Below are 55,024 nucleotides of genomic sequence, written 5' to 3'. Positions count from 1 at the left end.
TCCAGGGAATCGTCCACGCGCAGCAGCCGCTTGAGCCCCGTGGCGCCCCAGTAGCAGGCCAGCCCGGCCGCCACGCCGATCACCACGGCCGAGCGCAGCGTGACAAACCCCGCCGCCGGCGTGATGGCGACCAGCCCCGCCACAAGGCCCGAGCACAGCCCGAGCAGCGAGGGGCGGCCGCGGACGATCCATTCGCCCACCATCCACGACAGGGCCCCCGCCGCCGCCGCGACGTGCGTGACGGCCATGGCCAGGCCGGCGCGCCCGTCGGCCGCCACGGCCGAGCCGGCGTTGAAGCCGAACCACCCCACCCAGAGCATGCCCGCCCCCGCCATGGTGAGGCCCAGGCTGTAGGGCTCGAAGGCTTCGCGCCCGTAGCCCGAGCGCCGGCCCAGGAACGCCGCGCACACCAGCCCCGCCACCCCCGCGTTCACGTGCACCACCGAGCCCCCGGCAAAATCCAGCGCACCCAGGCGCGCCAGCCAGCCGCCGGGCTCCCACACCCAGTGCGCCACCGGCGCATAGACCAGCAGCGTCCACAGGCCGACGAACATCAGCATGGCGGAAAAGCGCATGCGCTCGACCAGCGCGCCTACCAGCAGCGCGGCCGTGATCACCGCGAAGCTGAGCTGGAACATGGCGTACACGGACTCGGGAATGCGCGGCGCCACATGGCTTACCGCCACCTTGCCGCCCGCCAGGTCGAAGTCCAGCCCGGCAAAGCCCGCCCGGTCCCACCCGCCCAGCCAGGCGCTGCCCGGCGTGAACGCCAGCGAGTAGCCCGCGCCGAACCACAGCAGGCTGACCAGCGCGGCAATGGCGACCACGCTGGCCATGGTGTTGAGCACGTTCTTGCGGCGCACCATGCCCGCGTAGAACAGGGCGATGCCCGGCAGCGTCATGAGCAGCACCAGCGCCGTGGAGGTCATCATCCACGCCGTGTCGGCGGCACTGAGCGCCGCCTGCTCCACCACGGCCGGACGGCTCGGGGCCGCTGCCGCCAACGCCCCTTCGGGCACGGCCTGCGCAAACGCACTGGCGCCAACGCACCCCCACAGCCAGACGGCCGCCATCCACCGGCTTGTTGCCCGCATGAAGTCTCCCCTCGGCGAAATAGGCAGCGCTTTGCACGAGACGTGCCAGCCCCAAACCCCGCCTGGGCCCCCTGGACGTCCCCCGCGGCGCCCCACACGGGGGCGGGAAACCCCCAATGCACCACCGCAGTGCAGCCGTTACAGTGGCGTCACTCGAAAGCGCGCTTCGGTGTGCCAAGCGAGGGGCCGAGGAGACAACCTTTCTACCAATAAACCCAATATTCCAAGCATCCAACGAGATGCACACCTTTCAGGCGCTGGCGATCCCAGCGCCTTTTTTCTTTTGGGGCCGCGCCAGCGGCCTGCCCACCCGCCCGGTCCTGAATCGATAGCAACCGGGGTGCGAGAATGCTGCGATGGAATGGATTTTGATGACCCTTGCGTCGCTGCTGGCGGGCTTCGTGGACGCCATCGTCGGCGGCGGCGGGCTGGTGATGGTGCCGGCCCTGTTCGCGGCGTTTCCCAGTGCCCCGCCGGCCACCCTGCTCGGCACGAACAAGGCGGCGTCGGTGTGGGGCACGGCCATGGCCACCTGGCAGTACAGCCGCAGGGTGCAGATCCGCTGGCCGGCCCTGCTGCCGGCCGCGCTGGCGGGGTTTGCGGGCGCATTTGCCGGGGCCTGGGCGGTCACGGTGCTGTCGGGGGAGTTCCTGCGCAAGCTGCTGCCGCTGGTGCTGCTGGCCGTGCTGCTCTACACCCTGGCCAAGAAGGACCTGGGGCGCCACCACACCCCGCGCTTCGCGGGCCGGGCCGAGGTGCTGGCGGCCAGCCTCATCGGCGTGCTGATCGGCTTCTACGACGGCTTTTTCGGGCCCGGCACGGGCAGCTTCTTCGTCTTCCTGTTCGTGCGGCTGCTGGGGTACGACTTTCTCAATGCCTCGGCCTCCGCAAAGCTGCTGAACTGCGCCACCAACGTGGCGGCCATCGTGCTGTTTGCGGCCAAGGGCCATGTGTGGTGGCATTTCGCGGTGACGCTGGCGGTGGCGAACGTGGTGGGCAGCCTGCTGGGCACCCACCTGGCGCTCAAGCACGGCACGGGCTTCGTGCGCGCCATCTTCATCGGGGTGGTGGGCACGCTGATCCTCAAGACCGGCTATGACGCGTTCCTGCGCTGACCGGGGCCGCACGCGGTGGCACTGTCCTTGCAAGCTGGCCAGGGGCCATGGCCTACCACCGCTGGCGGTGCAAGGTCATCGGGGTTGCCCTGCATGGCTCCCGGTCGAACGTGCGTCCTATAATTTCTGCGCATTTCCGTTTGATGACGCGACCCATCGCTGATGGCGATGTCTGACTCACCGCTCCGGCTTGCCTACCCCGCATGCCGGTTTTTTTGTACCTGAACCACCCCCGCAGGAACCTGCCATGAAGCTTTTCAAGTCCGCCGTTGTTACCGCCGTGGCGCTGTGCGCCGCCCTCGCCGTCCAGGCCCGTACGCTGGATGAGATCAAGAAGGACGGCAAGATCATCGTGGCCACCGAAGGCCAGTTTGCCCCGTTCAACTTCTTCGAAGGCACCAAGCTGACCGGCTTCGAGGTGGAAGTGGCCGAGCTGGTGGTCAAGAAGATGGGCCTGAAGCTGGAGTGGAAGACCCTGGGCTTCGACGCGCTGCTCACCGGCCTGGGCCAGAACCGCTGGGATGCCGTGATCGCCTCGCACGGCGTGACGGAAGAGCGCTCCAAGGCGGTGACGTTTGCCAACCCCCACTACTGCTCGGGCGGCATCATCGTGGCCATGGACGACAAGATCCGCAACGCCAAGGACCTGACCGGCAAGGTCGTGGCCGTGCAGACCGGCACCAGCTACCTGGAGCAGGTGAAAAAGGTCAGCGGCGTGAAGGAAGTGAAGAACTTCCCGCAGGACACCGACGCCCAGCGCGCCCTGATCTCCAAGCGCGTGGACGCCTGGGTGAGCGACAAGTTCGTGGCCAAGGAGGCCGCTGCCAAGAACGCGAAGGCGGGCTTCAAGCTGGGCGACATGCTGTTCATCGAGCGTATCGCGCCCGCCATGGCCAAGGGCAACACCGGCCTGGCCGACGCCTGGAACAAGGCCTTTGCCGAAGTGCTGGCCGATGGCAGCTACACCGCTGTTTCCAAGAAGTACTTCAACGAAGACGTGCGTTGCAACTGACCTGATATAAAACGGTTCCACGGGGTGCGCACAGGCGAAGGCTGAATGCGCACCCTTTGCTGTTTATGGTGGTGGCGGATGCTGGTCCTGCCGCCGAGCCGATTTTTCAACAAGACCTCTTTGGTCGTCTGATCCATGCTTCTCGCTCTTTGGCCACAAAGCTGGTCCCGGCAGCAGCGCAGCAATGCCACGCTGGTGGCGGCCCTGGTGCTGATGGTGCTGGCCCTGGCGCTGCTGGGCCACCTGCTGTCGTACTTCCCCGACCCCATCGGCCCCAACGCCCAGGCGTTCTCGGAAGGGGCGCGCACCACGCTGTGGCTCACGCTGGTCAGCGGCGCCGTGGGGCTGGTGCTGGGCACCGCCGCTGCCCTCGCGCGCACGGCCCGCTGGGTGCCCCTGCGCTGGGTGGCCGGCGTGTACATCTGGGCCATCCGCGGCACGCCGCTTTTGGTGCAGATCCTGTTTGTGTACTTTGCCCTGCCCGTGCTGGTGCCGGGGCTGAACCTGCCCGACTTCGCCGCCGCCGTGGTGGCGCTGGGTCTGAATGTGGGCGCCTACAACGCCGAGGCGCTGCGCGCCGGCCTGCTGGCCGTGCCCCGCGGGCAGACCGAGGCCGCCAAGGCGCTGGGCCTGGGCCGCATGCATGTGTTCCTGGACGTGGTGTTTCCACAGGCGTTCAAGATCTCGCTGCCGCCGCTGGTGAGCAACTTCGTGGCGCTGCTCAAGGACTCCTCGCTGGCCTACGCCATCGGCGTGGTGGAGCTGACCAATGTGGGCAACCGCATCCAGTCGGCCACCTTCCAGCCCATTGCCACGCTGACGACGGTGGCCATCACCTACCTGCTGCTGACGACCTTGGTGACCCAGATCTCCAACGCGGTCGAGTACCGCTTCGACGTGGAGGGCCGCAACCGATGAACCCCCACGTTCCCCCCAAGCCCTACATCGTGGCCGAGCATGTGTGCAAGTCGTTCGGCACGCACCAGGTGCTCAAGGATGTCTCCACCGTGTTCCACACGGGCGAGGTCACGGTGATCATCGGCGCGTCCGGCTCGGGCAAGAGCACGCTGCTGCGCGCCATCAACCGCCTGGAGCCCCACGACAGCGGGCGCATCACCATCGACGGCGTGGAAGTGAGCGACGACCACGCCACGCTGCAGCGCCAGCGCTGCGAGGTGGGCATGGTGTTCCAGCAGTTCAACCTGTTCGGCCACATGAGCGTGCTGGACAACGTGACCCTGGCGCCGCGCCGCATCCGCCACACGCCGCGCCCGCAGGCCAACGAAGAAGCCATGCAGCTGCTGCGCCGCGTGGGCATGCAGGACCACGCGCACAAGTACCCGTGGCAGCTGTCGGGCGGGCAGCAGCAGCGCGTGGCCATTGCGCGGGCACTGGCCATGCAGCCCAAGGTGATGCTGTTTGACGAGCCCACCTCGGCGCTGGACCCGGAGATGGTCAAGGAGGTGCTGGACGTGATGCGCAGCCTGGCGCGCGGCGGCATGACCATGATCGTGGTCACCCACGAAATGGGCTTTGCGCGCGAGGTGGCCGACCGGGTGATGTTCTTCGACCAGGGCCGCATCGCGCACGATGCACCGCCGCAGGAGTTCTTCGGCAACCCGGCCAGCGACCGCATCCGGGCGTTCCTGGGCCAGGTCAGCCACTGAAGCGGCGCGCAGGGCACTGCACCGCAGAGGCCGCCGGGCAACCGGCGGCCCTTTTTCTTTGAACAGGTTCTTATTGGTTTGGGGGAATTTTTCCGATGCGTACTGAACGCTGGGGCCTGGCAGCCCTGCTGGCCGTGACCGTGGTGTGGGGCACCACCTTCCCGGCCATGAAACTGCTGTCGGCCCACCTCGATGCGCTGCAGATCATCTGGCTGCGCTTCGTGATCGCGCTGGCGGTGCTGGCGCCGCTGTGGCGCGGCATGCTGCCGCACGAGCGCCGCTGGGGCTGCGCGCTCGGCCTGCTGCTGTTCCTGGCGTTCTGGCTGCAGATCGAGGGGCTGGCGCGCACCAGCAGCAACCGCAATGCGTTCGTCACCGGGCTGAACGTGCTGGTGGTGCCGCTGATCGCCATGGCCGCGCTGGGCCGGCGCTACGGATGGCGCCTGTGGGCGGCCTGCGCCATGGCCTGCGCCGGCATGGCGCTGATGTTCCACGAGAACGAGCCCTGGAACCTGGGCGATACGCTGACGCTGGCCAGCACGGTGTTTTACGCGCTGTACATCCTGGCGCTGGAAGAATGCGCGCGCCGCACGGTGGCGCAGCCGCTGCGGGCCACGCGCATGGCCGCCGCGCAGGCCACGGTGATGGCGCTGGCGTCCACCGCCCTGCTGGTGGCGCGCGACGGCGGCATGGACTGGCTGCGCACGGCAGGCGATCTGCCCACGGACGCGCTGCTGGCGCTGCTCTACCTGGGCCTGCTGGCCAGCGTGGTGGTGGTGACGCTGCAGGCCTGGGGCCAGCAGCGGGTGGACGCGCTGCGCAGCGCCATCGTGTTCGGCCTGGAGCCGGTGTTCGCCGCGCTCACGGCCTGGGTGCTGCTGGGCGAACAGCTGGGCTGGGCCGGGGTCGGTGGCGCGTCGTTGATCGTCGCGGCCCTGGTGTTCAGCCAGCTCCAGCCGGCACCGCGCGCCGGCAGAAATATTTAAACAAAATATCCTGATTAGCTACCTACCTGAGACGCTTTCTCTTCCCCATCCGTTCGGGCTGAGCCTGTCGAAGCCTTGCACGCGCGCTGCAAGCCCTGGCTTCGACGGGCTCAGCCCGAACGGATGGAGTGGTATCTGAGACCAGCAACTAATCAGGCAAAATACGGCACCAGCGCTTATACAGCAAGCGCAAACAGCTATTATTTTTATAGCAATCTCAGGGCACCGCCAGCGGCACCTCGCTGACCTTGCGGGGCTTGCCGATGGGGGCTGAGGCCTGGCCTTTCTGCACGGCCGCCAGGTCTTCCTCGCTGGGGTACTCGCCCAGCAGCCAGTAGTCGAACACCCGGCGGGCGATGGGCGCGGCGTGGGCGGCGCCAAAGCCGGCGTTCTCGACAATGGCGGCCAGGGCGATGGTGGGGTTCTCGGCCGGGGCGAACGCCGCGAACAGCGAGTGGTCGCGCTGGTGCTCCTCCAGCAGCTTGGCGTTGTACTTGACGTTCTGCCCCAGGCTCACCGCCTGGGCGGTGCCGGTCTTGCCCGCCGAGGTGTAGGGCGCGCCGGCAAACACGCGCGTGCCCGTTCCGCCCTTGTTCACCGCCACGAGCGCGTTGCGCACGATCTCGACGTTGCGCGCCAGGTAGCCCAGGTTCTCGCCCGGGGGCTGCTGGATTTCGGTCACCGCCCCGGTCACGGCATTTCGCACGGCCTTGGCCAGGTGCGGGCGGTAGCGGGTGCCGCCGTTGGCCAGAGTGGCTTCGGCCAGCGCGAGCTGCAGCATGGTGAAGTTGTTGTAGCCCTGGCCAATGCCCAGCGACACGGTTTCGCCCGGAAACCACCGCTTCATGTCGGCGCGCTTGTAGGTGTTGCGCTTCCATTCCGTGCTGGGCAGCACGCCGCGCACCTCGCCGTTGAGATCGATGCCGGTGGACTGCCCGAAGCCCAGCGGCTTCATGAAGTCGTGGATGGCGTCCACGCCCATGTCCACCGCCAGCGAATAGAAATACGTGTTGCTCGAAAACTGGATGGCGCGGTGCATGTCCACCGCCCCCAGGCCCCCTTCGTGGCTGCGGAAGGTGTGCCCGCCGAACGTGTAGAAGCCGGGGTCGTTCACCACCAGGCTGGGGGAGCGCTTGCCCAGCTGCAGCGCCGCCAGCGCCATGAACGGCTTGTAGGTGGAGCCCGGCGGGTAGGTGCCGCGCAGCGCGCGGTTGAGCAGCGGCTTGTCGATGGACTCGTTGAGCGCCGTCCAGTTCTCCACGTCGATGCCTTCCACGAACAGGTTGGGGTCGAAGGTGGGCTTGCTCACCAGGGCCAGGATTTCGCCGTTGCGCGGGTCGATGGCCACCAGCGCGCCGCGGCGGTTGCCGTACATGTCCTCGATGAGCTTTTGCAGCTTGATGTCGATGGACAGCATCACGCTGTCGCCCGGCGTGGCCGCGTGGCTGGAGAGCTTGCGCACCGCGCGCCCGCCCGCCGAGGTCTCCATCTGCTCCACGCCGGTGGTGCCGTGCAGGGCGCCCTCGAAGCTCTGCTCGACGCCCAGCTTGCCGATGTACTCCGTGCCCCGGTAGTTGGCCTCGTCCTCCGAGTCCTGGATGCGGGCCTTCTCGGCCTGGTTGATGCGGCCGATGTAGCCGATGGCATGGCTGGCCACCTCGCCTAGCGGATAGTTGCGAAAGAGCCGGGCCTTGATGTCCACGCCCGGGAAGCGGTAGCGCTGGGCCGTAAAGCGCGCCACCTCCTGGTCGGTCAGGCGCGTGCGGATGGGCAGCGACTCGAAGTTGCGCGATTCCTCCATGAGCCGCTTGAAGCGGCGGCGGTCGCGGGCCTGGATCTCGACCACCTTGGACAGCTCGTCGATCGTCTCGTCCAGCGTGCCGGCCCGCGACGGCGTGATCTCCAGCGTGTAGGCCGAGTAGTTGGTGGCCAGCACCACCCCGTTGCGGTCCAGGATGAGCCCCCGGTTGGGCACGATGGGAACCACCGCCGTGCGGTTGCTTTCGGCCTGCGCAGCCAGGTCTTCGTGGCGCACCACCTGCAGGTAGACCAGCCGCGAGGCCAGCAGGCAGAACGCCAGGAACACCAGGGCGCCGACCACCAGCGCCCGGGTGCGAAAGCGCGACGCGTCCGCCTCGCTGCTGCGCAGCTCCGTCATGCGCCCGCTCCCTGGCGGCAAATCCGCTCGAACACGCGTTTCATGGCCGGACCTACAGGGGGCGGTTCTGGTCGGCGTCCGGCGGACGGCGCTGCGGCGCCAGCAGCACCCAGCTGGCCAGCGGCCACATCAGCGCTTCCAGCACCGGCGCCAGAAAGCTCCACAGCCCCGGGAAGATGCCGCCGAACGCCATGCGCAGCAGCAGCTCGATGGCATGGGCCAGCGCGAACAGCGGCAGCACCTGCAGCGCCTGCGCCGGGCCGCTGAACCACAGCAGCCGGCGGTGGATGGCAATGGCGCCAAACGACACCACCGTGTAGGCCAGCGCGTGCTGGCCGAGCAACGCGGAATCGCTCACGTCCATGCACAGGCCCAGCATGAACGCCACGCCCATGCCAACGCGCAGCGGCTGGTGCACGCTCCAGAACACCAGCAGCACCATCAGGATGTCGGGCGTCCAGACGATGCGGCCCAGCGGGAGCATGTTGAGCGCCAGCCCCGCCACGAGGCTGGCCACGATGAAGACCGGATTGGCCGGGAGCAGCAGGGGCTCGCCGCGCGGCATGATCATCGCCGGCCCCCCTGGCGTGCGTGTTCGCGCCGCAGCGCGCGGCGATGGGGTTGTGCAGCAGCCATCATCATCCCTTGCGCCCTCCCCGCTTGGCGGCCGGCGGGTGCACGGGCTCGGGCCGGGGCAGCGCGTTCTCGGCCAGGGGCTGCAGCACCACCACGTGGCGCGCGCCCTGCACCTGCGCCAGCGGCGCGCAGTAGATACGCGCAAAGGCCGAATCGGCGCGGCGCTCCACGCGCACCACCCGCGCCACCGGCAGGCCGGACGGGTACAGCCCGTCGACGCCGCTGGTGGTCAGCAGGTCGTCCTCGCGCACGTCGGCGTTGGCGGGCATGAAGCGCAGCTCCATCCCGCCGCCATGGCCCGCCACCGGGTCGCCATAGGCCACGCCGCGCACGCCGGTGCGGATGTTCAGCACCGGGATGGCCTGGTCGCGGTCGACCAGCAACGTCACCTCGCTCACCAGCGGAAACACCCGCGTGACCTGGCCCAGCACGCCCGCCTCATCCATGACGGGCGAGCCCGGCTCCACGCCGGCCATCTGGCCGCGGTCGATCACCACGCGCCGCGTGTAGGGGTCGGCCGTGTCGTAGATCACTTCCGAGGCCTGCGCCGGGGTCTCCAGGCGGTCGCGCAGCGCCAGCAGCTGGCGCAGGCGGCTGTTCTCCAGGGCCAGCTGCTCGGCCTGGTGCGCGCGCTGCCCCATCACGACCATGCTCTTGCGCGCCGTGTCCAGCTCCTGCTGCGCCGCCTGCAGCGACTGGAAATAGCCCGAGCCATGGCGCGCCATCTCCACGGGCTGCAGCATGAGCCACTGCACCGGGTACAGCACGGCAGCCACGGCCTGGCGCAAGGGGCCGGTGATGTGGAACCGCGCATCCGCCACCATGAGAAACAGCGCCAGAGCGCTGTAGACGGCCAAACGCGACAGGGCCGAAGGGCCCTGTTTGAAGAAAGGAGGAGCGCTGCGCTCTAGCGTACCCAGCGGCATTTCAGTGATTCATAGCGCGGTGCGCTAGCCCCCTGGCCTAGAAACCTGGCGCGGTCAAAGCCGGTGCACCCCTGGAACTGGCTTTGCCAGGCCACCGGGTGCGTCCCCCTGCCCGCAGCGCAGGGCGCTGCGAGAGCGGGGAGAAGCCGCGCAGCGGCTCAGGGGGGCGGCGCATCACTCGCTCGTGAAGATGCTGCCCATGCGGTCCATGCGTTCCAGCGCAATGCCACAGCCGCGCACCACGCAGGTCAGCGGGTCTTCGGCCACCAGCACCGGCAGGCCGGTTTCCTCGGCCAGCAGGCGGTCCAGGTCGCGCAGCAGCGCGCCGCCGCCCGTGAGCATCATGCCGCGCTCGGCAATGTCGGCGCCCAGCTCGGGCGGGGTCTGTTCCAGCGCGTTCTTGACGGCGGAGACGATCTGGTTGAGCGGGTCGGTCAGCGCTTCCAGCACTTCGTTGCTGGAAATGGTGAAGCTGCGGGGCACGCCTTCGCTGAGGTTGCGGCCCTTGACTTCCATCTCGCGCACTTCGGAGCCGGGGAACGCCGAGCCGATGTTCTTCTTGATGGCCTCGGCCGTGGGCTCGCCGATCAGCATGCCGTAGTTGCGGCGGATGTAGTTGATGATGGCTTCGTCGAACTTGTCGCCACCCACGCGCACGCTGCCCTTGTAAACCATGCCGCCCAGCGAGATCACGCCCACTTCGGTGGTGCCGCCGCCGATGTCCACGACCATGGAGCCCGACGCTTCCGAAACCGGCAGGCCCGCGCCGATGCCGGCGGCCATGGGTTCCTCGATCAGGTAGACCGCCGTGGCACCGGCTGCCTCGGCCGCGTCCTTGATGGCGCGGCGCTCCACCTGGGTGGAGCCGCAGGGCACGCAGATGATGATGCGCGGGCTGGGCGTGAACAGCGTGCGCGGGTGCACCATCTTGATGAACTGCTTGATCATCTGCTCGGTGATCACGAAGTCGGCGATCACGCCGTCCTTCATCGGGCGGATGGCTTCGATGTTGCCGGGCACCTTGCCCAGCATGGCCTTGGCTTCGTGGCCGACGGCCTGGATCACTTTCTTGCCGTGGGGACCGCCTTCGTGGCGGATGGCGACGACGGAAGGCTCGTCGAGGACGATGCCCTTGTCGCGGGCGAAGATGAGGGTGTTGGCTGTGCCAAGGTCAATGGCAAGGTCGGTGGAGAAGTACCGACGGAAGGCTCCGAACATTCAAAAATCCTCTCGGGCACGGCATGCGCGTCGGCCTGCCGTCGCCAAGTTTAGGGGGTGTTTATTGGATTTTTTCGCACAACGACCGGCAGTTGGGAGGCTATTGCGGCAAAGCCGGGATAATACCGCATCCCCTGTGAATAACTCGGCCCGGCGCGGCCTGGAACACAGCTTTACTTCTGGTTTCTCTAGATTTTCCTCCCTATGGCACTGACCCCCCAGGACATCGGCCGCATCGCCAACTTGGCACGGCTTGAGCTGACTCCATCAGAAAGTGAGCGCATGCTCACGCAGCTCAACGGTTTCTTCGACATCGTCGAAAAGATGCGGGCTGTGGATACCTCGGGCCTCACGCCCCTGGCGCACCCGGTGGCCGCCATCCAGGACGTGGCCCTGCGCCTGCGCGACGATGTCGCCAGCGAGCCCAACCAGCGCGAAGCCAACCAGCAGAGCGCTCCCGCTGTCGAGCGAGGCCTGTTCCTCGTGCCCAAAGTGATCGAGTAAGCAAGAACTGACTTTCGCCGCATGACTTCCACCGCATTGCATGACCTGGGCGTGGCCCAGCTGGCCGCCGAACTGCGCGAGCGCCGCGTCTCGGCCGTCGAAGCCGCCCAGCATTTCCTGGATCGCGCGCAGGCGCACCAGAACCTGGGCGCCTACGTGGCCCTGAACCCCGACATCACCCTGGCCCAGGCCCAGGCCCAGGATGCCGCGATCGCGGCCGGCACCGCAGGCCCGCTGGCGGGCGTGCCGATTGCCCACAAGGACATCTTTGTCACCCAGGGCTTCCCCAGCACCGCCGGCTCCAAGATGCTGGCCGGCTACCGGTCGCCCTTTGACGCCACCGTGGTCACCAAGCTGGCCGGGGCCGGCGCGGTGACCCTGGGCAAGCTCAACTGCGACGAGTTCGCCATGGGCTCGGCCAACGAGAACTCGGCCGTCGCCCCCGTGGGCTTCGAGGCCCCTGCCCCGGTGCGCAACCCCTGGGACCAGGGCCGCGTCCCCGGCGGCTCGTCCGGCGGCAGCGCCGTGGCCGTGGCCGCGCGCCTGGCCCCGGCCGTCACCGGCACCGACACGGGCGGCTCCATCCGCCAGCCCGCGTCGTTCTGCGGCATCACCGGCATCAAGCCCACCTATGGCCGCGCCAGCCGCTACGGCATGATCGCGTTTGCCTCCAGCCTCGACCAGGCCGGCCCCATGGCCCGCAGCGCCGAGGACTGCGCGCTGCTGCTGTCGGCCATGTGCGGCCCCGACCTGGACCGCGACTCCACCAGCCTGGACATGCCGGCCGAGAACTTCAGCGCCCGGCTGAATGACAGCATCGAGGGCCTGCGCATCGGCATCCCCGCCGAGTTCTTCGGCGAAGGCCTGGCGCCCGACGTGCGCGCGGCCGTGGACGGCGCGCTCAAGGAATACGAGAAGCTGGGCGCCAAGCTCGTGCCCATCAGCCTGCCGCGCACCGAGCTCTCGATCCCCGTGTACTACATCATCGCGCCCGCCGAGGCCTCGTCCAACCTCAGCCGCTTCGACGGCGTGAAGTTCGGCCACCGCGCCAAGGACTACACGGACCTGGTGGACATGTACAAGAAGACCCGCGCCGAAGGCTTTGGCGACGAGGTCAAGCGCCGCATCATGATCGGCACCTACGTGCTGTCCCACGGCTACTACGACGCCTACTACCTGCAGGCCCAGAAGATCCGCCGCATGATCGCGGACGACTTCCAGAACGCGTTCAAGAGCTGCGACCTGATCGCCGGCCCGGTGGCGCCCACCGTGGCCTGGAAGCTGGGCGACCACGGCAACGACCCGCTGGCCGACTACCTGGCCGACATCTTCACCCTGCCCGCCTCGCTGGCCGGCCTGCCGGGCATGAGCGTGCCCGCCGGGTTCGGCGAAGGCGGCCTGCCCGTGGGCCTGCAGCTGATCGGCAACTATTTCCAGGAAAGCCGGCTGCTCAACGCCGCGCACCGCCTGCAACAGGCCACCGACTTCCACCTGCGCAGCCCGCTCTGAAATCCATAGCGGCTTGCGCTTGTTCCGCACCATTCTTGGCGGCATATGCACTTGAATCGGCCATGAAAAAAGCGCAAGCAGCTCATTTATTGATAGCAAGGACAGATCCATGTCTGCCAAACTGATCCATGGTTACGAAGTCGTCATCGGCTTCGAGACCCACACCCAGCTCGCCACGCAAAGCAAGATCTTCAGCCGCGCCAGCACCGCGTTCGGCGCCGAGCCCAACACCCAGGCCTGCGCCGTGGACCTGGCCCTGCCGGGCACCCTGCCCGTGATGAACCGCGAGGCCGTCGCCTGCGCCATCCGGCTGGGGCTGGCCCTGGGCTCGCACATCGCGCCCGTGAGCGTTTTTGCGCGCAAGAACTACTTCTACCCCGACCTGCCCAAGGGCTACCAGATCAGCCAGTTCGAGATCCCGGTGGTGCAAGGCGGCGAGGTGTCGTTCTACCTGGGCGACGAGAAGAAGACCGTGCGCCTGGTGCGCGCCCACCTGGAAGAAGACGCGGGCAAGTCGCTGCACGAGGACTTCATCGGCCAGTCGGGCATCGACCTGAACCGCGCCGGCACGCCGCTGCTGGAGATCGTGACCGAGCCCGACATCCGCTCCAGCGAAGAGGCCGTGGCCTACGCCAAGGAACTGCACAAGATCGTGACCTGGATCGGCATCTGCGACGGCAACATGCAGGAAGGCAGCTTCCGCTGCGACGCCAACGTGTCCGTGCGCAAGCCCGGGGCGCCGCTGGGCATCCGCCGCGAGATCAAGAACCTGAACTCGTTCAAGTTCATGCAGCAGGCCATCGACTACGAGATCCGCTGGCAGATCGAGCAGATCGAGGACGGCCACGCCATCCAGCAGGCCACCGTGCTGTTCGATCCCGACACGGGCGAAACCCGCGCCATGCGCACCAAGGAGGACGCGGCCGACTACCGCTATTTCCCCGACCCGGACCTGCCGCCGCTGGTGGTGGCGGCCGACTGGATCGAGCGCGAGCGCGCGCAGATGGCCGAGCTGCCCCGCACCATGGCGGCACGCTTTGTGGCGGACTACGGGCTGCCCGAGTACGACGCGACCACGCTCACGCAGAGCAAGGCCATGGCCGCCTACTTTGAAGCGGCCGCCAAGGCCTGCGGCCAGGCCAAGCTGGCCAGCAACTGGATCATGGGCGAGGTCTCGCGCCGCCTGAACATGGCCGAGATCGGCATCGAGCAAGCACCGGTCTCCTCGGCCCAGCTGGCCGCCCTGATTGCGCGCATTGCCGACGGCACCATCTCCAACAACGCGGCCAAGCAGGTGTTCGACGCGCTGTGGACGGGCGAGTCCGCCGAGGTGGACGCGGTCATCGAAGCCAAGGGCCTCAAGCAGATGAACGACTCCGGCGCGCTGGAGAAGATCCTTGACGAAGTGATTGCCGCCAACCCCGACAACGTGGCCCAGTTCAAGGCCGGCAAGGACAAGGCGTTCAACGCCCTGGTGGGCCAGGCCATGAAGGCCAGCAAGGGCAAGGCCAACCCCCAGCAGGTCAATGATCTGCTGCGGGCCAAGCTCTCCGGCGGCTGACCCGGCGGCTCCCCCGGCCCTCCGGGCCCAAAACAAGAAACCCAGGTGCCGCAAGGCCCCTGGGTTTCTTGTTGAGCGGATGGGCAGGTGTGTGCGGGCTGTTGCAGCGCCGCTTGCGGAACTTGCGCCGCCGGGAGCCGCCTACCGCGCCGCCGGGCCGCCCGCCGAGGCTGCAGCCGCCCCCGCGGACGCAGGTGCGGGCACCGGGGGCACGCGCTGCGCGTCCCACAGCTTGCGCAGCTGGGCCAGTTCGGCGTCAAAGCGCTGGTGCACCCGGCGCTTTTCCTGCTCCTGCCCGGCGATGAAGCGCTGCTGCTCCGCAATGCTTTCTTCGTTCTCGCCAATCTTGCGGCGCAAGGCCATGGGCGCCTTGTTGGGGTCCTTCTTGTAGAACTCCATCTCGCTGTCGAAGGTCTTGCGTTGCTGCTTGAGCTCGACGATGCGCTTTTCCGCGATGGCGGTCACGTCATCGACCAGCTGGATGGCCGCGGCGCGCTCCACGTCGTGGGCGGCCTTGTCCGGGTAGCGGGCCACCAGCGCGCGCTCGCGGCGGCGTTCCTCCACCACGCGGGCGCGCTCCTCCGCTTCCTTGCGCTGCTGCGCTTCCAGCGCGGCGCGCTCCAGCTCCGTCAGCGAAGGCCCGATCTGGCGGCGCGTGGTGCCCGACGGGCTGAGCTCACGCTGCTCGCGGTCCAGGCACTCCGGAATCGGGCGGTCCGCCGTCAGCCGGCGTCCGTTGCGGTCCACGCAGGTGTAGATGCCGCCCGTCGACGGGGCCTGGGATTGCGCCCAGGCCGTCTCAGCGCTGAGACAGACCAGCAGTACGCCACCCAAGATCCACGCCGACTTGCTCAAAGCATCTACCCTTCGTTGACGCCATACCGCTGGCGGTAGGCCAGCACTTTCTCATGGTGGGAGCGCATCCCCTCTTCCCCGTTTTGGGAGAGATACAGCAATAAGTCTGCCAGCCGGGCGATGGTGCACACCTGCATGCCCAGCTGCTGGCGCACATACTGCACTGCGCTGTACTCCACGTCGTGGCCATTCTCGGTGGCTTTTTCCTGGCGGTCCAGCGCAATGGCCACCGCCTGCGGCGTGGCGCCCGCGGCCTTGATGAGGGCGATGGACTCGCGCGCGGCGGTGCCCGCCGACATCACGTCGTCCACGATCAGCACGCGGCCCTGGAGCGGCGCGCCCACCAGGGTGCCGCCTTCGCCGTGGGCCTTGGCCTCCTTGCGGTTGTAGGCAAACGGCACGTTGCGGCCCTGGCGCGCCAGCTCCACGGCCACCGTGGCGGCCAGCGGAATGCCCTTGTAGGCGGGGCCGAACACCATGTCGAATTCGATGCCGCTGGCGAGGATGGCTTTTGCATAGAATTCCGCGAGCCGCCCCATCTTGCGGCCGTCATCGAACAGCCCTGCATTGAAGAAGTACGGGCTCAGGCGCCCCGCCTTGGTCTTGAATTCACCGAACCGCAGCACGCCGACCTCGACGGCAAACCTTACGAAATCCTGCGCCAGCCGGCCCTGCTCCGAGGGTTGCGCGCCAACATCCACCATGGGAAATCCTTTGTGTTCAAGTTAACCAGCCTCAATCTCAACGGCATCCGCTCGGCTACCAGCAAAGGCGTGGAAAGCTGGATGGCAGCCACGCGGCCGGATTGTATTTGCGTGCAGGAGATCAAGGCCCAGGCACCGGACATGGCCAACCGGTTCGAGCGCATGGCCGGCCTGCAGGGGCACTTCCACTTTGCCCAGAAGAAGGGCTACTCGGGCGTGGGCATCTACACCCGCCACGAGCCTTCGGACGTCCTCGTGGGCTATGGCTCGCCCGAGTTCGACCTGGAAGGCCGCTACGTGGAGCTGCGCTTTGACACGCCCGCCCGCAAGCTGTCGATCATCAGCGCGTACTTCCCCAGCGGCTCCTCCGGCGAAGAGCGCCAGCAGGCCAAGTTCCGCTTTCTGGCCGAATTCCACCCCCACCTGATGAAGACCAAGCGCGAGCGGGAGTTCATCCTGTGCGGCGACATCAACATCGCGCACCAGAACATCGACCTCAAGAACTGGCGCAGCAACCAGAAAAACAGTGGTTTTTTACCCGAAGAACGGGCCTGGATGACAAAGTTGTTGCACACAACTGATGAAGGAGGCGGCATCATAGACGTTTACCGTCAGTTACAACCTGCCGCCACCGACACCGCCTACACCTGGTGGAGCAACCGCGGGCAGGCCTACGCCAACAACGTGGGATGGCGGCTGGACTACCACCTGGCCACCCCTGCGCTCGCGGCGCTGGCACGCACCGAATCCATTTACAAGGGCGAGAAGTTTTCCGACCACGCACCCATCACCGTGGAGTACGACCTGAACTTGTAACGCCGCCCCGCCGCCTTCCATGTCCGACGCTGCCGCCTTTTCCTCTCCCCCGCCCACCCACAGCTTTCGCCCCCCCAACGCGGAGTCGTTGTGGCAGCAGCTCTCCACCCCCCATCCCACCGTCGGGAAGGCGCGCCACCTGGGCGAGGCGCTGGTCCAGGCGGGCCTGCTGTCGGCGTCGGCCCTGGAGCAGGGCCTGACCGCGCAGCAGCAGGAGCGCAACCACGGCCTGCACCGGCAGATCGGCCAGATCCTGGTGGACAGCGGCATGCTGACCCAGGAGCAGCTGCGCCAGGTGATCGCCACCTGGCTGGGGGAATACACCGTGCACCCCGGCGACATTGCCCCCGAGCCCACAGCCCTGGCCCTGGTGCCCCTGGCGGTGGCCGAGCGGGAGTCCGTGCTGCCGCTGATGGCGCGCGAAGACGCGCTGGTGGTGCTGATGGCCGACCCTTCGGACCGCGTGCTGCTGGACGAGCTGCGCTTCCTGACCCAGCGCCGGGTGATCCCGCTGCAGGCCGCGCCCGGCACGCTGATGCCCGCCATCCACCGCGCCTACCGGCCCCAGTCCGGCGGCCGCAGCGAGGCCCCGGCCGCCGCCCGCGCCACGGCCCGCGAGCTGGCCGCCAACCTGGGCAGCGCCACCGCGGCGGAAGGCGACGCCGAACAGGCCGACGTGATCAGCGAGTCGGACAACACCCTGGTGCGGCTCATCAACTCGGTAATCGACGAGGCCATCCACCACCGCGCCTCCGACATCCACATCGAGACCGAACCCGCGCCCCACAACGTGCGCGTGCGCCTGCGCATCGACGGCGACCTCACGCCCTACCTGGAGCTGCCGGCCCGCTACCGCTTCGCCATGGTGGCGCGCATCAAGATCATGGCGGGCATGGACATCTCGGAGCACCGCAAGCCCCAGGACGGCAAGATCGACTTCGCCCGCTTCGGCGGCCCGCCCGTGGAACTGCGCGTGGTCACCGTGCCCACCTCGCGCGGCCTGGAGGACGTGGTGCTGCGCCTGCTGGCAGGCGCCAAGCCGCTGCCCCTGGAGAAGATCGGCCTGAGCCCCCCCAACCTGCAGGCGCTGCGGGCCGTGGTGCGCAAGAGCTACGGCCTGGTGCTGGTGTGCGGCCCCACGGGCTGCGGCAAGACGACCACGCTGCACTCGGTGGTGCGCGACATCAACACCGCCGGCCGCAAGATCTGGACGGCCGAGGACCCCATCGAGATCACCCAGGAGGGCCTGCGCCAGGTGCAGGTGAACCCGCGCATCGGCTGGACCTTTGCCGCCGCCATGCGCACCTTTCTGCGCGCCGATCCGGACGTGATCATGATCGGCGAGATGCGCGACGAGGAAACCGCGCGCATCGCCATTGAAGCCTCGCTCACAGGGCACCTGGTGCTGTCCACGCTGCACACCAACTCAGCGCCCGAGAGCATCGCGCGGCTGCTCGAAATCGGGCTGGACCCGTTCAACTTCTCCGACTCCCTGCTGGCCATCCTGGCGCAGCGGCTCGTACGCCGCCTGTGCCCCGCGTGCCGCCAGGCCCAGGTGGCCAGCCCCGACGCGCTCACGGCCCTGGCATCGCAGTACCTGGAAAGCGGCACCGGCAACCACCCCGAGGCCCGCCAGGCCCAGGTAGCACGCTGGCGCCAGCAGTACGGCACGCCCGAGGGCGAGTTGCGCCTGTGGCGCGCCGTGGGCTGCAGCCAGTGCGACGGCCACGGCTACCACGGGCGCCTGGGCATCCACGAGCTGATGATGAGCGACGACACCATCCGCCAGCACATCCGCCACCGCGCCCCCGCCTCGGACATCCGCCACTCGGCGCTGGCCGCCGGCATGCTCACCCTGCGCCAGGACGGCATCGAAAAGATGCTGCAGGGGCTGACCGACATGACGGAAGTGGTGGCCGCCACGAACCTGTAGGCAGCGCCCGGTCCTCGGCGCCCGGTGTTGGCACTATGCTGAGCCCTTTGTGCCGCGCCCACAGACCCTCGCGACCCATCCCATGCTCCACTACCTCACCATCCCCGTCACGCCCTTCCAGCAGAACTGCTCCCTCGTGTGGTGTGACGCCACCCGGCAAGCGGCCGTGATCGATCCCGGCGGCGACCTGGACGTGCTGCTGGCCGAGGTGCGGCGGCTGGACCTGACGCTCTCGCAGATCTGGCTCACGCACGCCCACATCGACCATGCGGGCGGCACGGGCGAGCTGGCCGCGCGCCTGTCCCTGCCCATCGTGGGGCCGCACCCGGGCGACCAGTTCTGGATCGACGGGCTGCCGCAGCAAAGCGCCATGTTCGGCTTTCCGCCCGCACAGCATTTCACGCCCACGCGCTGGCTGCACGATGGCGACACGGTGCAGATCGGCCACGAAACCCTGAACGTGCGGCACTGCCCCGGCCACACCCCAGGCCATGTGGTGTTCCACGCCCCGCAGATCGACCGGGCCTTTGTGGGCGACGTGCTGTTTGCCGGCAGCATTGGCCGCACGGACTTCCCGCAGGGCAACCACCAGCAGCTCATCGACAGCATCACGCAGCGGCTGTGGCCCATGGGCGACCAGACGGTGTTCATTCCCGGCCACGGGCCGGAAAGCACCTTCGGGCGCGAGCGCCGGACCAACCCCTACGTGGGCAACTCCTGAGCCCCCGCCCCGCCGCCAGCGGGGCCGCGCCTGGGCGCCGGGCTGCGGCGCAAAGCTATCAAAAAAATAGCTGCTTGCGCTTACCCGCAAAGCGCCCAGGCCGCTTTTTTCCTGCAAATCCGGCCTACGGGCAAATCTTGATTCGCATCAATGCGCCGCCGCGCAGCGGGCGCATGCTGGCACACAGGGCGGCGCCCCGTCGGCGATGCCGCCCGCCGCGACCAACGACAAGAAAGAGAGGGCTTGCCCATGCCATCCGTTCACGCACCGCTGCCATCCGGCCGTAATTCCACGCTTGCTCCCCCACCGGCGCCGGGGGTCCCCCCAGGGCCGCAGATCACCTCGCAACCCGAGCCCAGCTCCAACCGCAAGTTCGCGCTCCTGCTGCTGGCAGTGGCGCTGTACGGCCTGGTGTTGCTGCTGCCCACGCCGGCCGGCCTCACACCCGCGGGGCAGGTGGCCCTGGCGCTGCTGGCGCTGGTCATCACGCTGTGGATCAGCGAGTGCGTGTCGCCGGCCAACAGCGCGGTGCTGCTGATCGGCATGGCGGTGCTCGGGCTCACGGGCAAGCCGCTCACGCCGGGCGCCAAGCCCATGGGATCGGCCGACGCGCTGACCACCATGCTGGGCGGCTTTTCGTCCACCGCCGTGCTGCTGGTGGCGGCCGCGCTGTTCCTGGCCGTGGCGCTCAAGCACACCGGGCTGGACAGGCGCGTGGCCCTGCTCGTGATGAGCCGGGTGGGCATCTCGCCCGCGCGGCTCACGGTGGGCGCGATGCTGGTGGGCTTCGTGCTGGCGCTGTTCATTCCCTCGGCCACGGCCCGCGTGGGCGCGGTGATCCCGATCATGGTGGGCATCACGGCCGCCCTGGGCCTGCCGGTGGGCAGCAGCCTGGGCGCGGCGCTGATGATCGTCACCGCGCAGGCCTGTTCCATCTTCAACATGGCCATCAAGACCGGTGCGGCGCAGAACCTGATCAGCCTGAACTTCATGCAGGCCACGTTCGGCCACACCGTGACCTGGAGCCAGTGGTTCCTGACGGCTCTGCCCTTTACCCTGGGCATGAGCGTGGTGCTGTTCTTCGTGTCGCTGTGGATCCTGAAGCCGTCGGTGGAGTCCAGCGAGAACGCCACGGAAAAGCTGCGCGAACAGCTGCAGGCCCTGGGCCCCGTCACCGCCCCCGAGAAGCGCCTGATCGCCGTGGCCCTGCTGCTGCTGGTGATGTGGTCCACCGAAGGCCTGCTGCACCCGCTGGACACCACCACCACCACGCAGCTGGGCATTGCCCTGCTGCTCATGCCCAAGATCGGCGTCATGCACTGGTCGCAGGCCGAGAAGCTCGTGCCCTGGGGCACCGTGGTGCTGTTCGCCGCGTCCATCTCGCTGGGCACCCTGCTGTCCAAGACCGGCGCCGCGGCCTGGCTGGCGCAGCAGACGCTGGGGCAGATGGGCCTGTCGGCCCTGCCGGTGGTGGCGGTGATCGGGGCGCTGTCGCTCTTCAGCATCGTGCTGCACCTGGGCTTTGCCTCGGCCACGGGGCTGGCCAGCACGCTCATTCCCATCTTCATCGCGTTTGCGCAGTCGCTGCCCGTGTCCAAGGAGACGGCTTTCGGCATCGTCATGGTCCAGAGCTTCGTCGTCTCGTTCGGCTTCATCCTGCCCACCAATGCGCCGCAGAACATGCTGTGCTACGGCACCGGGGCCTTTGGCACCAGCCAGTTCGCCAAGGTGGGGCTGCTCCTCACCCTGGCGGGGCTGGGCCTCATCCTGCTGCTGTCGGCCACGCTGTGGCCCCTGATGGGCGTGCTGTAGCCCGGGCGCGCCGGGGCAGGGCGCGGGGCGGGTTACCCCGGGCGGGTCCGGTCCCCGCGGGCGGGCCAGACTGGTTACGATGTATCACTTTGTAGCCACTCCCTGTCACCCCGTTCCTGCGGACCGCGCTCCGCAGGAACGGGGCCTGCACCATGTCCTACCCGCCGTCCGTGCTGCCGTCGCCTCCGCCCCCGCCCCAGCGCGGCTCCAGCCTGGCGGGCAAGGCGTACTGGGCGATGGTGCAGCGGGTGGCGCTGACAGCGGCCTGCATTGACCTGGGGTACATCGCCCTGTTTCTGTGGCTGGGCTCGTGGCCGCTGGCGCTGGTGAACCTGGCCAGCATCGCGCTGTATCTGGGGGCGTATGCGCTGATCCAGCGGCGGCGCAACGCCCTGGCGCTGGTGCTGATCTGGACGGAGGTCATCGGCCACTCGGCCCTGGGATCGCTGCTCATCGGCTGGGACAGCGGCTTTCACTACTACCTGCTGCTGTTCATCCCGGCCATCGTGATTGCCAATGCCGGGCGGTATGCCGCCCCCATCGTGCTGGCGCTGCTGGCCTACTACATCGGCCTGCGGCTGCTGTGCGACTCCACCGGGCCGCTGGACCCGCTGCCCGGCCGCGGCATGCAGCTGGTCAACTGGATCCACATCTGCATCGCCTTTGCCCTCTCCGCGGCGCTGGCGGCGTTCTACCGACGCACCATCCTGATTGCGGAGCGGCGGCTGCTGAAGCTGGCGACGCTGGACGGGCTCACGGGCCTGTACAACCGCAGCCACTTCCAGGAACAGGCCAGCGCCGCCCTGGCCCGCTGCGCAGAGCTGGGCGCGCCGGCCGCCCTGTGGCTGTGCGATGTGGACCACTTCAAGCAGGTGAACGACACGCACGGCCACGCGGTGGGCGACAAGGTGCTGCAGGCCGTGGCGCGCACCCTGGGCGCCCACCTGCGCGAAGGGGACCTGCTCGCGCGCTGGGGCGGCGAGGAGTTTCTGGCCCTGCTGCCCCAGACGGATGCCGACACCGCGCAGCAGGTGGCCGAGCGCGTGCGCCGGGCGGTGCAGGACAGCAGCGTGCCGCTGGAGGGCAGCGGACGGGAGCCGCCCGCCCTGCGCGTGACGCTGTCGTTTGGCGTGACGCCCGTGCGCGATGCGCAGGACCTGAAGGCGGCCACGGCCCGGGCCGACCGGGCGCTGTATGCCAGCAAGCGCGCCGGGCGCAACTGCGTGAGCGTGGGCTGACGCCGCCCCGCCGCTTCAGCCCGGCTTGCGCGCGGCCTCGTACAGCCCCTGCACCTTGGGCACGTTCATCTCCAGCTCCTTGATGCGCGCGGGCCCCGAGGGGTGGGTGGACAGAAAGGCCAGCCCGCCCTGCTTGCTGCCGCTGGCGTTGCCCATCTTCTGCCACAGGCTCACGGCGGCTTGGGGCTGGTAGCCCGCGCGGGCGGCCAGCTCCAGGCCCACCAGGTCGGCCTCGCTCTCGTCCGAGCGGCTGAACTGCAGCGTGAGCAGCTGCCCGCCCAGGCTGGCGGCGGCCTGGCCCAGGTCGCCCAGCCCCAGCAGCTGCGAGCCCAGGCGCAGGGCCAGGTTGGTGCCCTGGGTCTTGGCGATGCGCTCGCGGGCGTGCTCGCGCAGGGCGTGGGCCATCTCGTGGCCCATGACCATCGCGGTCTCGTCGTCGGTGAGCTTGAGCTGGTCGAGGATGCCGGTGTAGAACGCGATCTTGCCGCCCGGCATGCAGAACGCGTTGATCTGCGTGCTGCCGATCAGGTTGACCTCCCAGCGCCACTGCCGGGCGCGGTCGTTCCACGCGGCGGCGAACGGGATCAGGCGCTTGGCGATGGCGTGCAGCCGCTGCAGCTGCGGGTGCCCCTCGGGCGCCAGCGCGCGCTTGGCGCGGGCCTGCTCCAGCATCTGGCGGTACTGCTGCGCGGCGGAACTCTCCAGCGTTTCGGCCGGCACCAGCTTGCGCAGGCTGGACGACGACCCGACCTCCACCTGCGCCAGCACGGGCGCCGCCGCGGTGGCGCCGGCCGCCAGCAGAAACGCCCGGCGCGCGGACCAGGGCGACGAGGGAGCCACGGGGGGCGTGGGGCACAGAAAGCACATACGGGACGACCAATCACCAGAGGGAATAATAGGCGCCGCTGACGCGGGCAGGCATGCGCCCTTCCGCAGCCCACCCGGCACCAGGACTCTCGCCCCACATGGAGGCCGGCAGGCCTGCTGCAAGAGGGGGTCAGCGATGATAGACACAACCTCCGGGCGCCCATGCCAGACACCTCCGCCAACACCTCCCCCCGCGCCGACGCGCCCGCCAGCCCCGCCGCGCCCACCTCCTGGCTGCAGACCCTGCGCGTATACCTGGAACCGGCCAGCCTGCGCATGCTCACCCTGGGCTTTGCCGCGGGGCTGCCGCTGCTGCTGGTGCTGGGCACGCTGAGCTTCCGGCTGCGCGAGGCGGGCATCGACCGCAGCACCATCGGCTACCTCAGCTGGGTGGGCCTGGCCTATGGCTTCAAGTGGGTGTGGGCGCCGCTGGTGGACCGCATGCCCATCCCCGGGCTCACGCCCCTGCTGGGGCGGCGGCGCAGCTGGCTGCTGCTGGCGCAGCTGGTGGTGGTGGCCGGGCTGGTGGGCATGGCCCTGGCCGACCCGCGGCTCACGCTGGGGCCTATCGTGTGGTGCGCGCTGGCCGTGGCGTTCGGCTCGGCCACGCAGGACATCGCGCTGGACGCCTTCCGCATCGAATCGGCCGACGCCAACCACCAGGCGGCGCTGGCGGCGTCGTACCAGACGGGCTACCGCCTGGCCATGATCTGGGCCGGTGCCGGCGTGCTGTGGATCGCGGCGCGCTCGGAAGTGGCGCCCGCCGCGGGCGCGCTGGCGGCGCAGGGCGCGGCCGCTTACCAGAACGGCGCCTGGCAAACCGCCTACCTGGCCATGGCCGCGTCGATGGCCGTGGGCATCGTCACCGTGCTGTTCTCGCGCGAGCCCGCGCCCGTGCTGCTGCCCCCCGCCAAGAACGCCGCGGAGTGGATCCGTGGCGCGATGGTGGAGCCGTTTGCGGACTTTCTGCGGCGCTACGGCTGGCATGCGGCGCTGATCCTGGCGCTGATCGCCGTCTACCGCATCAGCGACGTGGTGATGGGCATCATGGCCAACCCGTTCTATGTGGACATGGGCTTCACCAAGGACGAGGTGGCCGCCGTCACCAAGGTCTACGGCGTCATCATGACGCTGGGCGGGGCGTTCGTGGGCGGCTCGCTGTCCATGCGCTTTGGCGTGATGCGCATCCTGATGCTGGGCGCCATCCTGAGCGCGGCCAGCAATCTGCTGTTTGCCTGGCTCGCGGGCCACGGGCACGACGTGACCGCACTGATCGCCGTGGTGTCGGCCGACAACCTGGCCGGGGGCATCGCGTCGGCGGCGTTCATCGCCTACCTGTCGAGCCTGACCAACGTGAGCTACTCGGCCACGCAGTACGCGCTGTTCAGCTCCATGATGCTGCTGCTGCCCAAGTTCGTCGCGGGCTTCTCGGGCGACTACGTCAACGCCTTCGGCTACGCGCATTTCTTCCTGTCCACCGCGCTGCTGGGGCTGCCGGTGCTGGTGCTCGTGTGGCTGGCATCACGCATCCAAACATCCCCTAGGGCTTGATGGGCAAGTGCAAGCAGCTATATAAAACATAGCAATCATCCACGACAGCTGCCGCCACCACGGCCGCCGGTTTACCGGAACTTTACGGGGGCGACAACACGGCGAGACGCCTGGCCGGGAGCATGGGAGCCAGGTTCCCCGCACTACACTGCCCTCCATGAGCTCCCAACTGCTGATGATCGAAGACGATGCCCGCCTCGCGCAGATGGTGGGCGAGTACCTGGGCCAGTCGGGCCTGCAGGTCACCCATTGCGCGGACGGCAAGAGCGGCCTGGCCCAGCTGCAGGGCGAGGCCGGCGCACCGCTGCCCGACCTGGTGATCCTGGACCTCATGCTGCCCGACATGGACGGGCTGGAAGTGTGCCGCCGCATCCGTTCGCTGCAGGGCAGCGCGGCCCAGGTGCCGGTGCTGATGCTCACGGCCAAGGGCGATCCCATGGACCGCATCATCGGCCTGGAGCTGGGTGCCGACGACTATCTGCCCAAGCCGTTCGAGCCCCGCGAGCTGCTGGCGCGCATCCGCGCCATCCTGCGCCGGCGCACCGACGGCGCCACCGCGGCCGCGGCCACGCAGTCGCTGCGTTTTGGCTCGCTGGAGATCGACCGCGACGCGCGCACCGTGACGGTGGGCGGCCAGCCGGCCGACCTCACCTCCTACCAGTTCGACCTGCTGGTGGCGCTGGCCGAGCGCGCGGGCCGGGTGCTCACACGCGACCAGATCATGGAAGCCGTGCGCGGCCGCGAGCTGGAAGCCTTCGACCGCAGCATCGACGTGCACATGGGCCGCATCCGCGCCGCCATCGAGTCCGACCCCAAGAACCCGCGCCGCATCCTGACCGTGCGCGGCGTGGGCTACGTCTTCGCCAAGCAGCAAGACTGAGCCCCGCGCCCGCAGGCGTGCTGCCGCGCCGTCCGCTTCTTCCTTCGTCCCTTTTCCGCCGCCGCATGTCCCTCTCCACCCCCTTTTCCCGCCGCCTGTACCTGCGCATCTGGCTGGCCGTGGTGGGCGGCATCGCGGTGCTGACCCTCACGGTGGGCTGGGCCTGGCGCATCGCCGAAGAGCAGAAGGCGCAGAACGCCCAGCCCTTCGTGCCCCCTTCGCGCGAAATGGTGCTGCGCGATCCCGCCGGCAACGTGGTGATGCACGGCCTGGGCACACGCCAGCCGAGCGAACCGGGCGAGGGCACCGAGTTCCACATCGAGACCTCCGCCGGGCAGACCTTCGTGCTGCAACTGGCGCCGCGCCAGCCCCGGGGCGAACGCGCCGCGGGACGCCCCGGCGGCCCCGGAGGCCCCAACCCGGGCGCCGTCGCCGCGTTCTGGACACGTCCGCCCTTCGGCTTTCTGTGGCTGCTGGGCATCGTGGGCCTGGCCGTGGCCGTGGGCGTGTACCCCATCATCCGCCGGCTCACCCTGCGGCTCGAAGCCCTGCAGCGCAGCGTGCAGCGCTTTGGCGAGGGCGACCTCTCCGTGCGCGTGCCCGACGAAGGCCATGACGAGGTGGCCGACCTGGCGCGCCAGTTCAACGCGGCCGCGGCGCGGGTCGAGGCACTGGTGAAGTCGCACAAGTCCTTGCTGGCCAACGCCTCGCACGAGCTGCGCTCGCCGCTGACCCGCATCCGCATGGGGCTGGAGCTGATGGGCGGGCAGCAGCCCTCGCCCGCCTTCCGCGAAGAGATCCTGCGCAACATCGCCGAGCTGGACCAGCTGGTGGACGAAATCCTGCTGGCCAGCCGCCTGGACGCCCGCGAGGCCGACGTGGGCACGGTGGAGCTGGTAGACCTGATCGGCCTGGCCGCCGAGGAATGCGCACGCGTGGACGCCGACCTGGACGTGAGTTCGGATTCGGTGGATGTGCGCGGCGTCTCCAAGCTGCTGCGCCGCGCCATCCGCAACCTGCTGGAAAACGCCCGGCGCTACAGCACCGGCGAGATCACGCTGTCCGTCGAGCGCCGCCAGGGCCACGCCGAGGTGCGCGTGTGCGACCGCGGCCCGGGCGTTCCCGCCAGCCAGCGCGAACGCATCTTCGAGCCCTTCTACCGCCTGCCGGGTGCCAGCGAGCGCGCGGGTGGCGTGGGGCTGGGCCTGGCGCTGGTGCGCTCGATTGCGGGGCGGCACAACGGGACGGTGCATTGCGAGGACCGGCCGGATGGGGCGGGTGGGGCGTGCTTTGTGTTGCGGCTGCCGTTGTCGCAGTGAGGGCGCGGGGCTGACAGTCCGTTCGGCTGAGCCCGTCGAAACCAGGGCACGCAGGCTCGTTCTCTGATCTGTGCAACATGCCTTCGATGAGGGCGGAGGCCGGGATGTCGCCCCGGCGGGCGAGTCCCTTTCTTTCGCGTCGCCGAAAGAAAGGAACCAAAGAAAGGGCGACCCTACAGGCTGCGTCCCTTCGCTTCGCTACGGGCAACCTGCGGTGCTCGCGGGCGGGGTGCGCTGCGGAACTCGCTTTGCGCTGCGCGCGCCGCTCGGACAACCGCAGCGAGTCAGTTCACGAAGCCTGTGTGTCCTTCGGCACACAGGCCACCCCGCCCACTGCGCTCCTCGGCGCATCCTGAAGGGAACCCGGGGAGCCCATCCGGGCCATCGCTGCGCTCGGCCCGAACGCGCAGCGCATGGCGCTTGCGCCCGCGAAAGCGGGGCCGAGCGCAGCGATGGCCCGTGTGGCTGTTCGGCTGTCCCACCCCTGCTGGCTGAGCCTGCGGCGGGGCGGTTGCGGGGTGAGCATGCGCGTCGGAGCGCGCATGCCTCGTGAACTGACTCGCCGTGGTTGTCCGAGCGGCGCTGCGCAGCAGCAAAGCGAGTTCCACGGCGCACCCCGCGACCGACACGCCGCAGGTTTGCCCTGTAGCGAAGCGAAGGGACGCAGCCTGGGGGTCGCCTTCTCTTTGGTGACTTTCTCTTGGCGAAACAAGAGAAAGTCACCGCGCCGCCGGGCGCGCATCCCGGCTCCCGCCCTCGGCACAAGCATGCCGCTCAGAACAGCGAACGAACGTACCTGCCCCTGGCTCCAACCAGCTCAACCCGTCCGTCTGGGAAGACGCCACCGCCACGCCATGAAAACATACACCCCCGCCCCCAGCACCAACGCCCCTCCCGCCACCCCCAACGCCCACCCAAACCCCTGCCCCTGCGAAGGCGCCCGCGCCAGCATCGCCGCCGCCATCGGCGGCCCCACGATCTGGCCGATGCCGTACAGCGCGGTGAGAAGGCCCGTGAAGCCCGCGCCCGCCTGCGGCCACTGGTGGCGGGCCTCCTGCAGGGCGAAGAATGTGATGGCGGTGAACGGCAGGCCCAGCAGCAGGCTGCCCAGCGCAAAGCCGGCGCGCCCGGGCCACAGCAGCGGCAAGGCGATGGCCGCGGCCTGCAGCAGGTAGGCGCCCGCCAGCAGCTTGCGGCGGTCGCGCGTGGGTGCGATGCGGGTGGACAGCAGCGCGCCCACGGCCACGCCCGCGCCGAACACGGGCCAGAACAGGTCGGGCCACACCGAGCCGGCCGGCAGCGCGGCCCGGGCGATCACGGGCAGGAAGGTGGCGGTGACGATGTAGCCCAGGCCTGCCAAGCCGTAGGCCAGGGCCAGCAGGGCACGTTCTCCGGCCGGATGCGGCGCGGCGGGCCCGCCCGGCACCCTGGCAGCGGCGGCCGGGCGGGCGCCCAGGGGCGCTAGCGACGGCGCCTCGGCCCCGCGCACCACCGGCCACACCAGCGCGCACAGCAGGGCGGCCAGCGCGGCAAACGCCGCCCAGCCGGCTGCGGCGCTCCAGCCTGCGGCCACCATGGCGCTGGTGGGCAGGCCAGTAGCGACGATGCCCAGGCCCGGCCCGCAGAAGATCAAGCCGCCCAACGCCGGCTGCCCCAGGTGGCCCAGCCGCCCCATGCACCAGTTGGCCGTGCCCAGGAACACCAGGGCGCTGGCCACGCCGGCCAGCAAGCGCATCAGCGGCCACAGCCCGGGCCAGGGCAGGGCCAGCGCGGCGGTGAGCAGCGCCGTGGCGACCAGGCCACCGCGCACCAGGGCCGCATTGCCGGGGGCCGCGCCCAGACGCCGGCCCAGCCAGGGCAGCGCCATGTAGAGCAGCGCCCCGGCCAGGTAGCCGGCGTAGTTGGCCGTGGCCAGCCAGCTGCCGGTGGCGATGTCCACCACGCCGTCGTGCAGCATCATGGGCAGCAGGGGGGTGAAGGCAAAGCGCCCGATGCCCATGGCCGCCGCCAGCGCGGCCATGCCGGCCCACGCCACGGAAAGGGGCGAAACGCCGGTGCGGGCGCCTGGGGGCACCGGCGCTGCGGGTGCGGGGGACGATGCAGAAGAAACCTGGGTCACGGTCAAGGCCAAGTTGCCGCGCAGATGCGCTGGGCTTATGATCTTAGCAAGAGATTGAATTTTTGAAGTTCATACTTTTTCAAGATGGATAATTCCCCTCCCCCGCTCGATCTGGCCACGCTGGACATCTTTCGCACCGTGGCGGCGGAAGGCAGCGTGACGCGCGCGGCCGAGCGCCTGCAGCGTGTGCAGTCCAACGTGACGACGCGGGTGCGCCAGCTGGAGGCCGACCTGGGCACGGCGCTGTTCCTGCGCGAAGGCAAGCGCATGGCGCTGACGCCCGAGGGCGAGGTGCTGCGGGGCTACGCCGACCGGCTGCTGGCCCTGGCCGAGGAGGCGCGCCAGGCGGTGCGGCCCGGCCAGCCCACGGGGCGGCTGCGCCTGGGCTCGATGGAAAGCACCGCCGCCAGCCGCCTGCCCGCCCCGCTGGCGCAGCTGCACCGGCAGTGGCCGGAGGTGGCGCTGGAGCTTACGACCGGGCCCACGCGCGAGTTGCTGGAGCGGCTGCGCGCCCATGCGCTCGACGCGGTGCTGGTGGCCTGGCCGCCGGGCCAGCCCGCCGATCCGGCGCTGGAGACCCAGCCTGTGTTCACCGAAGAGCTGCTGCTGGTGCTGCCGCCCGGCCACCCGCCTGCGGCCGGCCCAGAGGACGTGCAGCCGGGCACGCTCGCCGTCTTCGAGCCCGGCTGCACCTACCGGCGCGTTGCGCAGGACTGGTTTGCGCCGCGCCCGCAGCCCATGCAGTGCCTGGAGCTGGGCTCCTACCACGCCATCCTGGCCAGCGTGGCGGGGGGCGGCAGCGTGGGCATCGTGCCGCGCTCCGTGCTGCAGCTCTCGCCCCATGCCGCCCTGCTGGCCCAGCAGCCGCTGGCCCGCCTCGACACCCTGCTCATTTGGCGCCAGGGCTACCGCTCGGCCGCGCTGGACGCGTTGCGGCAAGTCCTCCTGGCCGGCTGACCGCCCTCCTTGCTCTTCTTGTTCTTGCCCTTGCCTTGATCGGAACGCCCCCATGCCCCAACGCAGCCTTCGCACCACCCTCGGCCTTCGCCTGCCCATCATCCAGGGCCCCATGACCGGCTCCGACACGCCCGCGCTGGCGGCCGCCGTGTCGGCTGCGGGCGGCCTGGGCATGCTGGGCTGCGGCATGCGCTCTCCCGCCGCCATGGCCGAGGCGGCCGCCGAGGTGCGCCGGCGCACCGACCGGCCCTTCGGCCTGAACCTGTTCGTGCAGGACACGCCGGCGCCCGACGCCGCCACGGTGCAGGCCGCCATGGCGCGCCTGGCCCCGCTGTACGCGGAGTTCGGCCTGCAGGCCGCCGTGCCCGCGCGCTGGTGCGAGGATTTCAGCGCGCAGTTCGAGGCGCTGATCGAGGCCCGCCCCGCCGTGGCCAGCTTCACCTTTGGCATCCTCGACGCCGCGCAGGTGGAGCGCCTGCACCAGGCCGGCTGCACCGTGATCGGCACGGCCACGACGGTGGCGGAGGCCGTGGCCTGGGCCGACGTGGGCGCGGACGCTGTGGTTGCCTCCGGCATGGAGGCCGGCGGCCACCGGGGCACCTTCCTGGCCTCGCAGCCCGGGGCCGGCGCGCCTTCGCTGGCCGACTTCGCCGCCGCCATGGTGGGCACGCTGCCGCTGGTGGCGCAGTGCGTGGACGCGCTCGCCCCGCGGGGCCTGCCGGTGATCGCGGCGGGCGGCATCATGGACGGGCGCGGCATTGCCGCCGCGCAGGCGCTGGGCGCCGAGGCGGTGCAGATGGGCACGGCCTTCCTGGCCGCCGACGAATCGGGCATCGGCCGCGCCTACCGCGACGCGCTGGCCACGGCCACCGCCACGGACACGCGCACCACCCGCGTCTTCTCCGGCCGCCCGGCGCGCGGCATCGTCAACACCATGATGGACCGCCTGCAGGCCGATGAAGCCACCGTGCCCGCCTACCCGGTGCAGAACGCCCTCACCGGCGCGCTGCGCCGCGCATCCGCCGAAGCCGGGCGCGCAGACCACCTCTCCCTGTGGGCCGGCCAGGGCGTGGCAGCCGTGCGCCCCATGCCGGCGGCGGACCTGGTGGCCGCGCTGGAAGCGGAATGGCGGGCGGCGCTGGCAAGGCAGTCGGCGCTGCTGGAAACAAGGTAATGCTATTGATTTAGTAGCTTTTAGCGCTTTATGGATAAGCGCTACAGGCCTTTTTCATTCAAAATTTCTAGCTCCCAGGCCACCTGGGTGCAGGGAAAGCGCCCTGGCTTCGACAAGCTCAGCCCGAACGGGTGGGCGGAAATCCAGGGAACCGGAAATCGAATGAACGCGGAGGCGCTCCCGGAATTCACGCCCGACCAGCGCGCGGCCTCCAACACCGGCGCGGCCACCACCAGGGCCACCGTGGAACTGGCTTTGCCAGGCCACCGGTGGCGTCCCCCTCCCGCAGGAGAGGGGCTGAATGCCGCGGCTCCAAGCCTGCCTGCGCAGGTTTGGACGGCCATGAAGAGCGGTCGCCTCTGGCGAGCGCACCGAGGCGCGCAGCGCCTCAGGGGGAGCCGTCACTGCCTCCAGGGCAGCTCCCGCGCCGGCCCCTGGATCACCGGCGGCTGGGCATTGATCTGCTCGCCCGCCAGCACGCGCTCGTACATGCGCAGGTAGTTGCGCGCCATGCGCTCGGCGCCAAAGTGCTCCACCACATGCTGGTGGCAGGCGCGGGCGTCAAAGCGGTTGCCGCGCACCGCCTCGGCCAGCACGCTGGCTTCGGCCGACAGCACGCCGCAGTGCAGGGGCACCAGCTCGGGCAGCGCGCCGTAGGGCGTGGCAAACACCGGGCAGCCGAAGTACAGGCTTTCGATGACGGCCAGGCCAAAAGGCTCGTGCCAGCGCACCGGAAAGATCAGCCCGCGCGAGGCGTTGAGCAGCCCCGTCTTCTGCGTGCCGCCCACCATGCCGTGGAAATGAATCTTGCGCGACAAGGTCCAGCGGAAGCCGCGCTTGAAGTTGATGCGGTCGCCGCCCAGCACGTCCAGCTCCACGCCCGCCATCTTGGCCACCTTGATGGCGCCGCGCACGTTCTTCACGCCCCAGGCCGCCTTGCCCAGGAAGTGGTAATGCGAGCGCGGCGACTGGAAGTCCACCGGGCCGTAGCTGCTCCAGTCCAGGCCGTTGTAGACGAACTCGGTGGAGCCATAGCGCGCCGCGTGGTCGCGCGAGAGGAACACCGTGTTGCGCGGCAGCGGCTTGGGCTTGCGCGCATTGCCATGCTCCGTCACCAGGTACGGCCGGGCCAGCTCGGTGCGCGGGTTGAACTGGAAGTGGGTGATGTCCACATCGGCCGGGATCTGCCCGTCCCAGGGATCGTCCGGCCGGATGGGCAGCACCTGCCCGAAGTCGCAGGTGGAGCCCTCGGGCACCAGGTAGCTCACGCGGTGGCCCAGCTGCACCAGCGTCTTGCCCAGGTCCCAGATGACGCGCTCGGTGCCACCATAGCCGTAGACCGGGATAGGGGAGTTGTTGACCAGCAGGATGTGCATGAGGAATGCCTCTCGATTCAGTAGCCCATGGCGCCGGGCATAGCCCGCAACGACGGATACCGGCGCAGCCCAGACCAAGGCAGCCGAGCAAGGGCCGCCCCGCAGCGAGGGCTGCGTCCCCCTGCCCGCATGGCGCAGCCATGCGAGAGCGGGGGGAAGGCGCGAAGCGCCTCAGGGGGGTGTTCCATCTACCTCCCGCAGCCGATGCGCGCCCGCCGCTCGTGCAGCGCCGCCAGCAGCAGCGGGCACATGAACAGGTAGAACATGTTGCCACTGTTGTGGGCCAGGAACACCTGCGTCAGGCCGAAGCCGATGTACGACAGCGGCAGCAGCACGCCCATGAGGCACAGCGACAGCGACTCGCGGTCCATCTTGCCCGCGCCGTCGCGGATGCGCTCGGCCGTGGGCCAGAACATCACCAGCGGAATGCCGTAGAACACCAGTAGCAGCAGCACGCCGGGGAGCCCGCGCTTGGCGAACAGGTCCAGCGCCTCGTTGTGGGCGTGGCCGAATTCAAGCACCACCGGGTTGGCGAGCCCCGCCGCCACCCGGCGCGCCTTCTCGGCCTCGTACCCCGCACGGCCCCAGCCGGTGAGCGGCCGGTCCCAGCCCATCTGCCAGGCCAGGTGCCAGTGGGCCAGCCGCTGGCCCACCGAAGTGCGGCTGTCGCCGCGCTCCTGGTAGGTCTGTACCTCGAGCCGCGCTTCGTCCACCCGCTGTTCCACAAAGGGCACCTGCGACAGGGCGGCTGCCGCCACCGCCAGCACGCACAGGCTCCAGTACACCCGCCGCTGCCCGGTGGTGCGCACCAGCAGCCAGGCGCAGACGGGCACCAGCAGCACCAGCGCCAGCCAGCCGCCACGCGACTGCGAAAGCACCGAGCCCACCGCGCCCAGCACGATGGCCGCCGCCAGCAGCAGCCGTTGCCATAGCACCCAGCGGGTCCACTGGACCACCAGCAGCAACCCGCTCATCACGGCCAGCAGCATGCTCAGGTTGCCGTACTGGATGGCATTGGTGAACCCGTTGGCGCGCGGCAGGGCCAGGACGAAGGTCTGGTACAGCGCCACCAGCCCGCTGCCCACAGCGCCCACCGCAACCCCCATCCACAGCCAGGAGGCGCGGGGCTCGAAGGTCATCAGGTAGAAGATGCAGGGCAGCGCCAGCAGGTACTTGGCCGGGCGGTCCATACTGCCCCAGCCCCAGGTGGCCCCCACGTCCAGCAGCCACAGCGCGCCCATGCACGAGAACGCCGCCATGAGCCACCACGCCGCCCGCGGCGCGGGCCGCCGCCACCACACCGGCGCGCTGGCCAGCGCGGCCAGCAGCAGCAGCGCCGCGCCATACGAATAGCCCGAGGGCAGCCACAGCGCCAGGCCCGGCACCATGAAAGCACCGGCGCTGGCGCAGCGCCCGAACCAGCGGTAGGCCTTCATCCGCGGATCACCCGGCCGGTGAGGCTGTCCTGGTCGTAGTGCAGCGCCGCATAGCGGAAGAAGCCCTCCAGCGCCACAAACAGACAGTACAGGAAGCCGGCGCCGCCGCACAGGAAACCCAGGCGGAAGATGTACAGCCGCACGAACATCGAGGTGCCCGAGGCCAGCCCGCGCAGCACGCCGCCGCGCTGGCCTTTTTCGGCACGCTTGGCGGCGCCCAGCATCACGTATTGCGTGAGCTTTTCCAGGCTGCCGCGGACGGTGGTGCGCGAATAGTGCAGCAGCCGCGCCCGGATCAGCCGGCGCGCCACGGGCTCGCCACCGGGCTGCGGGTGCAGCTGGGCCTGCTCGTGCACCACGCCCGTGTACTCGCGGACCATGCTGCGCACGAACAGCCGCTCGATCTGCGACTGCGAGCGGAAATACGTGAGCTCGTGCCCGAATGCCACCATGCGCCAGCGGATCTTCCAGACTGCCCGCTCTCCCGAGCGCACGATGGCCTGCAGCTCCTGCGCAAACGCCGGTGTCATCACTTCGTCAGCGTCCAGGAAGAAGATGTAGTCGCCGCGCGCATGGGCCAGCAGCCGGTTGCGCTGCACGGCAAAGCCCTGCCAGTCCGGGTGGCTGTGCACCTCGGCCCCCAGGGCGCGGGCCAGGGCCACGGTGTCGTCCGTGCTGCCGCTGTCCACCACCAGCAACTGGTCAGCAAAGGCGGCGCTCTTCAGGCAGGCTTCAATGCGGTGCGCCTCGTTATGGGTCAGCACCGCAACGGTCAACGTGGGCGGCGCCACTGCGCCGCCAGTCACAACCGGCATCAACCAATCAATCCGTCAGTCGGTCAATGACCGGCGTGGACGTGTTCGCCGGCCTTGAGCCGATAGACGGTGCCGCAATAAGGGCACTTGGCCTCGCCGGTGCGGGCCACGTCCAGGTACACCTTGGGGTGGCTGTTCCACAGCTTCATGTCGGCCTTGGGGCTGGGGCAGAAGACGCCGCCCTGGGCGTTCAGGTCCTTGGCCAGCAGTTCAACGGTAGCTTGTGACATCGGTATCTTTCTCCTTGGCGCATCCCGCGCAGGCAATGTTGGAAACTGGCAGCGCCCCACGGCCAGAAGGCGCCGTGGAACGGGCTTCGCCCGGCCACCGCCGTCGTCCCCCTTCCCGGCGCAGCCGAGCAAAGGGGGAAGCCGCGCAGCGGCTCAGGGGGTGGGTCACACCTTGGTCAGCCAGTGGGCGTACTTCGGATTGCGGCCGTTCACGATGTCGAAGAAGGCGTTCTGGATCTTCTCGGTGATGGGGCCGCGGCTGCCTGCGCCGATCTCGATGCGGTCCAGCTCGCGGATGGGCGTCACTTCGGCGGCCGTGCCGGTGAAAAAGGCCTCGTCGGCGATGTACACCTCGTCGCGCGTGATGCGCTTTTGCACGATCTCCAGGCCCAGGTCCTTGGCGATGTGGAACACCGTGTTGCGGGTGATGCCGTTGAGCGCGCCGGCCGACAGGTCGGGCGTGTAGATCACGCCGTTCTTGACGACGAAGATGTTTTCGCCCGCGCCCTCGGACACGAAGCCCGAGCTGTCCAGCAGCAGGGCTTCATCGTAGCCCTCGTCCGTGGCTTCCATGTTGGCCAGGATGGAGTTGGTGTAGTTGCTCACCGCCTTGGCCTGCGTCATGGTGATGTTGACGTGGTGGCGCGTGTAGCTGCTGGTCTTCACGCGGATGCCGCGCTTCATGCCCTCTTCGCCCAGGTAGGCGCCCCAGGCCCAGGCGGCCACCATCAGGTGGATCTGGTTGCCCTTGGGGGACACGCCCAGCTTTTGCGAGCCGATCCAGGTCAGGGGCCGCAGGTAGCACGACTCCAGCTTGTTCTCGCGCACCACGGCCTTCTGCGCCTCGTTCACTTCTTCCTTGGTGAACGGGATCTTCATGCGCAGGATCTTGGCGCTGTTGAAGAGGCGGTCGGTGTGCTCTTCCAGGCGGAAGATGGCCGTGCCCTGGGCCGTGTTGTAGGCGCGCACGCCTTCGAAGGCGCCGCAGCCGTAGTGCAGGGTGTGGGTCAGCACGTGGATCTTGGCGTCGCGCCAATCGACCATCTGGCCGTCCATCCAGATCTTGCCGTCACGGTCGGCCATCGAGGGTACTACGGGGCTCATGGGAATCCTTTGGTTGCTGTGATCGCAAAACCGGGATTTTACGGGGCCGCAGCGGGCTGCCGGGCGGCGGCGTCAGGTGCAGTGCAGCAAACGCGCAGGTCCGGCGCGGGGCCTCACGCGCCCTGGGGCGGGGTGGCTTCGTCGGGCTCGGGCCGCACCAGCGCCCACTTCACCAGCTTGCCCTGGTGAAATTCACAGGTGACATGGGATTGCGTGCCGTCCGTCCAGCGGTAGACCTCCGGCTGCGCGTCCTGGGCCGAAAGCTGCTCGCCCAGCGACTGGGTCATCGCCACCACGTGCATCAGGTTCACGCCCGGGCTCAGCCGCGCATTCAGCATGACGGCGCTGCCCACGTAGCCGATGGGCCGCTTGGCGGCCTTGTCCATCACCTTCATGAGCCGGGTGAAGTGCAGCAGGGCCCACATCACCAGGCCGCCAGCCACCGCCGCCACGCCGGCCCAGCCGTAAGCGAAAAAACCGAAGACGATCAAGCCGATGGCGCCCAGCGGCACGAGGAGGTTGCGCAAATTCATGCCGGTATTGTCTTAGAACCTGTTCAAGATCTTTTCGGGGATCGCATTGGAGTGCCATCGGGATGGAGGGGATGCTCCGGGAGCGCCGCATGGGCTCATGCCCATGCAAGCAACCGCCCCGCAGAAACTGTTTCGTTGTGTAAGTACTACATTAATGAAAAAACATTGGGACACATTCTCGCTGGGGCGCGGGAAGGGTTTACGGCAGGCGCCGAAGCATCCAAGAATGCTGCCTCGACCTTCTGGAGAATCGTGAATGAAACTGGACAACGTGCGGCTGGCGCCCAAGCTGTGGGGTTCTATCGTGGGGCTGCTGGGAGCCATGCTGCTGGTGTCGGTGTGGGCCCAGCACCAGGCCGCGCAGGTGATGGACAGCACCCTGGCATCGATGGATTCGTTCGACCAGCGCATCACCCTGGCCCTGCAGTGGAAGGGGGCCATCGAGACCACGGGCGAGCGCGTGCTGGCCAGCAACTCGACCCCCGACGCGGAACTGACCGCCTTGTTTGACGGCCGCGTCAAGCAGGGCATCACCGGCATCTCGGCGCTCCAGGCCAAGGTGATCGAGCTGGCCACGACGCCGGCCGACAAGAAGGCCCTGGAACGCGTGGCCAGCGAGCGCACGCAGGTGCTGGCCCTCAACAAGCAGGCGCGCGAGGCCAAGCAGACGAGCGACGGCCCAGCGTTCAAGGCGTTCATCGAAACGAAGTACCTGCCAGCCATCGGCAGCTATGTGGACAGCCTGGAAGCCTTCGTGCAGCTGCAGCAGAGCCAGCGCGACGCCGCCCGCGTGGAGGCGCAGGCCGCGCGCACCCGGGCGACGGCGCTGGCCTGGGCGGTCCAGGGCATCGTGTTCGCGCTGGGCCTGGTCCTGTCCTTCGTGCTGGTGCGCTCCATCACGCGGCCGCTGCACCGCGCGGTGCAGCTGTCGGACGCCATCGCCGGTGGCGACCTCACGGTGTCGGTGCGCGAGGAGCGCCAGGACGAGTTCGGCCACCTGCTGCGCTCCGTATCGCAGATGGCGGGGCGCCTGCGCGCCCTGGTGGCCGAGGTGCGCAGCGGCGTGGAGTCCATGTCCACGGCCTCGGTGGAGATTGCCACGGGCAACCACGACCTGTCGGCCCGTACCGAGCAGACCGCCGCCAACCTGCAGCAGACCGCCGCCAGCATGGAAGAGCTGACAGCCACGGTCACCCAGTCCGCCGACACGGCGCGCCAGGCCAACCAGCTGGCCACCACGGCCGCGCAGGCCGCCACCCACGGCGGCGACGTGGTGTCGCAAGTGGTGCAGAGCATGCAGCACATCACCGACAGCTCGCGCAAGATCGCCGACATCATCGGCGTGATCGACGGCATTGCCTTCCAGACCAACATCCTGGCGCTGAACGCCGCCGTGGAAGCCGCCCGCGCCGGCGAGCAGGGCCGCGGCTTTGCCGTGGTGGCCGGCGAGGTACGCAGCCTGGCCGGACGCAGCGCCGAGGCGGCCAAGGAAATCAAGCACCTGATCAATGCCTCCGTGGAGACGGTAGAAACCGGCTCGGGCCAGGTGGCGCAAGCCGGCCGCTCCATGGAAGAGATCGTCGCCAGCGTGCGCCGCGTGTCGGACCTGATCGGCGAAATCACCGCCTCCTCCACCGAGCAGCGCGAGGGCATCGGCCAGGTGAACCAGGCCATGGGCAACCTGGACCAGATGACCCAGCAGAACGCCGCGCTGGTGGAAGAATCGGCCGCCGCCGCCGCCTCGCTGCGCGACCAGGCCCAGCGCCTGGCGGAGGTGGTGTCGGTATTCAACGTGGGGCACACGCCGGCCAGCCCCGCAGCAGCCGTCGCGCCCCGTCCGGCACCGGCCGCGCCCGCGCGGGCGCCCGCCGCACCACCGGCCCGGGTGGGGAGTGCAGCCCCGGCGGCCGCCGCCGCACGCAAGCTGCAGGCCCCGGCCGCCACCGCACCGGCCCCCACACCGAAGGCCGCCAAAGGCTCCGACGACGACTGGGAATCTTTCTGACGCCCTGCGCGGGACTGGGGCGGTCCTCAGAACGTGTCGACGTTCTCAGCCCATCTCCCGCACCACGGCCATCGCCTCTTCCACCCGCTCCACGGCGTGGAGGGTGAGGCCTTCAATGGGCTTCTTGGGCGCGTTGGCCTTGGGCACCACGGCCACGGTGAAGCCCAGCTTGGCGGCCTCCTTCAGCCGCTCCTGGCCGCGGGGCGCGGGGCGCACCTCGCCGGCCAGGCCCACTTCGCCAAACGCGATGAAGCCCCGGGGCAAGGGCTTGCCGCGCAGGCTGGAGGTGATGGCCAGCATCACGGCCAGGTCGGCCGCGGGCTCGCTGATGCGCACGCCGCCGACCGCATTCACGAACACGTCCTGGTCCATGCAGGCCACGCCCGCATGGCGGTGCAGCACCGCCAGCAGCATGGCCAGGCGGTCGCGGTCCAGGCCCACCGACAGGCGCCGGGGGCTGGGGCCGGCACTGTCCACCAGCGCCTGGATCTCCACCAGCATGGGCCGCGTGCCTTCCAGCGTCACCATCACGCAGCTGCCGGGCACGGGCTCGCTGTGCTGGCTCAGAAAGATGGCGCTCGGGTTGCTCACGCCCTTGAGGCCCTTCTCGGTCATGGCGAACACGCCGATCTCGTTGACGGCGCCAAAGCGGTTCTTGATAGCGCGCACCAGGCGGAACTGGCTGTGCGTGTCGCCCTCGAAATACAGCACCGTGTCCACCATGTGCTCCAGCACGCGCGGGCCGGCCAGCGCGCCCTCCTTGGTCACGTGGCCCACCAGCACCATGGACACGCCCGTGGCCTTGGCCGCGCGCGTGAGGTGGGCCGCGCACTCGCGCACCTGCGCCACCGAGCCGGGGGCGGAGGTGAGCTGGTCGGAATACACGGTCTGGATGGAGTCGATCACCGCCACCGCGGGCTGCGTGGCCTCCACGGTGGCCAGGATCTTCTCCAGCTGGATCTCGGCCAGCACGCTGACCTGGCTGTGGTCCAGCCCCAGCCGGCGCGATCGCAGCGCCACCTGGGCGCCGCTTTCCTCGCCCGTGACGTACAGCGTGGGCAGCCCGGCGCGCTGCAGCGCATCCAGCGCCTGCAGCAGCAGCGTGGACTTGCCGATGCCGGGGTCGCCGCCGATGAGCACCACGCCGCCTTCGACGATGCCGCCGCCCAGCACGCGGTCCAGCTCGCCAATGCCGCTGGGCGTGCGCGCCACGTCGCTGGCCTCGATGGCGGACAGCGGCATCACGGGCTGCGCCTGCGCCAGGCCCGCAAACTGCGGGGTGCTCATGCGGTTCTTGCCCGCGCTTTCGGCCACGGTCTCCACCAGGGTGTTCCAGGCGCCGCAGGACGGGCATTTGCCCAGCCAGCGGGGGCTGGTGCCTCCGCATTCGGTGCAGGTGAACGTGGTTTTCTCTTTGGCCATGGCGGGTCTCGGTCCAGCAGTGCGCGGTCAGGGCAGCCGACTATAGCGGCCGCGCCAGCGGCCGCCGGCAACTGCACGTACGATGGCGGGCCTGGCACGACATCCCGGAGACGTTTTCCCTTGCAAACCCCTACCAACCGCTTCAAGCAGGCCCTGGCCCAGGGCCCGGCGCAGATCGGCCTGTGGCTGGGCCTGGCCGACGCCTACAGCGCCGAGATCCTGGCCGGCACGGGCTACGACTGGCTGCTGGTCGATGGCGAACATGCGCCCAACGACCTGCGCTCGATGCTGCACCAGCTGCAGGCCATTGCCAGCGCGGCCAGCGCCCTGCCGCCGCACGCCCGCGCGCCCCAGCCCATCGTGCGGGTCCCTGTGGGCGACACGGCGCTGATCAAGCAGGTGCTGGACCTGGGCGTGCAGACCCTGCTGGTGCCCATGGTGGACACCCCCGCCCAGGCGCAGCAGCTGGTGCGCGCCACACGCTACCCGCCCGAGGGCGTGCGCGGCATGGGCAGCGCCCTGGCCCGCTCGTCGCGCTGGCAGGCCTACTCCGAATACGTGCACGAGGCCAACGCCCAGATCTGCCTGCTGGTGCAGGCCGAGACCGTGGAAGCCCTGGCCCATCTGGACGCGATTGCGGCCACGCCCGGCGTGGACGGCGTGTTCATCGGGCCGGCCGACCTCTCGGCCTCGATGGGGCACCCGGGCAACCCGGGGCACCCCGACGTGCAGGCGGCCATTCATGACGGCATTGCACGCATCCTGCGCGCGGGCAAGGCGCCGGGCATCCTGGCCACCACCGAATCGCAGGCGCGCCAGTGGCTGGCGGCGGGCGCGCTGTTCGTGGCCGTGGGCGTGGACACCCAGCTGCTGGCCGGCGCTGCGCAGGACCTGCTGGCGCGCTACCGCACCGCGGCGGACGCCGCCGCTCCCGCGCGCCCCGCCGGGTACTGAGCCCCGGCCTCCGAGGCCCCCGCCCCCCCCAACACACACGCAAGTCCACCAAGGAACGATCTCCATGAAAGCATGTATCTACGGCGCAGGCGCCATCGGCGGCTGGATGGGCATGGCCCTGGCGCAGGCCGGCTGCGCGCTGAGCCTGGTGGCGCGCGGCGCCACGCTGGCGGCCCTGCAGGCCGACGGCCTGCGCCTGCGGCGCCCGGATGGCTCGGTGGCCCAGGTGGCGGTGGCCGCCGCAGCCGACCCCGCCGCGCTGGGCGTGCAAGACCTGGTGGTGCTGGCCGTCAAGGCGCCGGGGCTGCCCGAGGTGGCCCGCGCCCTGGCGCCGCTGGTCGGCCCGCACACCACCGTGCTCACGGCCATGAACGGCGTGCCGTGGTGGTTCCTGGACGGCTTTGGCGGCGCGGCCGAGGGGCATGCGCTGGAATCCGTGGACGCGGGCGGCGTCATCGCCCGCGCCATCCCCGCCGGCCAGGTGGTGGGCAGCGTGGTGCACACCAGCTGCTCGCTGGAGGCGCCGGGCTTTGTGCGGCAGCACTTCGGCAACCGGCTCATCGTGGGCGAGCCGGACGGCAGCCACAGCGCCCGCCTGCAGTCGCTGGCGGACACGCTGCAGCGCGGCGGCATCGACGTGGAGGTGAGCGACTGCATCCAGAAGGACATCTGGTTCAAGCTGTGGGGCAACCTCACCATGAACCCCATCAGCGCCCTCACCGGCGCCACCACCGACCGCATCCTGGACGACGACCTGGTGCGCGGCTTCGTGAGCGCGGTGATGCTTGAAGCCAAGGCCATCGGCGAAAAACTGGGCCTGCCCATCGACCAGCAGCCCGAAGACCGCCACGCCGTCACCCGCAAGCTGGGCGCGTTCAAGACCTCGATGCTGCAGGACGTGGAGGCGAACAAGCCGATGGAGATCGACGCCCTCGTGGGCGCCGTGCGCGAGCTGGGCCAGATCACCGGCACGCCTACGCCCCACACCGACGCGCTGCTGGGCCTCACGCGGCTGATGGCGCGCACCCGGGGCCTGTACTGAAAATTTCAAGCAAAATGGCCTGCAGCGCTTATCCAGAAAGCGCTAACAGCTATTAATTACATAGCAAACTCTCATGACCACGCCCACGCCCGCCCTCACGCTCTACTACACCCCCGGCACCTGCGCGCAGGCCGTGCGCATCGCGCTGGAAGAAGCCGGCGCCTCCTACGAACTGGTCCGCGTGGACTTCGCCGCCGGCCAGCAGCGCACGCCCGAGTACCTGGCGGTGAACCCCAAGGGCCGCGTGCCCGCGCTGGCCACGCCGCACGGCACCCTGACCGAAACGCCCGCGCTGCTGGCCTACGTGGCGCAGAGCTTTCCCGAAGCGCGCCTAGCGCCCGCCGACGCCCACGGCTTTGCGCGCCTGCAGGAATTCCACAGCTACCTCGCGTCCACCGCGCACATCGCCCATGCCCACCGCCCCCGTGCCAGCCGCTGGGCCGACGAGCCCGAGGCCCAGGCGGCGATGCAGCGCAAGGTGCCGCAGAACATGACGGAGTGCTTCCACCTCATCGAAACCCACTACCTGCCGCCAGCGGACCAGGGCCCCTGGGTGATGGGCGCGCAGTACACGGTGGCCGACGGCTACCTGTTCACCATCGGCACCTGGCTGAAAAGCGACGGCGTGGACATTGCCCAGTTCCCGAAAGTGTTCGCGCACACGCAGCGCATGCTGCAGCGCCCTGCCGTGCAGCGCGCACTGGCCTGAAGCCCGCCAGCGCTACCCGCAAATCAAAAGCCCCGCAGCGGCTGTGCGGGGCTTTTCTTCTTGGGTCGGTGGGCAGCCCTTGCCGACTCACCACCCGTTCACGCTGAGCTTGTCGAAGCGCCGCGCGGGGCTTCGACAAGCTCAGCCCGAACGGATGGAGTGGATGAAACACCCGGGCCAGACGGTCGCTGAAGCGCCGCCCGCCACAGTCAATTCACCTTCAAATAGCGCCAGTCGATGCGGTTGTCCGCCCGGTGGATGATCTCCACCTTCTTCGTCCCCGCCCACGGAATCACCTGGTTGTACAGCGGGATGTGCGACACCAGCTCATGCTCCTTGATCAGCGCCTGCTCGATCAAGGCATTGCGCGTGGGGGCATCCGTTTCCTTCTTCACGCGCTCGATCAGCGCGTCCATCTGCGGGTCGGAGAAGCGGCCCAGGTTGAAGTTGCCATCGCCCCCCGCACCGGGCGAGCGCACCAGCGACTGCAGGCTGTAGAACGCATCGAACGTCGGCACGCCCCAGCCCAGCAGGTAGATGCTGGCCTCGTTGCGCTGGATCATCGGGAAGTAGGTGGCAAACGGCAGCGAGCGCAGCTTGGCCTTCACGCCCACCTTGGCCCAGTGCGAGGTGATGGCCTGGCACAGCTGCTCGTCGTTGATGTAGCGGCCCGCGCTGCAGGCAAAGTCCACCTCGAACCCGTTGGGGTAGCCCGCATCGGCCAGCAGCTTCTGCGCGGCCTTGGGGTCGTAGGGCCAGCGCACATCGGCCTTCTTGGTCCAGCCGTTGACCTGGTTGGCGATCAGCGTGCCCGTGGGCTGGGCCAGGCCACGCAGCACCACGCGCTGGATGGACTGGATGTCGATGGCCTGGTACAGCGCCTTGCGCACGCGCAGGTCCTTCAGCGGGTTCTTGCCCTTCACGTCCGAGCCGGGCAGCTCGTCGCGGAACTGGTCCAGGCCGAGGAAGATGGTGCGGTACTCGGGCCCTTCCAGCACCTGCAGGCTGGGCGTCTGCTTGATGCGCGCCAGGTCCTGCAGGCTGGGGTCGATCACGAAATCGATCTCGCCCGACAGCAGCGCCGCCGTGCGCGTGGCATCGGCCTTGATGGGGGTGTAAACGATCTCGGTCAGGTTGGTGGGGTACTTGCCCTTGCCCCACCAGTGCGGGTTGGGCACCAGCACCACGCGCTGGTCGGGGGACCACTGCTTGAGCTGGAACGGGCCCGTGCCCAGCGCGTTGCGGTGGGCGTACGTCTCGTCCTTGTTCTTGATGTCCTTGGGCTCCACCGACTTGTTCTTTTCGGCCCAAGCCTTGCTCATGATGCGCAGCTCGGTGAGCTGGTTCACCAGCACGGGGTTGGGCAGGTCGGAGTGGATGTCGAGGGTGTAGGCGTCCACCTTCTCCACACGGTCGATGCCCTGGGTGTAGACGGCAAAGTTGGAGGTCTTGGCCTTGGCGCGCTCCAGCGAGAACTTGGCGTCGTCGGCCGTGAACTCGCTGCCGTCGCTGAACTTCACGCCGCGGCGCAAGGTCAGGCGCAGCTGCGTGGGCTTGATGAACTTCCACTCGGTGGCCAGCGATGGTTCGGGCTTGAAGGTCTTGCTGTTGTACTCGACCAGCGTGTCGTACACCGCGCCGTGCATGGTGTTGTTCACGCCCACGTTCTGGGTGTGGATGTCCCACGTGGAAATGTCCACCGAGCGGGACCAGCGGAAGGTGGCGGACTGGGCGGCCAGGGGCAGTGCAGCCGCCACGGCGGCCGCGAGCAGGAGGGGTTGGATACGCATGGGAGCAACGGGCGGCCGGCAGGCCAAGTTCTGAATGGCGCCACTATCGCCCAAACCGCCGCCCGGCGGAACGAATTTTTTGTTGTTAACTTAGAGCCATCGCGCCCGCCAGCACCAGCATGGTGGCGGCCGTCACCGCGTCCAGCACGCGCCAGGCCCGCGGCGCGGCAAACAGCGGCGCCAGCCAGCGCGCCCCCAGCCCCAGCCCCAGGAACCACAGCGCGCTCGCCACGGAGCCGCCCGCGGCGAACAGCGCACGCCCCCACGGCGGGTACGGGGTGGCCATGGTGCCCAGGAGCACCACGGTGTCCAGGTAGACGTGCGGGTTGAGCCAGGTGAGCGCCCCCACGGTGGCCAGCGTGGCGCGCAGGCTGGCGCCGGGGCCGCCCGCAGCCACCACCAGCTGGCCGGGGCGCAAGGCGCGCGCGGCGGTCTGCGCGGCATAGGCCAGCAGAAACAGCGCCCCCGCCCAGCGCATGGCCTGCGCCCATTCAGGCCGGGCCAGCAGCACGCCGCCCATGCCCCACACGCCCACCTGCAGCAGCACCGCGTCCGACAGCGCGCACACCAGCACCACGGGCAGCACATGCTCGCGCCGCAGGCCCTGGCGCAGCACGAAGGCGTTTTGCGCGCCGATGGCCATGATGAGCATGGCGGTGGAGGTGAAGCCGTGAACGAAGGCAGTGGAGACCATGGGCGCCGATTCTCGCCAGGGGCCATCGTTGACGCCAGCTATACTTTTTAACGATCCGTCAGAATCGCTAACCCTCCATGCAACTCGACTCCGCCCAGCTCAAGGCCTTTGCCACGGTGATCGACGAGGGCAGCTTCGAGCGCGCGGCGGCCGTGCTGCATGTCACGCGATCGGCGGTCTCCCAGCGCATCAAGCTGCTGGAGGAGCGCGTGGGCCAGGTGCTGGTGCGCCGCGCCACGCCCTGCACGCCCACCGAGGCCGGCCAGGCGCTGTACCGCCATGCGCGCGAGGTGGCGCTGAGCGAGGCCGACGCGCTGGCCGCCATCGGCGGCGGGCAGCGCAGCGCCACGCGGCTGGCGATCGGGGTGAATGCCGATTCGCTGGCCACCTGGTTCCCCCACGCCATGGCGCAGGCGGCCGAGGGGCAGGCCATCACCTTCGACATCCATGTGGAAGACCAGGACCACTCGGCCAACCTGCTGCGCGAGGGCCGCGTGATGGCTGCCGTGACGGCCGACCCCCAGCCCGTGCAGGGCTGCCAGGTGCTGCCGCTGGGCACCTTGCGCTACCGCGCGCTCGCCAGTCCTGCGTTCATGGAGCGCCACTTTGCCCAAGGGGTGAACGCGACCACGCTGGCGCAGGCGCCCATGCTGGTGTTCAACCGCAAGGATGCGCTGCAGGCACGTTTTGTGGGCCGCATCACGCGCCGCAAGCTGGCGCCACCCGTGCACTGGCTGCCCGAGGCGCACGCCTTCGTCAAAGCCACGCGCGCCAGCCTGGGCTGGGGCATGACGCCCGACCCGCTGGTGGAGGACGACCTGACAACCGGTGCCCTGGTCGAGCTGATTGCAAACAAGCCGGTGGATGTGCCGCTGTACTGGCAGTGCTGGCGCTTGAATGTGCAGGCGCTGCAGCACGTCACCCAGGCGGTACAGCGGGCGGCGGCGCTTACCCTGCTGCGCTGACCAGGTCCTCGTGGTGGGCCGCCGCCCCGCGCTTCCAGTAGGCGGAGATGCGCATGCGTTTCGGGTCCACGCCCGGCTTGGCCAGCACGGCGCGGCGCACGGCGGCCATGTCGCTGTGTTCGCCAGCGGCCCAGACAAAGCCCGCGCCGGGCGGCAGCGCCAGGGCTTCGACGGCGGCAGGCAGCGCGCTCATCCATTGCAGATCCACCTGCGCCGCACTCGCCAACACCCGCTGGTCGGCCGGGTTGCTCAGCCGGATGCGCACGGTGGCCACCGCGCTGGCGGGCAGTTCGGCCAGGCGGCGGGCGATGGCGGGCAGCGCGGTTTCGTCGCCCAGCAGCCAGTGCCAGTCAAAGCCCGTGGGCACCACCATGCTGCCGCGCGGCCCGGCAATGCCCACCCACTGGCCCACGGATGCGCTGGCGGCCCAGTCGGTGGCGGGGCCGGCGTCGTGCAGGGCCACCTCGATGTCCAGCTCGCCTGCGGCGGCATCAAAGCGCGCGGGGGTGTAGTCGCGCAGCGTGGGGCGCGGGCCGTCGAACACGGGGCGGCCGTCCTGCAGCGTGGGCAAGGTGGGGCGGTCCTGCCCGGGCGATGGAAGGATGAGCTTGAGGTGGTCGTCAAACCCGGCGCTCACAAACCCCGCGAGCTCGGGGCCGGCCAAGGTCAGCCGCACAAAGCCGGGGCTGACCTGGGTGCGGCGCACCACCTGAAGGTGGCGGGCCTGCAAGGGGTGGCGAATGCGCTCAATGGCGAGGGAGGGGGCCGTGGCGGCCAGGGGCAGAGGTGCGTTCATGGCGTACAATGTTGATTTAATCAACCAAATCATCCACCATTCAGTTGACTTTGTCAACCGATGGCCACGCCATGCCCCCACGCGCCCGCCCTGATGTGTTTGAAGCCCTGCACGACCTGATGCACGCCTACCGGGCGCGCATGGTGCGTGCGATGACCTCCGTGCACCCGGACCTGACCTTCAACGAAGTGCGCGCGCTGAACTTCATTGGCCGCCACCCCGGCGCCACGCAGAAAGAGCTGGTGCGCCACAGCGGCGCCGACAAGGCCCAGGTGGCGCGCATGCTGGGCCTGTTGCAGGACAAGGGCTGGCTGGAGCGCCAGCCGCACGCCGAGGACCGGCGCAGCCTGTGCCTCACGCTGAGCGCCGAGGGCGAGGCGCTGTACCAGGCCCTGCAGGCCGCGCGGCAGACCCTGTCAGCCCAGGTGCTGGCGGGCTGCGACGACGACACCCAGGCGCAGCTGCTGGCCCTGCTGGCGCGGGTGCGGACCAACCTGGACGCGCTGCCGCCCCTGGAGACTGGCGAGGACTGCGGCCACGGCAAGGGCAGGGCCTCTCGTTAGGGGCCCCACAGGGGGTTTCAAGCGCTTTTGAAGGGATTTTTGCCCCAAGCGCCAGTGCAAAATGCCCTGGCAGCTATCAAATAGAGAGCAAATCAGTGCCCCTGGATGACGCGCAACGCCTCGGGCAGCGAATGCACATGGGGCAGGAAGTGGTCGATGGTGGCGCCCAGCAGCACGGCGCAGACCAGCGCGCCCAGCAGCGGCTTCCAGGTCAGGCGCACAGCGGCGCCGAGCCAGCCCTCGCGCTCCACCCCCACGGCGGCGCGGGCCGTGGCCACCGAGAAGGCGATCTCCACCGCCACCGTGAGCAGCACATCCCAGCCAAAGAACAGCATGGCAAGCGAGCCCGCGCCCAGGATCAGCGCTGCGCCGATGAGAAAGATGGCCACCACGGGCACGACCACCACCGCGCCCTCGTCGGCGCTGCCCAGTGCATCGGCCGCGCCCCCGGCAATGTCGCCCAGCACGTCAGAGTCGCTGCCGGAGCCCCCGCTGGACAGGCCTTGTGTCCACCCACCGCCAAAATCGCCAGATGCACCACCGCCGCCAAAGTCGCCCCCGCCAGTGCGCGGCAGGGCCACCTGGCCGCCACCCGAGGGGCCGTTGCCGCTGGGCCAGGAAATATCGGGCAACTCCACACTGCTGCCGTCACCCGACGACCCATCCCGACGTACCAGCCGTGCCGCCCAGGCGCGCAGCACCAGCAGATAGCCGACGTAGCCCACCGACAGCGTGATCAGGTACCGCAGCGCCAGCGAATCCACACCCAGCACCATCTGCAGGTGCGAGGTGGCCCACATCAGCAGCAGCGTGAAGCTGCCGATCAGCAACCCATGCCAGCGCAGGCTGTAGCGCTGCTGCAGGGTGCGCGCCACCGCGCCGTGGTGCGGCATGCGCACCGAGCGCCAGGTGGAACTGCCTTTTTTCTTGGAGCCAGAGGCGTTGCTGCGGGGTGGGGCCATGGAAGGATCGCGCTGCGCGCGGTGGCAAACAGACGGCGCCATTTCACACCAGTTTGCGGCCGCCCCGCGCGCAGCCCGCCCCCTGCGGCGTGAACTTCTGCGCGAAGCGCAGGGGCATGCAAAGAGGAAGGGAGGACGTCAGGCCGCGCCGTCCACTACCACCGGCACACGCTGGGCCACGGCGCACATGAGCTCGTACCCCACGGTGCCCGCGGCCTGCGCCACCTCGTCGATGGGCAGAACCGCGCCGTGGCTGGAGCTGCCCCACAGCGTCACTTCGCTGCCAAAGCCGAAGTCGGTGCCCAGCTGCATGCCGCGATCCAGCAGCGGGGTGAGGTCCACGGTGACCATGTCCATGCTCACGCGGCCCACCAGGCGGGTGCGCACGCCGTTCACCAGCACGGGCGTGCCGGTGTCGCAGTGGCGCGGGTAGCCGTCGGCATAGCCGCAGGCGGCCACGCCGATGAGCAGCGGCCCGTCGGCCGTGAAGCGCGAGCCATAGCCCACCGTGTCGCCCGCCTGCAGGTGCTGCACGGCCAGCAGCTTGGTGGACAGCGTCATGGTGGGCCGCACCTGCCAGTGGGCGGCGTTGTGCTCGGGGAAATCCGGCGCGCTGCCGTAGAGCACGATGCCGGCGCGCACCCAGTCCGAGCGCAGCCGGGCGTCGCCCAGGTGGCGCAGGGTGGCGGCGCTGTTGGCCACGCTGCGCTCGCCGGGCAGGTCCTGCGTCACTTCGTTGAACGTCTCGATCTGGTGGGCAATGCCGCGGGGGCCGTCGGCGTCGCTGAAGTGGGTCATGAACGAGATCTCGTCCACCTGCGGCAGCGCGTTCAGGCGCGCCCAGGCGGCGCGGTAGCGCTGGGGCGTGAAGCCCAGCCGGTTCATGCCTGAATTCATCTTGAGGAACACGCGGTGCGGCACCTGGGTCTTGTGCGCGGCCAGCATGTCGATCTGCTCGTCGCAGTGCACCGCATGCCACAGCGACAGGCGCGAGCACAGCTCCAGGTCGCGCGGCTCGAACACGCCCTCGAGCAGCAGGATGGGGCCGCGCCAGCCCAGGTGGCGCACCCGCTCGGCCTCGGCCAGGTCCAGCAGCGCGAAGCCGTCCGCGCCGCGCAGGCCTTCGTACACGCGCTCGATGCCGTGGCCGTAGGCGTTGGCCTTGACGACGGCCCAGACCTTGGCATCGGGCGCCGCGCGGCGCACGCGCTCCAGGTTGTGGTGCAGTGCGGCAGTGTGGATGGTGGCGTGAATGGGACGGGGCATGGGGGGGCCAGTGGAAAAGATGCGAAGGATTTACCGGGGAATACGCGCAGGATTCTGGCACTGCCGCCGTTTATCCGCGTGATATAACCGTCCGTCCTCGGCCCACGGTCCCCACATTTAACAGGGCATCAGCCCAACTGATGCTCCTACCAGCCATTCGATGAAGCGCGGTTTCTACACCATCATGTCGGCGCAGTTTTTCAGCTCGCTGGCCGACAACGCACTTTTTGTGGCCGCCGTGGAACTCCTGCGCACCGGGGGCGCCCCCGAATGGCAGCGCGCCGCGCTGGTGCCGATGTTCGCGCTGTTCTATGTGGTGCTGGCGCCGTTCGTGGGCGCCTTTGCCGACGCGCTGCCCAAGGGCAAGGTCATGTTCATCAGCAATGCCATCAAGGTGGTGGGCTGCCTGATGATGCTGTTCGGCTCGCACCCGCTCATGGCGTACGCGGTGGTGGGCCTGGGCGCCGCGGCCTATTCGCCGGCCAAGTACGGCATCCTCACCGAATTGCTGCCGGCCTCGCAGCTGGTCAAGGCCAACGGCTGGATCGAGGGGCTGACCATTGCGTCCATCATCCTGGGCGTGCTGTTTGGCGGGCAGCTGGTGGGGCAGCACCTGTCGGGCATGCTGCTGGGCTTTGACTTTCCCATGATCGACACCGGCGTGGACACGCCGGCAGAGGCCGCCATTGCCGCGCTGATCGCCGTGTACGCGCTGGCCGCCTGGTTCAACACCCGCATCCCGCACACCGGCGTGGAGATGCGCCCGCTGCGCACCGACCCGTCGCACGGCGTGCTGTCGAACGCCCTCGGCCTGTTGCCCGACTTCTGGGCCTGCAACGCTCGCCTGTGGCGCGACAAACTCGGCCAGATCTCGCTGGCCACGACCACGCTGTTCTGGGGGGCTGCAGCTAACCTCAAGTTGATTGTGCTGACCTGGGCCGGAGCGGCACTGGCTTACGACACCACGCAGGCCTCGGCCCTGACGGGCGTGGTGGCTATCGGCACGGCAGTGGGCGCCGTCGTGGCCTCGATGCGCATGCGGCTCGATCTGGCGACCCGCGTGATCCCGCTGGGCATCGCCATGGGCCTGCTGCTGATCCTGATGGTGTTCATCCACAACATCTGGCTGGCGATTCCGTTCCTGATCGTGCTGGGCGGCCTGGGCGGCTACCTGGTGGTGCCCATGAACGCACTGCTGCAGCACCGGGGCCACAACCTGATGGGCGCGGGCCGCTCCATTGCCGTGCAGAACTTCAACGAGCAGGCCTGCATCCTGGGCCTGGGCGCGTTCTACAGCCTGTCGCTCAAGCTCGGCCTGTCGGTGTTCGGCGCCATCGTCACCTTCGGGCTGGTCGTGGCCGGCATCATGTGGGTCATCCGCCGCTGGCACCAGCGCAACTGCGTGAACTACCGCGAGGAAGTGAACCACCTGCTGGACATTGCGCGGCACGATACGCACCATTGACTCCCCCTGAGTCGCCTTCGGCGCCTTCCCCCTGAGGGGGACGCACCCGGTGGCCTGGCAAAGCCAGTTCCACGGGTGCACTGACCGGTGAGCGTGCCAGTTTCAACCGCTTGGCCCACAGTGCCGCGTCTGGATTTTTGCTACACAGTTGATAGCTATCTGCGCTTATCCATCAAGCGCCAGAGCCCATTTTTTTCTTGAAATGCACTCCCCCCTGCCCTTCGCCGCCCTGCTGTTCAACGCCTTTGTCTGGGGCCTGGCATGGTGGCCGTTCCAGCGCATGCACCAGGCGGGGCTGCATCCGCTGTGGGCGACAGCGTTCATGTATGCGTTGGTGCTGCTGGCGCTGCTGGCCTGGCGCCCGGGCATCGTGCGGCAGGTGCGCGCACACCCGCAGCTGTGGCTGCTGGCGCTGGCCTCGGGACTGAACAACGTGGCGTTCAACTGGGCCGTGACCATTGGCGACGTGGTGCGCGTGATCCTGCTGTTCTACCTGATGCCCGCCTGGGCCGTGCTGCTGGCCTGGAAGGTGCTGGGCGAGCGCCCCACCGCGCCGGCCCTGCTGCGGCTGGCCCTTGCCTTCGCCGGGGTGGTGCTGGTGCTGTGGCCGGAGGACGCCGGCGCATCGCGGCTGCTGCAGAGCCTCTCGCTGGCCGACGGCCTGGCCCTGTTCGGCGGCTTCATGTTCGCGGTGACCAACGTCACGCTGCGCCGCCTGCACGCCGTGCCCGGGCCGGCGCGCATGGTGGCCATGTTCGGCGGCTGCATGCTCATGGCGCTGGCGGTGGCCCTGGCCGGCGGGCAGGCGGGCGTGGTCGAGGCGTTCCCGGCCTTCAACGCCACCTGGGCCGTCACGGGGCTGCTGCTGGCGGGGCTGCTGCTGCTGGGCAACTGGGCCCTGCAGTTCGGGGCGGCGCGCCTGGCGGCGGGCACCACGGCATTGGTCATGCTGTCGGAAGTGGTGTTCGCCAGCGCCTCGTCGGCCCTGCTGGGCGCGGCCACGCTCACCCCGCGCACGGTGGTGGGCGGCGCGCTGATCCTGCTGGCCTCGCTGCTGGCGGCGCTGCAGTTCCGGGGACGGGCAAGCGCCTCCTGAGATGGCGGAGACGCCTGCGGCGGCTGCGGCACGCCGTGCGCCCCGGCGCCGCCAGCGCTACCATGCTGCGCCTCAGCCTCTCCAGGAGCCCGCACCATGCCCGGCAGCGTCTACGACTTTGAAGCCCAGCAGATGAACGGCCAGACCGTGTCCCTGTCGCAGTACCGCGGCAAGGTGCTGCTGATCGTGAACACCGCCAGCGCCTGCGGCTTCACGCCCCAGTTCGGCGGGCTCGAAGAACTGCACCAGGAATATGCCGACAAAGGCCTGGTGGTGCTGGGTTTCCCGTGCAACCAGTTCGGCAGCCAGGACCCCGGCAGCAACGAAGAGATCGCGAGCTTCTGCCAGCTGAACTACGGCGTGAGCTTTCCGATGATGGCCAAGATCGACGTAAACGGCGCCGCCGCCGCACCCCTGTACCAGTGGCTCACCGCCGAGGCCCCCGGCCTGCTGGGCAGCAAGGCCATCAAGTGGAACTTCACCAAGTTCCTGGTGGGCCGCGACGGCCGCGTGCTCCGCCGCTATGCGCCCCAGGATGCGCCCGCCAAGCTGGCGGGGGATATCGAGGCGGCGCTAGCGCAGCCCTGAGAGCGCCGCCCGCACAGGACGCGCTCAGGCATTGAGCCCCGGCGTCTGGGCCGGCCCCCACTCGGGCGGGCACGACCCCATCTCCGCCTCCACCTTGCGCAGCATGTCGGCCAGGGTCTTGCCGGGCTCCTGCCGGAACTGCTCGTCCAGCACCACCAGGTCCACGATGCGGTCGATGCGAAAGCCCCGGAAGTCGCCGCGCAGCTCGCACCAGGCCGACAGCGTCCAGACCTTGCCCCAGTAGAAGCAGCCCAGCGGGCGCAGGCGGCGTTCGCTGGGGCGGCCCTGCACGTCGGCGTAGCGGATCTGCACGACATGGCGGCTGTGCACGGCTTCGCGCAGGGACTGCAGCGTGGCCTGCACGCGCGGCTCCAGCCCGACCGATGGCGCGTACAGCGCCTGCGCCTCGGCCGCCACGCGCGCCGCGGGCGGGAGCACGGACAGGATCTTGCCCAGCGCCCCTTCCACTTCGCGCGCCAGCCCGGCGTCGAGCCAGGCCTGCGCCAGCCGCGCGGCGGCCACCAGGGAGTTGGCCTCGCCCTGGCTGAACATCAGCGGCGGCAGCTCGAAGCCCGCGCCCAGGCGGTAGCCCACACCGGCTTCGCCCTCAATGGGCACGCCCTGGTGCTGGAGGTCCGCCACGTCGCGGTAGATGGTGCGCTGCGAGACTTCGAGCCGCTCGGCCAAAAAGGCGGCAGTGGACAGGCGCCGCCCACGGATGAGCTGGACGATCTGGAACAGGCGGTCGGCGCGGCGCATGCGGTTCTTGCAGTGTTTTTGGCAGCTGGCGCTTTTTCAGCAAGCGCTGATAGCTATTGAATTCATAGCACCACACCCACATGGATGGCCACCTGGTCCGGGCCCTCGTAGGCCTCGAAGTCGGTGGCAAAGCGGCGCCGCAGCTGGGGATTTTCGGCAAAGTAGCGCCACACGCGCAGCCAGGTGTCGACCACCATCTGCGGCATGTCGCCTTCGCCATGGAACACCAGGTAGCCGCCGGGCTGGATGTCGACCCGGCGCGCGTCCGGCTCCGCCTCCAGGGTGCTGCAGGGTTCGGCCACGGCCACGCCGGCGGTGACGTCGAACGCGCCCTGTTCGTCGGACTCATAGGCGCTGTACACGCCGAAGATGCGGCCGTCGCCGCCGCGCGCGGGCAGCTGGCGCTCCCAGCTCTGGCTGAAAAAGCGGTTCCACAGGCCGCCCAGGCGGGCGATGGCAGGGTTGCTCTCGTCGCTGTTGCGCGTGCGCACGGCAATGCCGGCCACGCTGAACGCGGGAATCTGGACGAGGACGGGGGACGGGGTCAAGGGCGGCTCCTCTCTCTCTGGACGGTGGTGGACGCCGGCCTGCGGGCCGGCCGAACGTGTGCGAGAAAAGGATGGTGCCGCCCGGCTGCTGACAACGGCATGTCAGCAGCCTGGCGCCCGTTCAGTCCGGCTGCGGGACCGCTCGCGCGGCCGCCAGGCGGCGCGCCCGTTCGATCTGCTGGCCCACCGTGCGCGGCGCCAGGCCGTACATGTCGGCGAAGGCCTCCAGCGTCTGGCCGCTGGCTTCAAAGGCGCGCAGCAGGGCCTCGTCCTTGGCGTTGCGGGCGGCCCACTCGGCAAAGGCGTCTTCCAGAAGGGCGTTGGCGGCCTCGTCGCGGCTGTGCACCCGCTCGGCATAGGCCTCGCGCGTGAGGCCCGAGGCCTCGAACGCGGCGATCATGCGGTGGCGCAGCCGGGGCAGCAGGTCTTCGGTGGCGCGCGCCTTCTTGCGGCGGTAGACCTCCAGCAGCGCGTGGTGCACATGCTCGGGCGCCATGGCCTCCACGGGCTGGCCCGCAAGGTCGTGCCGCTTTTCGCCGGCCGCCACGCTCTGCAGGTAGCGGGTGGACCGGGT

At 69.3% G+C, this 55,024-nt stretch carries 51 protein-coding genes (2 of these 51 running past the window's edge); 27 read left to right on the top strand and 24 right to left on the bottom strand.

The features are described 5' to 3' along the window. Positions 1-1,094, bottom strand: the 5' portion of a protein-coding gene (locus ACOYR3_RS02275; protein WP_422844904.1) for an ammonium transporter. The gene continues 256 nt to the left of window position 1, outside the view; 1,094 of the gene's 1,350 nt are visible here — the first part of the coding sequence; the start codon lies at positions 1,092-1,094; the stop codon falls past the left edge of the window. 356 nt (positions 1,095-1,450) lie between these two features. Between ACOYR3_RS02275 and ACOYR3_RS02270 the strand changes: the two genes are divergently transcribed. From ACOYR3_RS02270 to ACOYR3_RS02250, 5 genes are all read left to right on the top strand, one after another. Further along, positions 1,451-2,209, top strand: coding sequence for a sulfite exporter TauE/SafE family protein (locus ACOYR3_RS02270; protein WP_422844903.1), 759 nt, complete (start codon positions 1,451-1,453; stop codon positions 2,207-2,209). A gap of 247 nt (positions 2,210-2,456) precedes the next feature. After that, complete coding sequence (locus ACOYR3_RS02265) at positions 2,457-3,221, top strand: ABC transporter substrate-binding protein (RefSeq protein WP_422844902.1); 765 nt, start codon at positions 2,457-2,459, stop codon at positions 3,219-3,221. Between the two features lie 135 nt (positions 3,222-3,356). After that, complete coding sequence (locus ACOYR3_RS02260) at positions 3,357-4,139, top strand: amino acid ABC transporter permease (RefSeq protein ID WP_422844901.1); 783 nt, start codon at positions 3,357-3,359, stop codon at positions 4,137-4,139. Then, on the top strand, positions 4,136-4,888 hold the full coding sequence (locus ACOYR3_RS02255) for an amino acid ABC transporter ATP-binding protein (RefSeq protein WP_422844900.1): 753 nt from the start codon (positions 4,136-4,138) through the stop codon (positions 4,886-4,888). The genes ACOYR3_RS02260 and ACOYR3_RS02255 overlap by 4 nt, the downstream gene beginning before the upstream one ends. A gap of 95 nt (positions 4,889-4,983) precedes the next feature. Then, a complete protein-coding gene (locus ACOYR3_RS02250; RefSeq protein WP_422844899.1) occupies positions 4,984-5,874 on the top strand; it encodes a DMT family transporter in 891 nt (296 codons plus the stop codon). A 217-nt stretch (positions 5,875-6,091) separates the two neighbouring features. Here the strand turns inward: ACOYR3_RS02250 and mrdA are convergent, their stop codons facing one another. The 4 genes from mrdA to ACOYR3_RS02230 all read right to left on the bottom strand — a co-directional run bounded on the left by mrdA (position 6,092) and on the right by ACOYR3_RS02230 (position 10,812). Continuing rightward, positions 6,092-8,032 carry a penicillin-binding protein 2 gene (gene mrdA, locus ACOYR3_RS02245; RefSeq protein ID WP_422844898.1) on the bottom strand — a complete coding sequence of 647 codons (1,941 nt, stop codon included), beginning with the start codon at positions 8,030-8,032 and terminating at the stop codon, positions 6,092-6,094. 52 nt (positions 8,033-8,084) lie between these two features. Beyond that, entirely contained in the window at positions 8,085-8,603 is a 519-nt protein-coding gene (gene mreD / locus ACOYR3_RS02240; RefSeq protein ID WP_291487531.1) for a rod shape-determining protein MreD, read from the bottom strand. Between the two features lie 67 nt (positions 8,604-8,670). Further along, positions 8,671-9,594 carry a rod shape-determining protein MreC gene (mreC, locus tag ACOYR3_RS02235; RefSeq protein ID WP_422844897.1) on the bottom strand — a complete coding sequence of 308 codons (924 nt, stop codon included), beginning with the start codon at positions 9,592-9,594 and terminating at the stop codon, positions 8,671-8,673. Positions 9,595-9,768: 174 nt separating this feature from the next. Beyond that, the gene (locus ACOYR3_RS02230) at positions 9,769-10,812 is read right to left on the bottom strand and encodes a rod shape-determining protein (RefSeq protein WP_422844896.1); all 1,044 of its coding nucleotides are present in this window, start codon (positions 10,810-10,812) and stop codon (positions 9,769-9,771) included. A gap of 204 nt (positions 10,813-11,016) precedes the next feature. Between ACOYR3_RS02230 and gatC the strand changes: the two genes are divergently transcribed. The 3 genes from gatC to gatB all read left to right on the top strand — a co-directional run bounded on the left by gatC (position 11,017) and on the right by gatB (position 14,386). Next, the gene (gatC, locus tag ACOYR3_RS02225; RefSeq protein WP_422844895.1) at positions 11,017-11,316 is read left to right on the top strand and encodes an Asp-tRNA(Asn)/Glu-tRNA(Gln) amidotransferase subunit GatC; all 300 of its coding nucleotides are present in this window, start codon (positions 11,017-11,019) and stop codon (positions 11,314-11,316) included. 21 nt (positions 11,317-11,337) lie between these two features. Next, positions 11,338-12,825, top strand: a complete 1,488-nt coding sequence (gene gatA / locus ACOYR3_RS02220; protein ID WP_422844894.1) for an Asp-tRNA(Asn)/Glu-tRNA(Gln) amidotransferase subunit GatA — start codon at positions 11,338-11,340, stop codon at positions 12,823-12,825. Between the two features lie 109 nt (positions 12,826-12,934). Continuing rightward, entirely contained in the window at positions 12,935-14,386 is a 1,452-nt protein-coding gene (gene gatB, locus ACOYR3_RS02215; protein WP_422844893.1) for an Asp-tRNA(Asn)/Glu-tRNA(Gln) amidotransferase subunit GatB, read from the top strand. 141 nt (positions 14,387-14,527) lie between these two features. On the opposite strand, the gene ACOYR3_RS02210 is transcribed toward gatB, so the two are convergent. Next, positions 14,528-15,241 (bottom strand): DUF4124 domain-containing protein, encoded by a 714-nt coding sequence (locus tag ACOYR3_RS02210; RefSeq protein WP_422844892.1) that lies wholly within the window; start codon positions 15,239-15,241, stop codon positions 14,528-14,530. Positions 15,242-15,246: 5 nt separating this feature from the next. Continuing rightward, entirely contained in the window at positions 15,247-15,945 is a 699-nt protein-coding gene (gene pyrE / locus ACOYR3_RS02205; protein WP_422844891.1) for an orotate phosphoribosyltransferase, read from the bottom strand. Positions 15,946-15,957: 12 nt separating this feature from the next. On the opposite strand from pyrE, the gene ACOYR3_RS02200 reads away from it, so the two are divergent. The 5 genes from ACOYR3_RS02200 to ACOYR3_RS02180 all read left to right on the top strand — a co-directional run bounded on the left by ACOYR3_RS02200 (position 15,958) and on the right by ACOYR3_RS02180 (position 22,465). Then, the gene (locus tag ACOYR3_RS02200) at positions 15,958-16,761 is read left to right on the top strand and encodes an exodeoxyribonuclease III (RefSeq protein ID WP_422844890.1); all 804 of its coding nucleotides are present in this window, start codon (positions 15,958-15,960) and stop codon (positions 16,759-16,761) included. 19 nt (positions 16,762-16,780) lie between these two features. Further along, positions 16,781-18,694: a GspE/PulE family protein gene (locus ACOYR3_RS02195; RefSeq protein WP_422844889.1), complete on the top strand. Its 1,914-nt coding sequence runs from the start codon at positions 16,781-16,783 to the stop codon at positions 18,692-18,694. Between the two features lie 82 nt (positions 18,695-18,776). Beyond that, positions 18,777-19,415: an MBL fold metallo-hydrolase gene (locus tag ACOYR3_RS02190; RefSeq protein WP_422844888.1), complete on the top strand. Its 639-nt coding sequence runs from the start codon at positions 18,777-18,779 to the stop codon at positions 19,413-19,415. A 249-nt stretch (positions 19,416-19,664) separates the two neighbouring features. Further along, complete coding sequence (locus ACOYR3_RS02185; protein WP_422844887.1) at positions 19,665-21,227, top strand: SLC13 family permease; 1,563 nt, start codon at positions 19,665-19,667, stop codon at positions 21,225-21,227. Positions 21,228-21,379: 152 nt separating this feature from the next. Continuing rightward, positions 21,380-22,465: a GGDEF domain-containing protein gene (locus tag ACOYR3_RS02180; protein WP_422844886.1), complete on the top strand. Its 1,086-nt coding sequence runs from the start codon at positions 21,380-21,382 to the stop codon at positions 22,463-22,465. 15 nt (positions 22,466-22,480) lie between these two features. Here the strand turns inward: ACOYR3_RS02180 and ACOYR3_RS02175 are convergent, their stop codons facing one another. Beyond that, on the bottom strand, positions 22,481-23,332 hold the full coding sequence (locus ACOYR3_RS02175; RefSeq protein ID WP_422844885.1) for a M48 family metallopeptidase: 852 nt from the start codon (positions 23,330-23,332) through the stop codon (positions 22,481-22,483). A 162-nt stretch (positions 23,333-23,494) separates the two neighbouring features. Here ACOYR3_RS02175 and ACOYR3_RS02170 point away from each other — a divergent pair, with 162 nt between their 5' ends. The 3 genes from ACOYR3_RS02170 (at position 23,495) to ACOYR3_RS02160 (ending at position 27,082) form a co-directional block, all read left to right on the top strand. After that, positions 23,495-24,883, top strand: a complete 1,389-nt coding sequence (locus ACOYR3_RS02170; RefSeq protein WP_422844884.1) for an AmpG family muropeptide MFS transporter — start codon at positions 23,495-23,497, stop codon at positions 24,881-24,883. Positions 24,884-25,040: 157 nt separating this feature from the next. Further along, positions 25,041-25,763: a response regulator gene (locus ACOYR3_RS02165; RefSeq protein ID WP_422844883.1), complete on the top strand. Its 723-nt coding sequence runs from the start codon at positions 25,041-25,043 to the stop codon at positions 25,761-25,763. A 65-nt stretch (positions 25,764-25,828) separates the two neighbouring features. Further along, positions 25,829-27,082 (top strand): HAMP domain-containing sensor histidine kinase, encoded by a 1,254-nt coding sequence (locus ACOYR3_RS02160; protein WP_422844882.1) that lies wholly within the window; start codon positions 25,829-25,831, stop codon positions 27,080-27,082. 817 nt (positions 27,083-27,899) lie between these two features. Here the strand turns inward: ACOYR3_RS02160 and ACOYR3_RS02155 are convergent. Then, positions 27,900-29,102 (bottom strand): YbfB/YjiJ family MFS transporter, encoded by a 1,203-nt coding sequence (locus ACOYR3_RS02155; RefSeq protein ID WP_422846512.1) that lies wholly within the window; start codon positions 29,100-29,102, stop codon positions 27,900-27,902. A 183-nt stretch (positions 29,103-29,285) separates the two neighbouring features. Here ACOYR3_RS02155 and ACOYR3_RS02150 point away from each other — a divergent pair, with 183 nt between their 5' ends. Both ACOYR3_RS02150 and ACOYR3_RS02145 read left to right on the top strand, forming a co-directional pair. Then, on the top strand, positions 29,286-30,158 hold the full coding sequence (locus tag ACOYR3_RS02150; protein ID WP_422844881.1) for a LysR substrate-binding domain-containing protein: 873 nt from the start codon (positions 29,286-29,288) through the stop codon (positions 30,156-30,158). Positions 30,159-30,210: 52 nt separating this feature from the next. Next, positions 30,211-31,332 (top strand): NAD(P)H-dependent flavin oxidoreductase, encoded by a 1,122-nt coding sequence (locus ACOYR3_RS02145; RefSeq protein ID WP_422844880.1) that lies wholly within the window; start codon positions 30,211-30,213, stop codon positions 31,330-31,332. 401 nt (positions 31,333-31,733) lie between these two features. Here ACOYR3_RS02145 and ACOYR3_RS02140 read toward each other — a convergent pair whose 3' ends face one another. From ACOYR3_RS02140 to ACOYR3_RS02115, 6 genes are all read right to left on the bottom strand, one after another. Continuing rightward, complete coding sequence (locus tag ACOYR3_RS02140; protein ID WP_422844879.1) at positions 31,734-32,708, bottom strand: glycosyltransferase; 975 nt, start codon at positions 32,706-32,708, stop codon at positions 31,734-31,736. A gap of 188 nt (positions 32,709-32,896) precedes the next feature. Next, entirely contained in the window at positions 32,897-34,144 is a 1,248-nt protein-coding gene (locus ACOYR3_RS02135; RefSeq protein ID WP_422844878.1) for an O-antigen ligase family protein, read from the bottom strand. Further along, positions 34,141-34,959: a glycosyltransferase family 2 protein gene (locus tag ACOYR3_RS02130; RefSeq protein WP_422844877.1), complete on the bottom strand. Its 819-nt coding sequence runs from the start codon at positions 34,957-34,959 to the stop codon at positions 34,141-34,143. Before ACOYR3_RS02130 ends, ACOYR3_RS02135 begins: the two co-directional genes overlap by 4 nt. Positions 34,960-34,982: 23 nt before the next feature. Then, the gene (locus ACOYR3_RS02125; RefSeq protein WP_056057299.1) at positions 34,983-35,189 is read right to left on the bottom strand and encodes a zinc-finger domain-containing protein; all 207 of its coding nucleotides are present in this window, start codon (positions 35,187-35,189) and stop codon (positions 34,983-34,985) included. Positions 35,190-35,354: 165 nt separating this feature from the next. After that, positions 35,355-36,293, bottom strand: a complete 939-nt coding sequence (locus ACOYR3_RS02120) for a branched-chain amino acid transaminase (RefSeq protein WP_422844876.1) — start codon at positions 36,291-36,293, stop codon at positions 35,355-35,357. Positions 36,294-36,406: 113 nt separating this feature from the next. Beyond that, positions 36,407-36,826, bottom strand: a complete 420-nt coding sequence (locus tag ACOYR3_RS02115) for a glycerate kinase (RefSeq protein ID WP_422844875.1) — start codon at positions 36,824-36,826, stop codon at positions 36,407-36,409. 256 nt (positions 36,827-37,082) lie between these two features. Between ACOYR3_RS02115 and ACOYR3_RS02110 the strand changes: the two genes are divergently transcribed. Then, a complete protein-coding gene (locus ACOYR3_RS02110; protein ID WP_422844874.1) occupies positions 37,083-38,831 on the top strand; it encodes a methyl-accepting chemotaxis protein in 1,749 nt (582 codons plus the stop codon). A 45-nt stretch (positions 38,832-38,876) separates the two neighbouring features. Here ACOYR3_RS02110 and radA read toward each other — a convergent pair whose 3' ends face one another. Next, positions 38,877-40,253, bottom strand: a complete 1,377-nt coding sequence (gene radA / locus ACOYR3_RS02105; protein WP_422844873.1) for a DNA repair protein RadA — start codon at positions 40,251-40,253, stop codon at positions 38,877-38,879. A gap of 120 nt (positions 40,254-40,373) precedes the next feature. Here radA and hpaI point away from each other — a divergent pair, with 120 nt between their 5' ends. From hpaI to ACOYR3_RS02090, 3 genes are all read left to right on the top strand, one after another. Next, the gene (hpaI, locus tag ACOYR3_RS02100) at positions 40,374-41,207 is read left to right on the top strand and encodes a 4-hydroxy-2-oxoheptanedioate aldolase (protein ID WP_422844872.1); all 834 of its coding nucleotides are present in this window, start codon (positions 40,374-40,376) and stop codon (positions 41,205-41,207) included. A gap of 64 nt (positions 41,208-41,271) precedes the next feature. Further along, the gene (locus ACOYR3_RS02095) at positions 41,272-42,249 is read left to right on the top strand and encodes a 2-dehydropantoate 2-reductase (protein ID WP_422844871.1); all 978 of its coding nucleotides are present in this window, start codon (positions 41,272-41,274) and stop codon (positions 42,247-42,249) included. A gap of 73 nt (positions 42,250-42,322) precedes the next feature. Beyond that, a complete protein-coding gene (locus ACOYR3_RS02090) occupies positions 42,323-42,958 on the top strand; it encodes a glutathione S-transferase family protein (protein WP_422844870.1) in 636 nt (211 codons plus the stop codon). Between the two features lie 209 nt (positions 42,959-43,167). Here ACOYR3_RS02090 and ACOYR3_RS02085 read toward each other — a convergent pair whose 3' ends face one another. Together ACOYR3_RS02085 and ACOYR3_RS02080 are read right to left on the bottom strand one after the other, a co-directional pair. Beyond that, entirely contained in the window at positions 43,168-44,748 is a 1,581-nt protein-coding gene (locus ACOYR3_RS02085; RefSeq protein WP_422844869.1) for an ABC transporter substrate-binding protein, read from the bottom strand. 85 nt (positions 44,749-44,833) lie between these two features. Further along, positions 44,834-45,442 carry a LysE/ArgO family amino acid transporter gene (locus tag ACOYR3_RS02080; protein WP_422844868.1) on the bottom strand — a complete coding sequence of 203 codons (609 nt, stop codon included), beginning with the start codon at positions 45,440-45,442 and terminating at the stop codon, positions 44,834-44,836. Between the two features lie 77 nt (positions 45,443-45,519). Here ACOYR3_RS02080 and ACOYR3_RS02075 point away from each other — a divergent pair, with 77 nt between their 5' ends. Continuing rightward, positions 45,520-46,407: a LysR family transcriptional regulator ArgP gene (locus ACOYR3_RS02075; RefSeq protein ID WP_422844867.1), complete on the top strand. Its 888-nt coding sequence runs from the start codon at positions 45,520-45,522 to the stop codon at positions 46,405-46,407. On the opposite strand, the gene ACOYR3_RS02070 is transcribed toward ACOYR3_RS02075, so the two are convergent. Beyond that, positions 46,391-47,203 (bottom strand): siderophore-interacting protein, encoded by an 813-nt coding sequence (locus ACOYR3_RS02070; protein ID WP_422844866.1) that lies wholly within the window; start codon positions 47,201-47,203, stop codon positions 46,391-46,393. The two genes, ACOYR3_RS02075 and ACOYR3_RS02070, sit on opposite strands and share 17 nt — an antisense overlap. 71 nt (positions 47,204-47,274) lie before the next feature. On the opposite strand from ACOYR3_RS02070, the gene ACOYR3_RS02065 reads away from it, so the two are divergent. Then, positions 47,275-47,766: a MarR family winged helix-turn-helix transcriptional regulator gene (locus ACOYR3_RS02065; RefSeq protein WP_422844865.1), complete on the top strand. Its 492-nt coding sequence runs from the start codon at positions 47,275-47,277 to the stop codon at positions 47,764-47,766. A gap of 92 nt (positions 47,767-47,858) precedes the next feature. Here ACOYR3_RS02065 and ACOYR3_RS02060 read toward each other — a convergent pair whose 3' ends face one another. Together ACOYR3_RS02060 and alr are read right to left on the bottom strand one after the other, a co-directional pair. Further along, the gene (locus ACOYR3_RS02060) at positions 47,859-48,728 is read right to left on the bottom strand and encodes a hypothetical protein (RefSeq protein ID WP_422844864.1); all 870 of its coding nucleotides are present in this window, start codon (positions 48,726-48,728) and stop codon (positions 47,859-47,861) included. A 138-nt stretch (positions 48,729-48,866) separates the two neighbouring features. Beyond that, positions 48,867-49,994, bottom strand: coding sequence for an alanine racemase (alr, locus tag ACOYR3_RS02055; protein WP_422844863.1), 1,128 nt, complete (start codon positions 49,992-49,994; stop codon positions 48,867-48,869). Positions 49,995-50,154: 160 nt separating this feature from the next. On the opposite strand from alr, the gene lplT reads away from it, so the two are divergent. The 3 genes from lplT (at position 50,155) to ACOYR3_RS02040 (ending at position 53,143) form a co-directional block, all read left to right on the top strand. Continuing rightward, on the top strand, positions 50,155-51,459 hold the full coding sequence (lplT, locus tag ACOYR3_RS02050; RefSeq protein WP_422844862.1) for a lysophospholipid transporter LplT: 1,305 nt from the start codon (positions 50,155-50,157) through the stop codon (positions 51,457-51,459). A gap of 202 nt (positions 51,460-51,661) precedes the next feature. Continuing rightward, on the top strand, positions 51,662-52,555 hold the full coding sequence (locus ACOYR3_RS02045; RefSeq protein ID WP_422844861.1) for a DMT family transporter: 894 nt from the start codon (positions 51,662-51,664) through the stop codon (positions 52,553-52,555). A 96-nt stretch (positions 52,556-52,651) separates the two neighbouring features. Next, on the top strand, positions 52,652-53,143 hold the full coding sequence (locus tag ACOYR3_RS02040; protein WP_422844860.1) for a glutathione peroxidase: 492 nt from the start codon (positions 52,652-52,654) through the stop codon (positions 53,141-53,143). Positions 53,144-53,167: 24 nt separating this feature from the next. On the opposite strand, the gene ACOYR3_RS02035 is transcribed toward ACOYR3_RS02040, so the two are convergent. From ACOYR3_RS02035 to ACOYR3_RS02025, 3 genes are all read right to left on the bottom strand, one after another. Then, complete coding sequence (locus ACOYR3_RS02035) at positions 53,168-53,902, bottom strand: helix-turn-helix transcriptional regulator (RefSeq protein ID WP_422844859.1); 735 nt, start codon at positions 53,900-53,902, stop codon at positions 53,168-53,170. 62 nt (positions 53,903-53,964) lie between these two features. Further along, entirely contained in the window at positions 53,965-54,450 is a 486-nt protein-coding gene (locus ACOYR3_RS02030; protein WP_422844858.1) for a GyrI-like domain-containing protein, read from the bottom strand. Positions 54,451-54,571: 121 nt separating this feature from the next. Next, positions 54,572-55,024, bottom strand: the 3' portion of a protein-coding gene (locus ACOYR3_RS02025; RefSeq protein ID WP_422844857.1) for a ProQ/FINO family protein. The gene runs 399 nt beyond the window's last position; the window shows 453 of its 852 coding nt (coding positions 400-852); the start codon falls outside the window, past its right edge — the gene reads right to left on this strand; it ends in the stop codon at positions 54,572-54,574.

The organism is Acidovorax sp. M2(2025) (assembly GCF_049330835.1).
GTDB lineage: Bacteria > Pseudomonadota > Gammaproteobacteria > Burkholderiales > Burkholderiaceae_C > Acidovorax.
The sequence above is the reverse complement of the archived record's forward strand: the minus strand, read 5'-3'. Positions and strand labels throughout refer to the sequence as shown.

Bases quoted from the DNA above. Each gene is read 5' to 3' on its own strand.
- ACOYR3_RS02270 (WP_422844903.1), top strand. From the start codon at position 1,451: ATGGAATGGATTTTGATGACCCTTGCGTCGCTGCTGGCGGGCTTCGTG.
- ACOYR3_RS02265 (WP_422844902.1), top strand. From the start codon at position 2,457: ATGAAGCTTTTCAAGTCCGCCGTTGTTACCGCCGTGGCGCTGTGCGCC.
- ACOYR3_RS02260 (WP_422844901.1), top strand. From the start codon at position 3,357: ATGCTTCTCGCTCTTTGGCCACAAAGCTGGTCCCGGCAGCAGCGCAGC.
- ACOYR3_RS02255 (WP_422844900.1), top strand. From the start codon at position 4,136: ATGAACCCCCACGTTCCCCCCAAGCCCTACATCGTGGCCGAGCATGTG.
- ACOYR3_RS02250 (WP_422844899.1), top strand. From the start codon at position 4,984: ATGCGTACTGAACGCTGGGGCCTGGCAGCCCTGCTGGCCGTGACCGTG.
- mrdA (WP_422844898.1), bottom strand. From the start codon at position 8,032: ATGACGGAGCTGCGCAGCAGCGAGGCGGACGCGTCGCGCTTTCGCACC.
- mreD (WP_291487531.1), bottom strand. From the start codon at position 8,603: ATGATCATGCCGCGCGGCGAGCCCCTGCTGCTCCCGGCCAATCCGGTC.
- mreC (WP_422844897.1), bottom strand. From the start codon at position 9,594: ATGCCGCTGGGTACGCTAGAGCGCAGCGCTCCTCCTTTCTTCAAACAG.
- ACOYR3_RS02230 (WP_422844896.1), bottom strand. From the start codon at position 10,812: ATGTTCGGAGCCTTCCGTCGGTACTTCTCCACCGACCTTGCCATTGAC.
- gatC (WP_422844895.1), top strand. From the start codon at position 11,017: ATGGCACTGACCCCCCAGGACATCGGCCGCATCGCCAACTTGGCACGG.
- gatA (WP_422844894.1), top strand. From the start codon at position 11,338: ATGACTTCCACCGCATTGCATGACCTGGGCGTGGCCCAGCTGGCCGCC.
- gatB (WP_422844893.1), top strand. From the start codon at position 12,935: ATGTCTGCCAAACTGATCCATGGTTACGAAGTCGTCATCGGCTTCGAG.
- pyrE (WP_422844891.1), bottom strand. From the start codon at position 15,945: ATGGTGGATGTTGGCGCGCAACCCTCGGAGCAGGGCCGGCTGGCGCAG.
- ACOYR3_RS02195 (WP_422844889.1), top strand. From the start codon at position 16,781: ATGTCCGACGCTGCCGCCTTTTCCTCTCCCCCGCCCACCCACAGCTTT.
- ACOYR3_RS02190 (WP_422844888.1), top strand. From the start codon at position 18,777: ATGCTCCACTACCTCACCATCCCCGTCACGCCCTTCCAGCAGAACTGC.
- ACOYR3_RS02185 (WP_422844887.1), top strand. From the start codon at position 19,665: ATGCCATCCGTTCACGCACCGCTGCCATCCGGCCGTAATTCCACGCTT.
- ACOYR3_RS02180 (WP_422844886.1), top strand. From the start codon at position 21,380: ATGTCCTACCCGCCGTCCGTGCTGCCGTCGCCTCCGCCCCCGCCCCAG.
- ACOYR3_RS02175 (WP_422844885.1), bottom strand. From the start codon at position 23,332: ATGTGCTTTCTGTGCCCCACGCCCCCCGTGGCTCCCTCGTCGCCCTGG.
- ACOYR3_RS02170 (WP_422844884.1), top strand. From the start codon at position 23,495: ATGCCAGACACCTCCGCCAACACCTCCCCCCGCGCCGACGCGCCCGCC.
- ACOYR3_RS02165 (WP_422844883.1), top strand. From the start codon at position 25,041: ATGAGCTCCCAACTGCTGATGATCGAAGACGATGCCCGCCTCGCGCAG.
- ACOYR3_RS02160 (WP_422844882.1), top strand. From the start codon at position 25,829: ATGTCCCTCTCCACCCCCTTTTCCCGCCGCCTGTACCTGCGCATCTGG.
- ACOYR3_RS02155 (WP_422846512.1), bottom strand. From the start codon at position 29,102: ATGGCCGCGCTGGCGGCGGCCATGGGCATCGGGCGCTTTGCCTTCACC.
- ACOYR3_RS02150 (WP_422844881.1), top strand. From the start codon at position 29,286: ATGGATAATTCCCCTCCCCCGCTCGATCTGGCCACGCTGGACATCTTT.
- ACOYR3_RS02145 (WP_422844880.1), top strand. From the start codon at position 30,211: ATGCCCCAACGCAGCCTTCGCACCACCCTCGGCCTTCGCCTGCCCATC.
- ACOYR3_RS02140 (WP_422844879.1), bottom strand. From the start codon at position 32,708: ATGCACATCCTGCTGGTCAACAACTCCCCTATCCCGGTCTACGGCTAT.
- ACOYR3_RS02135 (WP_422844878.1), bottom strand. From the start codon at position 34,144: ATGAAGGCCTACCGCTGGTTCGGGCGCTGCGCCAGCGCCGGTGCTTTC.
- ACOYR3_RS02130 (WP_422844877.1), bottom strand. From the start codon at position 34,959: ATGCCGGTTGTGACTGGCGGCGCAGTGGCGCCGCCCACGTTGACCGTT.
- ACOYR3_RS02125 (WP_056057299.1), bottom strand. From the start codon at position 35,189: ATGTCACAAGCTACCGTTGAACTGCTGGCCAAGGACCTGAACGCCCAG.
- ACOYR3_RS02120 (WP_422844876.1), bottom strand. From the start codon at position 36,293: ATGAGCCCCGTAGTACCCTCGATGGCCGACCGTGACGGCAAGATCTGG.
- ACOYR3_RS02115 (WP_422844875.1), bottom strand. From the start codon at position 36,826: ATGAATTTGCGCAACCTCCTCGTGCCGCTGGGCGCCATCGGCTTGATC.
- ACOYR3_RS02110 (WP_422844874.1), top strand. From the start codon at position 37,083: ATGAAACTGGACAACGTGCGGCTGGCGCCCAAGCTGTGGGGTTCTATC.
- radA (WP_422844873.1), bottom strand. From the start codon at position 40,253: ATGGCCAAAGAGAAAACCACGTTCACCTGCACCGAATGCGGAGGCACC.
- ACOYR3_RS02095 (WP_422844871.1), top strand. From the start codon at position 41,272: ATGAAAGCATGTATCTACGGCGCAGGCGCCATCGGCGGCTGGATGGGC.
- ACOYR3_RS02090 (WP_422844870.1), top strand. From the start codon at position 42,323: ATGACCACGCCCACGCCCGCCCTCACGCTCTACTACACCCCCGGCACC.
- ACOYR3_RS02085 (WP_422844869.1), bottom strand. From the start codon at position 44,748: ATGCGTATCCAACCCCTCCTGCTCGCGGCCGCCGTGGCGGCTGCACTG.
- ACOYR3_RS02080 (WP_422844868.1), bottom strand. From the start codon at position 45,442: ATGGTCTCCACTGCCTTCGTTCACGGCTTCACCTCCACCGCCATGCTC.
- ACOYR3_RS02075 (WP_422844867.1), top strand. From the start codon at position 45,520: ATGCAACTCGACTCCGCCCAGCTCAAGGCCTTTGCCACGGTGATCGAC.
- ACOYR3_RS02070 (WP_422844866.1), bottom strand. From the start codon at position 47,203: ATGAACGCACCTCTGCCCCTGGCCGCCACGGCCCCCTCCCTCGCCATT.
- ACOYR3_RS02065 (WP_422844865.1), top strand. From the start codon at position 47,275: ATGCCCCCACGCGCCCGCCCTGATGTGTTTGAAGCCCTGCACGACCTG.
- ACOYR3_RS02060 (WP_422844864.1), bottom strand. From the start codon at position 48,728: ATGGCCCCACCCCGCAGCAACGCCTCTGGCTCCAAGAAAAAAGGCAGT.
- alr (WP_422844863.1), bottom strand. From the start codon at position 49,994: ATGCCCCGTCCCATTCACGCCACCATCCACACTGCCGCACTGCACCAC.
- lplT (WP_422844862.1), top strand. From the start codon at position 50,155: ATGAAGCGCGGTTTCTACACCATCATGTCGGCGCAGTTTTTCAGCTCG.
- ACOYR3_RS02045 (WP_422844861.1), top strand. From the start codon at position 51,662: ATGCACTCCCCCCTGCCCTTCGCCGCCCTGCTGTTCAACGCCTTTGTC.
- ACOYR3_RS02040 (WP_422844860.1), top strand. From the start codon at position 52,652: ATGCCCGGCAGCGTCTACGACTTTGAAGCCCAGCAGATGAACGGCCAG.
- ACOYR3_RS02035 (WP_422844859.1), bottom strand. From the start codon at position 53,902: ATGCGCCGCGCCGACCGCCTGTTCCAGATCGTCCAGCTCATCCGTGGG.